Genomic DNA, 57,120 nt, shown 5'->3' with positions numbered 1-57,120 from the left:
GCAACTGACGAAACGGGGGCAGTGCAGCCCGAAGAGAGGGTCGCCCCCATCCCCGACGGAGCGACCGGTTGGCACAACCGGGTGTTCCGGATCGAGTAGGTGTTTTGATGACTATCGCTAGTGTCATGGATGTGACCGACCGAATTCCCGGAGCTCGGGTAGATCTAGCTGATCTGTTGATCAGGACGGCCGGCCATGATCGACAGGCTTTCGCCGAGCTGTACGACGCGACGGGTTCCCGTGTTTTCGGGCTGATCCTTCGAGTTCTGCGCGATCGTGGCTACGCAGAGGAGACAGTGCAGGAGGTGTATCTGCAGGTCTGGCAGAAGGCGGACAGCTTCGATCCCGCATCGGGGTCGGCTCTGAGCTGGCTGCTCACCATCGCCCATCGCCGCGCCGTCGATCGGGTCCGAAGTGAAGAAGCCGCAGGCAAGCGCGGCCACGACTACTCGGTCTCCAATGTGGAGACACCCACCGACACCGTCGCCGACTCGGTCGTGGCGGCCGAAGAACGATCCGACGTGATGGTGTGTCTCGGCAGCCTCACCGCCACCCAGCGGCAGAGCATCGAGCTGTCGTACTACGGCGGTATGACCTACCGGCAGGTCGCCGAGCGGCTAGACGCCGCACTCCCGACCATCAAATCCCGCATCCGAGACGGACTGCGACGCCTCAAGGAATGCTTGGAGGCGACCTCACATGGCTGACCACAGCTGGCTCGACGAGCACGTCGAGCTCTATGCGATCAACGCCCTGGACGACGACGAGGTTGAGCGCCTAGAACGCGAACTCGCCCAGGAGGCCGAACCCGTCCGATCTCGGTATCTGCGGGAAATCGGGCGCACCCGCGAAGCGCTCGTAGAGATGACCGCAGTTGATGCGACCCCCCGCCACCCCAGTTGCGTGAGGCGCTGCTCGCGGCGCTTCCGACCGCGGTGCCCCAGGCCGACGCCGAGTCGGCAAAGGTGATCAGCCTGGCCGAACGTCGTCGACGGTTCAGCATCGCGGTCGGTGCAGTGGCAGCGGCGCTGATCCTCGTAATCGGGGGTGTCATGGTCGGACGCGTCACCGCCCCCGAAGAAAAGGCGCCGGTGAGTGCGCTCGAACAACAGACCATGGCCATTCTCGGATCGGCGGACATGCAGCTGCAGCGGGACTCACTCAGCGATGGCGGAAGTGTCATCGTCGCGACGTCACGAGAGGTCAACCAGGCTGTTGTGATCGCTGAGGGCCTACCGCCGACTCCGCCCGGACAGACGTACCAGATGTGGTTGCTCGGCGAGGGCCACGATCCGACTTCGGTGGGGACGATGGGCGCCGAGCCCGTCCGGCAGGCCGTTCCGATCACGGATCTCACCGGTTCTGACCGGATTGCGGTGACCATCGAACCCGAGGGCGGCTCACCGCAACCGACAGGTGAGGTCGTCACCAACGTGCCGTTCTGACAACGTCCGTTGTTCATTTGCTTGGCTCAAACGCGCTGATCAAAGAGGCATGAGTCGAGATCTGTGTCACTCATCGCAGTGCGCTATGCCACACCGGGCAGGCCATTTGATCATGCTATGTTCCATCAAAGTGATGTGGCGTGCGCGTGTCGTGCGCCACATCAGGCATTGGTGGGCAAAAAATTCTGGGCGGCGGAAACCGGGCCGCACCGTGTGACTTGCCCGCACCCATGACGAGGGAGCGTGTATGAGTGTCGGCGTTGTGCGCGAGACGGCTGCGGGGGAGCGTCGGGTCGCGTTGGTTCCGAAGGTTGCGGCGTCTTTGGTGAACAAGGGTGTGTCGGTGATCGTGGAGTCCGGCGCGGGTTTGGGTGCGCTCATTCCCGATGAGTTGTATGTGGCTGCTGGTGCGTCGATCGGTGATGCGTGGTCGGCGGATGTGGTGGTGAAGGTTGATGCACCCACCGACGAGGAGATCGGCAAGCTGAAGTCGGGGTCGTCGTTGATCGGGTTCCTCGCGCCGCGCAATGCCGAGAATCAGATCGGGGCGTTGAAGTCTGCGGGGGTGCAGGGGTTTGCGGTCGAGGCGATCCCCCGGATTTCGCGTGCGCAGTCGATGGACGCGTTGTCCTCGCAGGGCAACGTGGCCGGCTACAAGGCCGTGATCTTGGCCGCCGAGCGTTCCACTCGCTTTTTTCCGATGTTGACCACGGCCGCGGGCACGGTGAAGCCGGCGACGGTGCTGGTGCTCGGCGTGGGTGTGGCCGGGTTGCAGGCGTTGGCGACGGCCAAGCGTCTGGGTGCACGCACCACGGGGTATGACGTGCGCCCGGAGGTGGCCGAGCAGGTCAAGTCGGTGGGCGGTCAGTGGCTGGACCTGGGTATCGACGCTGCCGGTGAGGGTGGTTATGCCCGCGAACTCACCGACGACGAGCGGGCCAAGCAGCAGCAGGCCCTCGAAGACGCGATCAAGGGATTCGACGTGGTGATCACCACCGCCCTGGTGCCCGGTCGCCCGGCGCCGCGTCTGGTGACCGCCGCTGCGGTGGAAGGCATGAAGCCGGGCTCGGTGGTGGTGGATCTGGCGGGTGAGACCGGCGGCAACTGCGAGCTGACCGAACCGGGCCAAGACGTAATCAAGCACGACGTGATGATCTGCTCGCCGCTGAACTTGCCTGCGGGGATGCCCGAACACGCCTCGGAGCTGTACGCCAAGAACATTCTTGCGCTGCTGGAGTTGATGCTCGACGACGAGGGCAACCTCGCCCCGGACTTCGACGACGAAGTGCTGGCCGCGGCGTGCGTGACACGTGAGGCCGCGACAACGAGTTCGGCTGCAGCCGGAAAGGCAGGTGCCTGAGATGTATACGGGTCTATTGGCGAATATCGCGATTTTGGTGTTGGCGGGTTTTGTGGGTTTCGCCGTCATCTCGAAGGTCCCCAACACTTTGCACACGCCGTTGATGTCGGGTACCAACGCCATTCACGGGATCGTGGTGCTCGGTGCGTTGATCGTGTTGGGCCGCTTGCCTGATGACGCCCCGTGGGGTGTGCGGATCATCGCGTTCGTCGCGTTGATCTTCGGAACCCTCAACGTGGTCGGTGGGTTCTTGGTGACCGACCGGATGCTGGGCATGTTCAAGAGCAAGAAGGCGCCGGTCGCGCCGGCCGAGGGAGCTGACAAATGAACAACCTCGTCCAGATCCTGTACATCGTTGCGTTCTCACTGTTCATCTTCGGTCTGTCCGGGCTGACAGGTCCCAAGACCGCGGTCCGTGGCAACTGGATTGCCGCGGCCGGTATGGGTTTGGCCGTGGTCGCGACGCTCATCGACATCCGTGACACCTATGCCATCAACTGGATCCTGATCGCAGCGGGTCTGTTGATCGGTGTGATCTTGGGTGTGCCGCCGGCCAAACGCACCAAGATGACGGCCATGCCGCAGTTGGTGGCGTTGTTCAACGGTGTCGGTGGTGGCACGGTCGCGTTGATCGCGTGGGCCGAGTTCATCGAGACGGCAGGGTTTTCCGAGTTCAAGCATGGTGAGTCCCCGACTATCCACATCGTGATCGGGTCGCTGTTCGCGGCGATCATCGGTTCGGTGTCGTTCTGGGGCTCGCTGATTGCTTTCCTCAAGCTGCAGGAGTTGATGAACAAGAAGGTCGAGAAGGCATTCGTCAAGAACGCCAAGACCTTCCAGCTCGCCAACATCGCCCTGTTGATCGTCGCGGTGGCGGCGTGTGTGTTCATCGGTGTCAACGCCACCCCGGGTGAGGGCTCGTCGCAATGGTGGATCGTGCTGGTGCTGATCGCCGCCGGCATCATGGGGTTGTTCGTGGTGCTGCCGATCGGCGGTGCCGACATGCCCGTGGTGATCTCACTGCTCAACGCGATGACCGGATTGTCGGCAGCGGCAGCTGGTTTGGCGTTGAACAACACCGCGATGATCGTGGCCGGCATGATCGTCGGCGCGTCGGGTTCGATCTTGACCAACCTGATGGCCACGGCGATGAACCGGTCCATCCCGGCGATCGTGTTCGGGTCCTTCGGTGGGGGCGGTGACGCGGCGGTGGGCGGTCCGGCCGGTGAGCAGGGCACCGTCAAGGCCACCAGCGCTGCTGATGCGGCGATCCAGATGGCCTATGCCTCGCAGGTGATCGTGGTTCCCGGTTACGGGCTCGCGGTGGCCCAGGCACAGCATGCGGTCAAGGACATGGCGAGCATCCTCGAAGACAAGGGTGTGGAGGTCAAGTACGCCATCCACCCGGTCGCCGGACGTATGCCCGGGCACATGAATGTGCTTCTGGCAGAGGCTGATGTCGAGTACGACGCGATGAAGGAAATGGACGACATCAACGGTGAGTTCTCGCGCACCGACGTCACCCTGGTCATCGGCGCCAACGACGTCACCAACCCCGCCGCCCGCAACGACCCGTCGTCCCCGATCCACGGGATGCCGATCCTGAACGTCGACCAGTCCCGCTCGGTCATCGTCCTCAAACGAGGCATGGCATCGGGTTACGCCGGAATCGACAACCCGTTGTTCACCGCCCCGGGCACCTCGATGCTCTTCGGCGACGCCAAGAAGTCCGTCGGCCTGGTCATCGAAGAACTCAAAGCGCTCTAGAGCTGTCACCGAAGCCGGATTGGGGCCAACTCAACCCCTCCGGCTTCGGTGAGCTCCTCCGGTTGCAACCGGAGGTCGTGGCCGGAGCCGGAGGGTGTGTGGGTTCGAGCGCCCTCAGGTCAGAACCAGTTCGGGTCGGCGTCCAGGGTTGTGCGGTCCAGGTCGGCCAGCAGATCGAATTGCGGGCCGGTGCGGGGCAGTTCGTATCGATAGAAGTACTGGGCCGCAGCACGTTTGCCGTCGTAGAAGTCGCCCTGTCCACCGTCGGCCGCGATGAGTTGCTCGAGCCACATCCAGGCGATCACCACGTGTCCGGCGGCCTCGAGGTAGATCGATGAGTTCGCCAGACTGACCGCCGGGTCTCCGGCGGACCACAGCTGCCCGGTGACCTCGACCAGCCGATCGACGGCCGCCCGCAAGGCGTCTGCCTTGTCTGCGTCCACGCTCGCGGCCCGGTCGATGGTGGTGGAGATGGCGTCGACGAGCAGCTGCAACCCTGCGCCGCCTTTCATCACCACCTTGCGGCCGAGTAGATCCAGACCCTGAATGCCGTGCGTGCCTTCGTGAATGGGGTTGAGGCGGTTGTCCCGGTAGAGCTGCTCGACATCGAACTCTTTGGTGTAGCCGTACCCTCCGAGCACCTGGATGGCCAGGCTGTTGGCTTCCAGACACCACTGCGATGGCCAGCTCTTGGCAATCGGGGTGAGGACGTCGAGCAGGAACTCGATCCGGGCGGCTTCTTCCGGCGAGGGGGCAGTCTGCTGTTCGTCGACCAACTTGGAGCAGTAGAGGCCCAGGGCCAGGGCTCCCTCCACGTATGACTTCTGCGCCAACAGCATTCGTTTGACATCGGCGTGCTCGATGATGGGCACCGGCGCGGAGGCCGGGTCCTTGCTGGTGGGCACGCGGCCCTGCGTGCGGGTCTTGGCGTACTCGAGCGACTGCTGGTATCCGGCGTAGCCGAGTGAGGTGGCCAGGAACCCGACACCGATCCGTGCCTCGTTCATCATCCGGAACATGTACGACAGACCGCGATGAACGTCGCCCACGAGATAGCCGACCGCACCGGTTTCCGGCGCCGGCTGATACTTGCCCTCCCCGAAGTTCAGCAGGGTGTTGGTGGTGCCGCGGTTACCCATCTTGTGGTTGAGGCCCACGAGCACAACGTCGTTGCGGGTTCCGTCGGCAAGGAACTTCGGCACCACGAACAGCGAGATGCCTTTGACGCCCGGGCCGCCATCGGGTGCTTTGGCCAGTACGAGATGCACGATATTCTCGGACAATTCGTGATCGCCGCCGGAGATCCACATCTTGGTGCCGGTGATGCGATAGCTGCCGTCGTCGACGGGCACCGCCTTGGTGGTGATGTCGGCCAGCGATGAGCCGGCCTGCGGTTCGGACAGGCACATGGTGCCGAAGAAACGGCCCTCGAGCATCGGCCGCACCCAGGTGTCGATCTGCTCGTCGGTGCCGTACTCCACCAACAGGTTGGCGTTCGCCATCGTCAGGAAGGGGTATGACGACGTGGATGCGTTGGCGGATTGGAACCACGCCATGGCGGCACGGGTCACCACCGTGGGCAGTTGCATGCCCCCGACCTCTTCGTCGAATTGGGCCGCGATGAAACCGGCCTTGCTGAACTCGTCGAGCGCGGCGCCGACCTCGTCGATCATCTCGACCTTGCCGTCGGCACCCATTGTGGGCTCGTTCTGGTCGGCCTTCTTGTTGTGTGGGGCAAACCGCTTGACGGCGATGTCTTCGCTGAGGTCGAGGATGCTGTCGAACGTCTCTCGGGAATGCTCGGAGTAGCGTTCGCGCTCGATCAACGCGGTGGCATCAAGCCATTCGTAGAGCATGAAGTCGAGATCGCGTCGGGAAAGTGGGGCGGCCATGTGGATCTCCTAGCGTCCGAGCACGGTGAGGCTGTTCGACTTCCATACAACCACCGTCCGAGCGTGCGGTGGTCGCATACCTTGCCCCGGCGGGCCCGGCCACGCCGAGCGAAACGCCGTAGGAGCGATCCGGTGTCCGGACGTGCGAATGTGGATTAACTTGTCCGCCTTCGACGGGAGAACTCCATGCCCCGATACCTGACCTACGAGCTCATCGACGACGGCGCCATCGCCCGGATCATGCTGGACCGGCCGAAGACGCGCAACGCTCAGAACCGGGGCCTCCTGGTCGAACTCGACGAGGCATTCAAGGCCGCGGAGGCAGACGACCAGGTGCGGGTGATCATCCTCGGCGGCACCGGACCCATGTTCACCTCCGGCCACGACCTCGGGTCGTCGGACGACCGGGCCGAGCGAGCACCCGGCCCGGACCAGCATCCGACCATGTCCACCTATGGCGGGACCAAAGCGGGCACCGAAGCCCGGATGCTGCAGGAGTGGCATTTCTTCTTCGACAACACGCGGCGGTGGCGCAACCTGCGCAAGATCACCATCGCCCAGACGCATGGCACGGTGTACGCCGCGGGTCTGATGCTGGCGTGGGCCTGCGACCTCATCACCGCGGACACCGACACGATGTTCGCCGACGTGGTCGGGTCGCGCCTGGGCATGTGCGGTGTCGAGTATTTCGGTCATCCGTGGGAGTTCGGGCCGAGACGGGCCAAAGAGCTACTGCTGACCGGGGATTCGATCAGCGCGCAGGAGGCGCATCAGATCGGGATGGTGAGCAAGATCTTCGCCCCCGACGAACTCGCCGACAAGACCCTGGATCTGGCTCGCCGGATCGCTCAGCGTCCGGCGGTTGCCTCCCTGCTGATCAAGGAATCGGTGAACCAGTCCGTCGACAACATGGGCTTCTACAACGCGCTGAACGCCTGCTTCTCGCTACATCAGATCAACCATGCCCACTGGGCCGAGGTGACCGCAGGCGAGACGATCATCGGTACTCCCGACCACGGCGTCGAGAGCTGGAAGACCGCGGCGCCCGTCCACGAACGGCAGGTCGATACGCCCTGGTGAGGGTGCACCGAGAGTGGCGGCTCGGCGCCGGCCGGCGCTCGCGCGCTTGTTACTGACCTGAGACCGCGTGGGTGCGAGGCCGTAGCTCGGGTGCCCTACTGTGGCTGTAGTGACTCATGTTGCGCGTGTGACGCGCATAAACCGGACATTTGTGGTTGCCGCGGCGGCAATCGGCATGTCCACCGGGGCGGTGGCCATGGTTCCGACTGTGATCAGCCCGACCATCACCGTGATGCCGGCGGCGTCAGCAGGCGACGTGACCGGCATGTACAACGCCGCCCAGCTGGGGTTCCGCACCGGCGACATCGGGACCGGTCTGAACGCATTGCGCAGGTTGCTCACGGCGAACCCGCGCGACGCTGATGCACTGGCGCTCCAGGCGCTGTGGTCGGACTACAACGCCGACAGGGCCACCACCGAGGCGGCGGTGAACGCATTGCGGAGTGTCGATCCCGCTCGCGCAGCGGTGATCTCGCGGGCACTGACCGCTGTCGGCACGGGAGTGCTGGTCGGTCCCGATCCGGTACCGCGCCTGCTGTCGCCGTCCACCGGCATCGTTCTCATCGGTGCCGGCCCACCGGCGGCCGGTGGTTTCGATGGCGAGATGACCGCCCGGTTGGTGGCGGCCTGGCTCCAGGCCGTGGCAGCCCCACGGTCGCCCATCATCGTTGTCGGCAACACGCCGGGCATCCGAGAATGGCTGACGGCAAAGGCCATCGCTTCGTCGATGATTCACGTGGAACCACGCGCAACCACCCTGGTGCAGAGCGCACTATTCGGTGCCGAGAAGGTCGCGGAGCTGCGACTTCGCGACGTGGTGTTGGTGACCTCGCCCGACCAGGTGCGCCGCGCGGCCGTCGACTTCCAGGTCGCCGGCGTCAAGGTGGCCCGTGCGACAACAACAGTCACCGATCTGTTTGCTCATGTGGCCGTGCCTGCGAAGGTGGACCAGTGGGACATCTACCTCGACGCCTCTCGCGTGCTCGGCCTTCCCGACACAAGGGGCTGAGAGCCGAGCGCAGACCGACGGCGCGGCTGATCCTTGTCGCGATCGTCGGGGTGCTGGCGACAGCCTGTGCCCCCGGGATGATCTTCGGTCCCGACTTCGTGTTGTTCACCCCGAAGGCCGCCCCGATCGTCGACCGCGCCGACTGTCTGACCCCGGACATCTACACGGGATTGACCGGCCTGGGGCCGTGGCCTTCGGCGGACATCGCGCCGGCCCCTGAGCTCGGTTACCCACCTGACGACTTCGATCCGGTGTCCGTGGTGCGGTGTGAACTCGCGCAGAACCCGGCGGGGAACACAACAGTCGACGCCGTGTCGCTGGCCGGGGATATCGCCGCGGTGGTGGAGGCGTTCTCGATCGAATCGAGGCGCTACCCCGACAACGTATCGATCAGCTGCGCCATCAGTGTGGATCCGGCAGTCGGGCTGTGGCTGGTCGACTCCGGAGGTCGCGCATTCCGGCCGGCCTGGCCGTCGGTCCCGTGCAGTTTTCGGGAGGAGCCCCTTGATGCGCTCAGAGCGCTGCACGAAGTCGGACGGGAGTCGTTCGACACCGGGGTCCCGATCACGTTGCCCCGCAATTGCACCGAGCGATCAAGCGGGGGACTCCACGTCGACGATGCCGCCCTGAAAGCCGTCCGGCGCGAGATGGCGGCGGGCGCCGATCCAGTCCTGTCCGACCTGCCTCTGCCGATCGATGACGTGGGACCGCTGCAGGTGTGTCGTCACGGAGTGGACGAGCCGGTACCCGGCGGGTGGCAGATCTGGCTATCGGCGCACGAAAGTGCGCAGATGATTCGGTCGTACCTCGACGCACCTGTCGCACCTGCATGTGGCGTTGCCGCCACACAGATGGCTTCGGTGGTGTTGCGTCGACCGGATGGCTCGGGTGGATCGAGTGTGTCGGTGGAGCTCGACGGATGCCGGCGCCTCGGGGACGGTGTCGCACCTGCCTCGCTGATCGACCGCCTCAGCCGATAGTGCGGCCCCCGGTGTCAGTCCACCGGCACCGAGCGGAAATGGCTGATCACACGGCCCTCGGCGTACACGTGGAAGGCGAGCCCGGGAGGCTGGCCCTCGTTGATCACCTCGGCGCCTTCGAAGGGCAGATTCAGCGTGGACGCCACCCCCGGCGCGAGGCACAGCGGACGTCCCGCAAAAGCGGTGACCGCACCGGTGTGTGCGTGGCCGCACATGAAGTTGACGATGTTGGGATGTTTGTCGACCAGGGCGATCAGTCGCTCTTCGCCGGTCTGACGAATGGTGTCCATGAACGGCATCTGCAGCATGACCGGCGGGTGGTGGAAGGCGATGAACACCGGGACGTGTGGACCGGCAGAGGAGATCTCGGCATCCATCCACGCGATGGTCGCATCGTCGAGATATCCCTCGTTGCGTCCGGGAATCGAGCTGTCGCACACCAGGAACAGGCCGCCCGCGATGGTCCGGGAGTGATTGAGGGGCCGGTCGGTGATGTGGGTGCCGAGGAGGCCGTGACTGAACTCGCCGCGGTCGTCGTGGTTGCCGGGACAGATGAGGATCGGCAAATCGCTGCGCAAGGTGGCAGCCGCTTCCTCGTACTGCGACTGCTTCCCGGTGTCGGTGATGTCGCCGGTGATCACCAGCGCGTCGATGCCCTCGGCACGTGCGTTGATGTAGTCGAGCACAGCGGTGATGCGCCGGCGGGCACGGAGGGTCCCGTTGAAATGCAGATCACTCATGTGCGCGACGACGAGCACGTGGCCTCCTTCTGTGCGGCTGTGACGACCGATCTGGGGCGACCGATTCGGGCAGCCAATACTCGGGGTACCCAATTCGGGGCGAACGAGCGAGGGGGGTCACGACGAGCGCCAGGCTAGACCGTAACGCGCCGCGAACAACCCGACGCGTTCAGCATCGGCCGATTGTCGGCCGGATGTGCTCGCCGGCCCGCCGTCACAGGTCCCCGGGCAGCTTGTCGCGGCGGATCCCGCGCCAAGACGGGTGACGCAGATGACCGGTGCTCGTCCAGTCCATGAATCTCACATCGGCCACCAGCTTCGGCAACACCCACACGGCGTCGGATTCGACAGGCCGATCGAGGCTGCCGATGAACGGCGATGTCTTGCGGCGCAGGGGCTCGAGCTCCTCCATCAGGGACTCGAGCTGGCTGTCGGTGAAACCGGTGCCGACCCGACCCACATAACGGAGACCGGTTGCCTCCGGTAGCCCCATCAACAGTGACCCGATGCGTTGACTGCGGCCTCCTTTGCCGGGACGCCAGCCGCCGATCACCACCTCGATGTCGGTCCAGTTCTTCTGTTTCCGCCACGTCTTCGTGCGCCGGCCCTGCTGATAGATGGAATCGCGGCGCTTGGCCACCACCCCTTCCCAGCCCCGTTCACGGCTGAAGGCAACGGCATTGGAGCCGGGCCCCTCGAGGAGCGGCGGCAGCTGCACCCGCGAATCCGACGAAAACGCCTGCGCGACTTCCTCGAGCAGCTTTCGCCGGTCCTCCCACTTGAGCTTGAGCAGTGACGAACCATTGAGGTAGAGGATGTCGAAGAGCAAGAACTTGATGTCGAGGTCCTCGGTGGCAGTGCTGCGTCCGGCGAGTCGGGTGAAGTTGGTCCGGCCCTTCTCGTCGAACGCCACCACTTCGCCGTCGAGCACCACGTCGAGCAGTCCGAGGTCGTCGGCGATGGGGTGGAGCTGGGGGAAGTCCTTGGTCATGTCGATGCCCGAACGCGACGTGAGCTGGAGCTTTCCCTCGATGTAGCGCAACAGGATCCGGTAACCGTCCCACTTGCCCTCGAATGCCCACTTGTCGTCGGTCAGTTCTTCGATGAGCTCGTCGGTGGCGAGCATCGGTCGTGGGTCGGCGAGGCTGTCGGGCACGATCGGCCGGGGCTCGTCGGACATCAGGTGCGCCAACCAGTTCTTGTCGCCGGTCTTGATCAGCGCATACCGGCCTTGAATCCGTTCGCCGTGTAATCGGACGATGATCTCTTTGTCGCGCCACTTCTCGGTCTCGTACGTGCCGCGGTCCCAGATCTCGACATGCCCGCCGCCGTATTCTCCGGCGGGGATGTCGCCTGCGAAGTCGGCGTAGTCGATCGGGTGGTCCTCGGTCTGCACGGCGAGCCGATTCTGATCACCGTCGAGAGGCAAGTTCTTGGGCACCGCCCACGACACGAGCACACCGCCCCGTTCGAGCCGGAAGTCGTAGTGCAGGCGGCGGGCGTGGTGCTCCTGGATCACGAAGATGGGCCCGGCGGCTTGCTCATCTTCGGATCGGCTGTCGCCGAACGGCTCCGGCGTCTTTCGCTCGTCGCGCTTGCGCCGGTACTCGCCGAGGTCGACCACCGGCGGAGATGCCGCGGCACGGCCGGGCGCGGGCTTCGGGGACTTGTCTGGGTCTGCTGTGGCCTCGCCGTCGCCGGATTCCGCCTCGAGTCCGATCAGCAGGTCGCCGAACTGTTCGAGCCTGTCCGGCATCTCGTCGAACGGAATGTGCCGGATGTCCTTGTCGGCCAGCTCATCCCAGTGCCGGGGGCGGCGACCCAGGGTTCCTCGCGGCCACGCATCGAGTAGGGCGCCAGCGTGGTCTTGGACGCGCTGTTCTGGCTCCAGTCCACGAACACCTTGCCGCCGCGCACCGATTTAGTCATCTGGGCAGTCACCAGATCGGGGGTCTCGTTCTGCAACTGGGTGCCGATCTGCCTGGCGACCTTGCGTGCGGAATCCGATGAGATGGCCTTGTCGAGCCGGAAATAGATGTGGATTCCCTTGGAGCCGCTGGTCACCGGGAAGCACGGCAGCCCGATGCCGTCGAGCATCTCTTTGATGCGCAGCGCCACCTTCGCGCACTGGAACAACGTGACGTCCGGCCCGGGGTCGAGATCGAGGACCACTCGATCGGTCATGCGATCGACTTTGTACGGGACGTCGGCCTGGCCCGGCGGCAACGTCCACTGCGGCACGTGCAGCTCCAACGCGGCTTGCTGTGCGAGCCAGACCAACTCGGCGCGCGAGGTCAGCACCGGGTAGACCACCTTGCGGTCGCTGTGGTCCAGACGAACCCGGCCGAGCCATTCCGGAGCGTGGTCGGGCAGGTTCTTCTCGAAGAACGGGGTCGAGTTCACACCGTCAGGCCACCTCTTGCGGGTCACCGGCCGGTCACGGATGTGCGGCAACATCATCGAGCTGATGTCGCTGTAGTACTCGATGACCTGCGCCTTGACGGTCCCGGTTGCCGGGTAGATCACCTTGTCGAGGTGGGTCACGGCGATCTTGTGACCGTCGACCTCGAGTGTGTTGCGGCTGGCCATGGTTCGGACTTTCCTGGTGGAGGGGGCTGCGTCTTGTGCGAGATACCTGCACAATGACGATATGCGCTCGATCTGGAAAGGCGATCTCAGCTTTGGCTTGGTCAACGTACCGGTCAAGGTCTATTCAGCGACCGAGAGTCACGATCGCAAATCCCACCAGGTCGACTCGAACGACGGCACCCGCATCCGCTATCGAAAGGTCCGGGAGGGCACCGACGAAGAAGTCGAGTTCTCGCAGATCGCGAACGCGTACGAGAGCGACACCGGTCAGACCGTGGTGCTGACCAAAGACGATCTGGCCGAGCTGCCCGTCCAGCGCAGTCCGGAGATCTCGATCACCGACTTCGTCCCCGTTGATCAGGTCGACCCGATCTACTTCGACAAGCCGTATTACCTGGAGCCGGCCAGCAAGTCGCCGAAAGCGTACGCGCTGATGCGCGAGGCTCTCAAAGACACGGACCGGCTGGCCATCGCCACCTTCACCCTCCGTAACCGCACCCGGTTGGCAGCACTACGAGTGGTCGGAAATGTGCTGACCCTCCAGACGTTGCTCTGGCCGGACGAAGTCCGTGAGGCGGCATTCCCGTCACTCGACGAGTCGCCCGACCTCAAGCCGCAGGAACTCAAGATGGCGGCCTCGCTCATCGAGTCGATGTCGGCGGATTTCGACCCGAGCCAGTACGAGGACACCTATCAGAACGAGTTGAGCAAGCTGATCGAGGCCAAGGCGGAGGGCACCGAAGCCTTCACCGCACCCGAGAAGGCGGACGACGAAGACGACGACTCCGAGGTGGCCGACCTGCTCGCTGCGCTGCGCGCATCGGTGAAGAACCGCACCGGCTCGGCCGACGGCTCCGACGACAGCGAGGACTCCGATTCGGGCAAGACGCCCGCGAAGAAGACGGCCGCGAAGAAGGCACCTGCCAAGAAGGCTCCGGCCAAGAAAGCTGCGGCAAAATCAACCGCTGCCAAGAAGGCCCCGGCAAAACGTAAGGCCGGCTGACCCGAAGCTGCGGTTGACCTGCGGGCATACCGAATATCATCCGTGAGGCCGATGGCCGTCGCTCGGTCCTCTGGCAATCTGGACAGATCGAACAGCAACAGAAACAAGAAGCCGGTGGCGCAGTGAGCGAACCGATGAGCGCCAGAGCCCGCCGGCGCGTCACCGCCATCGAGATCGCCGAGGCAGCGGCCCTCGCAGACGTCGCGGCCGCGATCTGTGTCTTGAGCCGGTTCCTGCCCATCGGGGGCGCGGCCTCATTGGTCGCATCCGTCCCGTTCGCGATCCTTGCCGGGCGTCGGCGGCTGCGGGTGAGCCTGCTCGGCGCGCTCACCGGGTACATCGTGGCGTTCTTGTTCGGCGGGTTCTCCGCCGCGAATCTGGTCGGAAGCGCGGCGATCTTCGGCACGCTCTCGGGGATCGCGTTGCGTCGTGGCTGGAACGCTCCGCGGGTCGCCCTCACCGCACTGTTCGCGATCGCGGTGCCGTCGGCGGCTGTCGCGACCGGTCTCCTGGCTCTGTTCACCGATTACCGCGAGTTCATGATCAAACAGATCGACAACGGGTGGCGGGGCACCAAGCGATTGATGGACAACGCGGGCTTCGATCAGTTCACGTCCGTGATCGACCCGGCGGTCAACTGGTGTCTCGACTACTGGTGGATCGCGATACCCGCGTCCGGAATTGCGGGGGTCACGTTCTCCGCACTGACCGTGTTCCTCCTTCATCGCCGGCCGGTCCCGCCGATGATCGCCCGACTGGGCACACCGCACACCGATGAACGACGTCCCGACGCCGGCCCCGTCGGCCCCTTGCCCGTGCGTCTGGACAACGTCGCCGTCACCTACCCGGGTGCAACAGAGCCGGTCATCGCCGATGTGTCGATGACCCTCGCGGCCGGGGAACTGGTGGCAGTGACGGGGCCCAACGGAGTCGGCAAGTCGACTCTCGCGAAAGTGGTCGCCGGACGTGATCCCACCGCAGGCACCGTCAGCCGGCCGGGGGCGGTCGGACTGGGTCGTCCGGGTGGCACCGCGGTGATCAGTCAGCGGCCCGAGACCCAGGTGTTGGGCATGGTGGTGGCCGATGACCTGGCGTGGGGCAATCCCGGACTCACCGAAACCCAGATGGAGGCACTGCTCGATCAGGTCGGACTGGGCGGCATGCTGTACCGCGAGACCGGGACGCTGTCGGGTGGTCAGCTGCAACGTCTTGCGATAGCGGCGGCGCTGTCCCGACATCCTGCCGTGCTCATCAGTGACGAATCCACGGCGATGATCGACCAGGAGGGTCGCGCGGCGGTCAACGGGATCTTCCGGTCGCTCGCCGACCGCGGTGAGACCGCCGTCCTCCAGATCACCCACGACACCGACGAATCGGCCGTCGCCGACCGTGAGATCGCACTGGACTCCCGGTATTCGTCGGTGTCCACCAAGCTGCGGACCACCACTGGCGCCGGCCGCGCCATCCGCGGCGCCCAGGTCAGCCTGATCGACGTCGGGTACGCCCACGACGCCGGGACGCCCTGGCACAACCAGATCTTCAGCGGGTTGAACCTGCACTTCGAGCCGGGCTCGGCCGTGCTGCTCACCGGCCCCAACGGAGCCGGCAAATCCACCCTCGCGAGGGTGATGACCGGGCTGCAGCAGCCCACCTCGGGCCGGGTGCTGGTCGACGGGATGCCGGTGCAGAACGGTCGGCAACACGCGTTGCTCGGGTTCCAGTATTCGCGTCTGCAGATCGTTCGGTCCCGGGCCCGCGCAGACGTCAAAGATGCCGCGGGTGTCGACGACACCGCGGCCAACGCGGCGCTGCTCGAGCTCGGCCTCAACTCCGCGGTCATCGGTGACGCGTTGGTGGACGAGCTGTCGGTGGGTCAGCAACGCCGGGTTGCCCTGGCCGGGCTACTCGCCTGCAAACCGCGACTACTGGTTCTCGACGAGCCGCTCGCCGGTCTGGACGCCCCGTCCCGCGCCGCGATGGTCGCCGCGCTGCAGCGGGTGAAGGCGTCGGGCACCACACTCGTGGTGATCTCGCATGATGTCGGTGAGCTCGACGAACTGGTCGACAGGACGATTGTTGTCGACGAGGGCACCGTCGACGGGCAGCCGGTCACGCCGGCCCCACCGCCGTCGAGTCTGAAATCCACCGCGAACCTGGCCAGCGTGGTGCGCACGCTGCCCCACGCATCACCCGCGCGCAGATGGTGGGTGGGGACAAAACTCGTGGTGTTGGCAGCGATCGCGCTGATGTTCGCGCTCGAGCCCACCTGGCTCAGTGTTGCCGTCGGCGCCACGATCGCCGCAGGTTGGACCGTGCTGGGCAGGGTGCCGCGCGCTGCCGTTCCCCGACTGCCACTCTGGCTCGTCGGGATCACACTCTTCGGCGGGTTCATCACCGCCCTCGGCGGCGACGAGCCCTACGTCACCGTCGGCGGGGTGGAGTTCGGGCTGGGCGGTGCCGCGTACTGGGGAATCCTCATCTGCATGACGGTCATCTCGCTGTACAGCGCGTTGCTGTTCTGCTGGACCACCCCGATGGTCGAGATACCCGCGTTTGCTCAGCGGCTGGTCGGGTGGGCAGCGCGGCTGGGTATCCCCGCGCAGTCGGCCGCGGTGTCGGTGGCCCTTGCGCTGCGGTTGTGTCCGTTCTTGATCAGTGACTTCCGCACCCTGCTGCAGACCATCGCCCAGCGCAGATCCGACAAAGAGCAGACGGCGCGGGAGAGGATCAACGGGTGGGCGGCCTGTCTGCCGATCGTCTGTTCACTTGCCTGCCAGAACGGACGCGAGCTCGCGGCAGCGATTGAAGCCCGAGGTGGCGTGGGATCGGTGTCCCGATCTGACCGGAGTCCGAGATTTATGGACCTCCTCGTGCTTATCGTGGTCCTCGGGTCGGTAGGCGCGGTCGTCGCGCTGGGATGAGCCCCCGCGGCCACGGCCGCGCGCGGGCAGACGGCCGGTGCCGCGACAAGTGGAGGTCTGCGCAGTGATCGACGATCAACGGCAAGAGCACATCGGCGGGCAAGAGCGCCCGGAAGTGCCCGACGTCTCTGACACCAACATTCCCTTCACCGACGTCGTCATCATCGGTGCGGGGCTGTCCGGGATCGGCGCGGCATACCGGATCGCCGAGAAGAACCCATCTCTCACCTACATGCTGCTCGAGCGCCGTTCCAGGATCGGCGGCACCTGGGACCTGTTCCGGTACCCCGGAATCCGCTCGGACAGCGACATCTTCACCCTCAGCTTTCCGTACGAGCCCTGGACGCGTGAGGAGTCGGTGGCCGACGGCGACCACATCCGCGACTACATCACCGCCACCGCACACAAGTACGGCATCGACCGGCACATCCGATTCGACACCAGAGTCCGGTCGGCCGATTGGGATTCGTCCACCGACACCTGGACCGTGCATGCCGAGCAGGGCGGCACCGAGACCACGTTCCGGTGCCGGTTCCTGTTCTTCGGCACCGGCTACTACAACTACGACGAGGGCTACACACCGGAGTTCGAGGGCCTGGAGAACTTCGCCGGCCAGGTGATCCATCCTCAGTTCTGGCCCGGGGATCTCGACGTCACCGGCAAGAAGGTGGTGGTGATCGGCAGCGGGGCGACGGCGATCACGCTGATCCCGGCCCTTGCCGAGGCAGCGGACTCGGTGACGATGCTCCAGCGGACCCCCACGTACATCATCTCGATGCCGAAGGTGGAGCCGCTGGCCAATGCGATCCGAAAGGTGCTGCCACGCAAGATCGCCCACAACGTGGTGCGGTGGCGCAACGTTCTCCTGAATTCCTTCATCTATCTCGTTGCACGCAAGTCGCCCGGCGTCGCGAAGCGGTTCCTGCGCAACATCGCCGTCCGTAACCTCCCCGAGGGTTACGACGTCGACACCCATTTCAAACCCTCCTATCAGCCGTGGGATCAGCGGATGTGTCTGGCGCCCGGTGCTGATCTGTACAAGGCCATCGCGGAGGGCAAAGCCTCCGTGGTCACCGACCACATCGAGACGTTCGACTCCGATGGGATCCGGCTCCGGTCAGGGGAGCACCTCGACGCCGACATCATCGTCACGGCCACCGGACTGCAACTGCAAGCGCTGGGCGGGATCGCCGTCAGCGTCGATGGTGAGGACGTCAAACCGAGCGATCGATTCGTCTACAAGGGCCACATGCTCGAAGACGTGCCGAACATGTCCTGGTGTGTGGGCTATACCAACGCATCATGGACGCTGCGCGCCGACATGACAGCGCAATCGGTGGCAAAGTTGCTGTTGCACATGACCTCTCACGGCTACACCCACGCTTACCCGCATCTCGGCGACGAGGTGCTCACCGAGAAGTTCGCGTGGGACATCAAGGCGGGTTACGTCCTGCGGTCGCCGCATGCGCTGCCGAAGTCGGGCACCAAACGTCCGTGGAACGTGCGACAGAACTTCCTCCTCGATTCCCTCGACCACCGGTTCGATCGCATCGGCGAATCGATGATCTTCGGCCGGGCCACCACTCCCGCCACCGCACCGACCGTCCCCGAGTCGTCCGTGCGGTGATTGAATCGGTGCGGTGAGCACATCGGACACAGAAGCGACAGCTGACGAGCCGAGGCCTCCGGGCCGGCCTCGCGACGGTTCGATCGACGACCGGATAGTCGCGGTGACCCGTGAAATGCTCCTCGATGTCGGGTGGGAGGGGCTGAGCCTGCGTGCTGTCGCGGCAAAAGCCGGCGTCGGGCGGGCGAGTCTGCGTCGCCGGTGGCGTACCAAGGCCGAACTGGTGTTGCATGCGATCCTCGGGCCCGAGCCCGACATGTCGCGGTTCGACGGATCCGACCGGGTGCAGTGGATCACCGAGACGGTCAACGGAAGTCACGAATTGTTCGCCACCCCGGAGGTACGGGCCGCGGTCCCCGGATTGCTTCAGGCGCTGCGGGAGAACGATGACCTACGCCGGCGGCTGTGGTCGGATTTCAGTGGGCCGCCCGCATCGCTGTTCGCCGCTGACCCGGAGTCGACCAAGTCTGCCGATCCGGATATAGATGCCCGCGCCATCTTGGCCCTTGCCGCGGGGTCGGCGCTGTTCCTCAGCGCGGTGGCCACCGATGACGACTCCGATGTCCTGCGGCGCAGGATCGTCGAAATCCTCACGGCCGCATTGTGATGCATGCTCCTTCGCCCGGTCAGATCACTTCGATGAAGCGGTGGTGAAGGTTTCGAGGATCGCGGTCTCCGCCGAGCGCCAGGTCAGGGCGAGTTCGGTGCGGGTCAGCGAGTCATCCGTCGGGGTGGCTGCTGTCAGCAACTGTGCCGCCTCGTAACTCAGTCCGCCGATCGGAACGACCCCGGCCACGGTGTCGGCGATCCGGCCCAGCGTACGGAAGACACTGCCCGGCAACGGTATTCGAACGAACCGCCGCCCGGTTCCGTGTTCGAGCAGATCGATCATGCGCTCGAACGTCAGCATCTGACCGCCCAGGATGTACCGACGCGGACCGCGTCCAGACGTCATCATCGCCACGTGTGCGTCGGCCACATCGCGAACGTCGATCATCTGCATACCCCCGTCGACCACCGGCGCGATCCTCGAACGGACGATGGGCGCCCAACCGCGCTCGGTCACACCCGCGGCCGTCTGCAGTGCCGGCCCGACGACGCTCGCTGGGTACGTGACCACCACAGGCGCGCCCGATTGCTGAAGCTCCCGAGCCACCCGATCGGCATATGCCTTGGTCTGCCCGTAGGCGCTGCGGGCGGTGGCGGTGGGACTGTCCGGTCCGATCACTGGGTCAGGGGAGGGAAACAGTGCGGCATAACTGCTCACCAGGACCACCGGATCGAGGCCGGTGTCTACCGCCGTCCGCAAGATCGCCTCGGTTGCGTGAGCGTTGATCTGCCACATCAGGTCGGCCTGCCGGTCGTCGGTGCCGACGACGCCGGCTGCATGGATCAAGGCGTCGCAGCCGTCGAGCAGGCTTTTGACAACCGATGCATCCCGCACGTCACCCGTCAGAACGCGGGCACGTCCCGACGGTGCCAACCGGGCGACGAGGGACGGATCCTCGTGCGGTGCCACCAGTACCCGGAGGTCGAAACCCGCCAGGTCGAGACCGTGGAGGATGTGTGCACCGACGTACCCGGTGCCGCCGGTGATCGCTACCCGCATGCCGACCCGGGTCAAAAGGTCTTGTGGGGGACGCCGGCGAGCAGTCCGCCTTCGACGACGAACTCGCCACCGGTGGTGTACGACGATTCGTCACTGGCGAGGAACAGCACCATTGCCGAGACCTCTTCGGGGTCGCCGCCACGTCCGAGCGGGATGGTGAGGAAGTCCTCGGGGATCGCCTCGGTCATCGGCGTCCGGATGAATCCGGGATGGATCGAGTTGACGCGCACGTTCTTGGGCGCGAGCTCCAGCGCCACGGACTTGGTCAGACCGCGGACCGCGAACTTGGTCGCGGTGTAGCCGTGCAGCCCTGGACTACCGCGGAAACCCTCCACCGACGACACGTTGATGATCGATGCGGGTGCCGAGTCGGCCAAGGCGTTCGCTGCCGCCTTGATACCGAGGAAGGTGCCGGTCAGGTTGACGTCGAGGATGGCCTGCCAGTCGGCCAGCGAGAAGTCGGCGATCAGGTTGCCGTTCACCATCCCGGCGTTGTTGATGAGCACGGACAAGCTGCCGAAGGTGTCGAGGGTGGTCGCCACGGCCTCGTGCCAGCTGTCTTCCTGGGTGACGTCGAGGTGAACGTACACAGCGTGGTCGCCGAGTTCGTCGGCGAGTTGCCGGCCGGGCTCGTCGAGGATGTCGCCGATCACCACGCGGGCGCCCTCGGCCACCAACGCTTTGGCGTGGGATGCGCCCATGCCGCGGGCGCCGCCGCTGATCAGAGCCACCTTGCCTGCTATTCGGTCCATGATTTCCCTCCCCATCGGATCAATTCGGTACCATTGGTACCATAATTATCGATCAGGCGGGTCCCGAATGCGAGCAGGTCAAAACGGTAGTTAGGCGCCGTAAGGTTATCGAATTGTGATCTGAATCTCTGCATCGTTTACCTGCAACCCTCACGGGTACGCCTTTCCTCGACAGCTCTATCGACCAGAGAGTCCAACCGAAGGAGAGATATGAGCACCACATCGACAACACTGCGCCAGCAGTTGCGCACGCTCTTGATCCTGACCAACACCGAGATCCAGATCGCCGAGACGCGTACCGCGCAGGCGCGGACCGAGGCAGTTCGTCGCGAACTCACCGAAAACGCCGAGAACGGCCGACTCCGGGCACAGGCCATCGAAGAAGCGATCCGCGACCTGGGTGGTCTGCCCGACGTCATTCGGCCCATCGCCGGCCGTCTGGCCGCGTCCGTGAAGGCCCTGGCCGAGCAGGCGCAGCCGCTCGACGAGGCGCTGCTGGGCGACCTTGCGCTCGAGCACCAGTTGCTCGACCGGTCACGCTACGTGAAGGCACTCGCCACAGCGGAGAACGAGACCACCGTGGTCACCCTGTCCGAGCAGCTGATCAACGCGCACGAGTCGACAGTCGTCTGGCTCACCACCCTGCTCGCCGAGGAAGCCATCGGCGGACCCGTTGCACTGCGTCGCGGACCGTTGCAGGCCGCCAGCGGAGCTGCACTCCGCGCCGCCAGCATCCCGGCGACGCTCACCGCACGCGGCGTCGACCGCGCGGTTGACGCGATCCGTAACGCTCCGGGTCAGGTCAGCGCGTTGTTCGACCGAACCGAAGAGGCCGGCGAAGCCGCGCTGGGCCGGGCCGCCAAGGCCGGGCAGGACGCACTCGCCCGCACCTCGCGCGCCGGAGACACGGCACGCAAGACCGCCAGCGCGAGCCGGGACGCGGCTCTGGAAGCCGCAGAGCAGACTGCTCGGGCCAACGGCGCGAACGACGCCGCGGACCGGCTGCACGCGGCCCGCGAAGGCACCGGCACCATCGACCCCGCCGATCTCCCGATCGATGACTACGAGTCGCTCAACGTGAGCTCGGTTGTCGCGGCGATCAAGGAGCTCGAGAAGCCGTCGGACGTCCGTCTGGTGGTCGCGTACGAGGAAGCGCACAAGAACCGCCACGGAGTGGTCTCGGCAGGACAGACCCGTATCGCGGCCATCGCGCAAGAAGTCGTCGGCGTGAAGTGACCTGACCTCACGTTCTCGCCGAGAACAAGCCCGCCACCACCGTGACCCGGTGGTGGCGGGTTCTTTTGTGCCCATGGCCCCCGCAGCCTGCCGGCGGGAAATCGGCTGGCATGTGCGCCGCCGGATCGGGCACAGTTGACCGGTGTCCACACCGACGTCGCTGCCCCGTGCGCTGAAGCCGTTTCGGCATCAGCAGTACCGGTTGCTGTGTATGGGCCTGGTGCTGGCGATGTTCGCCGACGGCATCTGGACTGTCGGAGTGGTGTGGCAGGTCATCGACCTCGGCGGCGGCCCAGGGCAGCTGTCGTTGGTCACCGCCGTCGCTGCGGTCGGCATGGTGGCCTCGACGTTGCTCGGGGAGTGCTGGCCGACCGGATGTCGCAGCGCACCATCCTGATCGCCCTCGAGTTCGCGAAACTGATCGTGATCGGCCTCGTGGGCGTGCTCGGCTTCACCGGCACGCTGCAGATGTGGCAGTTGCCGCTGGTCTCGCTCATCGGCGGGATCACGACGGGCATCTACTACCCGACCTATTCGGCACTGCTGCCGTCTCTGGTGCCGCGCGAGGAGCTCATGGCGGCCAACGGCATCGAGGGTACGTTGCGTCCCACGATCTTTCAGGCAGCAGGCCCGGCAGTTGCCGGAGGGCTGATCGCGTTGTCGTCGCCGGCCCTCGCGATCACCGCGTCGGCGGTCGCCTCGGCATTGTCGGCGGTGTTCTACCTCCTGATGCGGCCGACGCCGGCCAGGCAAGAGCCCAGGCCGCGAGCAGAACTGGTCCGCGGAACGGTCACCGACATCGCCGAGGGATTTGTGTACATGTGGCGTACCCCTTGGCTTTTGGCGACGCTGCTGTTCGCCTTGCTGATGGTGTTGATGGTGATGGGGCCGTTGGAGGTGCTGGTGCCGTTCGCGGTCAAGGAACGCGCCGGCGGCGATGCGGGCTCACACGCGATGGTGTTGGCGGCCTTCGGAATCGGGGGAGCGATCGGCTCCCTGGTGATGGCGTCCATGCCGATGCCGCGCCGGTATCTGACGGTGATGTTCGTGGTCTGGGGTCTGTCGTCGTTGCCGTTGGTCGTGATGGGCATGGCCACCGAGGTGTGGGTGTTCGTTCTTGCGGGCCTGGTGCTCGGTCTCGCGTTCGACGGACCCATGGTCATCTGGGGCACACTGCTACAGCGCCGGGTCCCGCCGCACATGCTGGGACGGGTGTCGAGTCTCGACTTCTTCGTGTCCATCGCGCTGATGCCCGTGTCGATGGCGATCGCGGCACCGGTGAGTGAATGGATCGGTCTGACAACCACTTTTGTCATCGCGGGCATTGCTCCCGTTCCCGTGGCCGCCGTCGCGTTCTTCGTCGCCCGCCTGCAACACGACGAGATCGCGCATCCCCTGCGCGACGGGCCGGTCACTGTCGAGGTGGTCACCACGGCCGAAGCGCTCCCCGCCGTGGAGGTGAAGGCAGGCGTGTCAGATCAGGAACTGCTTCGCGCCGGCCACGACGAGTTCGGTGAGGTCGTTGACGATCGGTGACTCCAGTTTCCAGTACTGCCAGTACAACTGGATGTCGACGTGGTGATTGCCCAGTGTGCGAACCGTTCCCGCCGTCAGCGCCGGGGTGATCTGCGCCGCGGGGACCGCTCCCCATCCGGCCCCGAGTTCGACGGCTCGGTGGTATTCCACCGATGCGGGGACATAGGTGACCGGGGGATCGACGTGACGTCGGGTCAATCGGTTGAGCAGGTCCGTCTGAATGGTGTCCTTGCGGTCGAACGCCACCATCGGCGCACGCGCCAGGTCTGCCGCGCGCAGCCCGTCTGGAAGCCATGTGTCGATGAAGTCGGTGCTCGCCACCGGGAGATAACGCATGGCGCCGAGAGCAATCGCGGCGCAACCGCGCACTGGGACGGGGTCGGAGGTCACCGCCCCCACCGCTTGTCCCGACCGCAGGAATCCGGTGGAGTGACTCTCGTCGTCCCTGAGCACCTCCACCGCAACGGGGTGGCGCCGCTGTATCTCGGCAACCACCGGCAGCAGCCAGATCGAGATCGAGTCCGCGTTCGCGGCAACCGGCAGATGCATGCGTGGGACATCCCGCGGATCGGCCGCGAGTGCTTCGGGATGGCCGAGCAGCGCGGATTCGGCTTCGCGCCGGAGAAGGTCCCATTGCGCCGCGAGTCGAAGCAGAACCTCACCGTCCGGGGTGGCGCGTGCCGGTTTGGTGCGTTGCACCAGGACCCGCCCGACCGACGCCTCCAGGGCTTTCATCCGCTGGCTCACCGCGGACGGTGTGACGTGTAGAGCGTCGGCCGCAGCGTCGAACGTGCCCCCTCGGACCACAGCTGTGAGCGTGCGCAGCCCTTCGCTGGTGATGTCCACTTAAGTCAGTCTAATGCTCCATGAAAATCATTCGCTGGATTGAACGGACGGACCGACTTAGCGTGGCCTGGTGTCCTACTTCTTCCCGGCGGTTGCCGGCCTCCTGACCGGGGCGGGTCTGATCATCGCCATCGGTGCACAGAACGTGTTCGTCCTGCGGCAAGGTATTCGTCGCGAGCACGTCCTGCCGGTCGTCGCCGTGTGCACCGCGTCCGACATCGTCCTCATCCTCGCCGGCGTCATCGGTCTGGGCGCAGTGGTCACCGCGCACCCGGAGGTGGTCGACCTGGCCACCTTCGCCGGTGCCGGCTACCTCCTGGTGCTGGCGGCACTGGCCGCCCGCCGGGCGATGCGGCCGGCGGCGATCGACGCAGGCAACGCGGTTGCCGTGACGAGCCGATGGGCGGCCGTCGGCACAGCGGTCGCGCTGACCTGGCTCAATCCCCATGTCTACCTCGATACGGTGATCACCCTCGGCGCAATCGCCAACACGCATGGCCCGCAATCGAAATGGGTGTTCGCCGCCGGTGCCTGCGCGGCGTCTCTCCTGTGGTTCACCGCGCTGGGGTTCGGCTCGGGAAAGCTGGCGCCACTGTTCGCCAAACCCCGGGCGTGGCGACTGCTCGACGTGCTGGTGGCCGTCGTCATGGGGTCACTCGCGGTGGGTCTCATCGTGAGCGCTCTGTGAAGCAGATCCACCGAGCGGGTTGGTCGGCCGACCCTTTCTGACTACTCTTGTGTGCAGAATCCCCCGAGCAGTGAGGTCTGGATGGACAACGACAAGGCTGTGGCCACGTTCTTCGAGCTCAAGGAAAGCCAGGCGGTGAGCGAACCCGCCCATCTGGACGAACTGTGGGCCGCGTTGGAACCGATCGGGCGCGACTTCATGATCGGTGCCTGGTCCGGGGGCGAGCTTCCCAGCGGACACAAGATGGACGGTCAGCTCGAGCTCGCGCGATGGCACGGCAAGACATTCAACTCGATCTACGACGTCAAACCGCTGGTGTGCCGCGACGACGACGGCAACCTGTACTCGAATCAGGAACTCGGCAAGGGTGAGGCCAGCCTGTGGGATGTGCAGTTCCGCGGTGAGACCACCGCGTCGATGGTCTACGACGGCCAGCCCGTCATCGACCACTTCAAGAAGGTCGACGAGACCCACGTCATGGGCATCATGAACGGCAAGACGTCACTGGTCCGTGACCGCCACTTCTACTTCTACCTCGAGCGCGAATGACGGCTGGGTAATCAACCGGAAGAGCTGAGCCGGCCCGAAGGATCCGACACGTGGGCTGTGGCCTTGTGGGACCTCGCGCCGACAGCGACAATTCCGATATGCCCCGCACCGTGCCAGTTTGCGTCAACGCACGTGACGGCCACGCGCGGGCGCCTGGCGTACGGGCGGCGCGCTGGTGAGTAGCCTGGTGGCGACCTCTGCTGATCTCGGTGCCGACAGCGGCCTCGAGCCCTTCTCGATGATCGCGCTGGTGTTGCTCATGGCCGCGATCGTGGGGCTTGTCGCCACCCGCTTGCGCCAGCCGATGATCGTGGCCTTCATCGGCGTCGGCGTGCTCGTCGGCCCGGTCGGCACGGGATGGGTTGTCGCCGATGGAACCATCGAGCTGCTGGCTCGGCTGGGCATCGCGGTCCTGCTGTTCCTGGTCGGCTTGCGGCTCGACCTGCACCTGATCCGCAACACCGGGCCGATTGCGCTGATCACCGGGTTGGGCCAGGTGACCTTGACCGCGCTCATCGGATACGGCGGTGCTGTCGCGTTCGGGATGGACGCCACCGCCGCGCTGTATGTGGCTGTGGCGCTGACGTTCTCGTCCACGATCATCGTGGTGAAGCTGCTCTCGGACAAACACGAGATCGAGCAGCTCCACGGCCGGATCGCTCTCGGTGTTCTGATCGTGCAGGACATCGTCGTGGTGTTGGTGATGATCGTGCTCACCGCCGTCGGTCACGGGAGCGGCGACACCAACATCGCGCTGAGCGTGGTGCTGGTCGTGGCGAAGGGGATTGCCCTGCTGGTGGGCGTCGGCCTGATGATGCGGTACGTGTTGCCGTGGTTACTCGGTCACATCGCGCGATCCCAAGAACTGCTGGTGCTGTTCGGAGTTGCCTACGCCGTGGGTGTCGCAGCGCTGACCGAGTGGCTCGGTTTCAGTTCCGAGGTCGGTGCCTTCATCGCCGGCATCTCGCTGGCGGCAACGCCGTATCGCGATGCGATGGGTGCACGGCTGGTGAGCCTGCGGGACTTCCTGCTGCTGTTCTTCTTTCTCGATCTCGGAGCACGACTCGAGTTCGGCGATGCCGGTGGGCAAGTGGTCGAAGCGCTGGTGTTCTCGGCATTCGTCCTGATCGGCAAGCCGATCATCGTCATGTTGATCATGGCGGTGATGCGTTACCCGGTGCGCGTGGGATTCGCCACCGGTGCCACCCTCGCGCAGATCTCCGAGTTCTCGCTGATACTCGCTGCTCTGGGGTTCGGTCTCGGCCACATCGATGGCGCCACAGTCAGTCTCATTACGGTCGTCGGACTCATCACCATCGGCTGTTCCACTTACCTGATCCTGTACTGGAGTGCGATCTTCGACCGTCTGGAGCGCTGGGTTGCTGTGTTCGAACGGACCGAGAAGCTGCGTCCCGAGGCGGCCGACATCACGCCCGAAATCGACACGATCGTCTACGGACTGGGCCGGTTCGGTACCCACGTCGCCGAGCACCTGAGCGAGTCGGGACACAAGGTGCTGGTGGTCGACTTCGATCCCCAGCGCGTCGCGCACCACAACAACCGCGGACAGCCGGCAGTCTTCGGCAGTGCCGAGGACGTCCACTTCCTCGAGTCATTGCCGCTCGCGCAGACGCGGTACGTCATCAGCACCATCCCGGTGATCGACACGAGTAGGACTCTGCTGCACAACCTTCGGCAGGCGAAATACGCCGGCCGTACGGTGGTCACCGCGCACACCCGCCACGACGCCGAACAATTGCGGTCGGCCGGTGCCGATGTAGTTCTCGAACCCTTTGCATTGGCGGCGGGTGCCACAAGCGATGCGCTGCGGGCCGCGCTTGACGCGCTCGATCAGGACGAGTCCGACAACGCACGCGTGGCCGAGTCCGGTTCCGCCGAATCGGGCATCGACGATCCCGCCGCATCGAGGGGTGGCGTGCCAGAGGAGTTCGGCCACCACGACACCCGCGAATGATCGGGTGGTCGCAGATGGAAGTGACTACAGTCAGTGTCAGATGGCGGTTCCGGTGGGGTGTTGTGCCATCAGGTTTCATCGGTTGAGTGGAGGGCGGACATGGTCGCGAGTCGAGCTGCGGTACTCACTGAGGCAGGCGGTGCCCCGGTGCTCGCCGACATCGAGGTCCGTGAGCCGGTTGGCGACGAGGTGCTGATCAAGATCGGTGCTGTCGGCATCTGCCATACCGACATATCCCTGGCTGCCCGATGGCCGGCGAAGCGGATGCCGATCGTGTTCGGGCACGAAGGTTGCGGCGTGGTCGAAGCGGTGGGGCCGGGTGCCGCAGTCCCAGTCGGGCAGCGGGTTGTGTTGACGTTCAACAGTTGTGGAGTCTGTCCACAATGTGCGGCCGGTCGTCCTGCTTACTGCGACCGATCGACCACCTTGAACATGCGTGGTGACCGTGCGGACGGGTCCGGCGCCTTGAGCTGGTCGGGGGCCTCGGGTGGATCCAATGGCCCAGTTGTCGGTGGCTTCTTCGGCCAATCGAGCTTCTCGACGTATGCGATCGCGACACAACGGAACACGGTCCCGATCGGCGAGCAGATCGATGCCGCCACAGCAGCTCCGCTGGGATGCAGTGTGCAAACCGGAGTCGGTGCGGTGCTCAATGCCCTGCGACCGGGCATCGGCGACTCGATCGCGGTGTTCGGGGCAGGTGCCGTCGGTCTGTCTGCGGTGATGGGGGCAAGGATTGCCGGTTGCCGCACGATCATCGCAGTGGATCCGATTGCCGAGAGACGTTCACTGGCAATGGATCTAGGTGCCACACATGTCATCGACCCCACCGAATCCGCCGTGGTGGAGGCGCTGGTGGAACACTCCGCCGGCGGCGTCGGCCACGCCCTCGACACCACCGCCATCCCCGCCGTCCTCGCCGACGCCGTGGCGGCGCTGCGTACGCGAGGCCAGTTGGGCATCGTCGGCCTGGGTGCTCCGACGGCTGAGCTCCCCGTCGGACTCGTGATGGGAAGAGGGCTGTCGATCCGGGGCATCGTCGAGGGCGACAGCGTGCCGCAGACCTTCATCCCCGAACTGGTCGATCTGTACTCACGCGGAGACCTACCGCTCGAAAAGCTGATCACGCCTTACGCTTTCAGTGACTTTGACAGCGCGTGGCAGGCAGCGAGGTCGGGTTCCGTTGTGAAGCCGGTCCTGACGGTGTGATCCAGGCGCCGGTCAGCCCGCCGTGTCATCGCGGCCGATACCGACGGGCATCGGCAGTATCTCGACGCGCGCAAGACCTGAGGTGATCGCGGGATCGGCGGCGCTGATCGCCCGCACCTCGGCCTCGGAGTCGGCGCGCACCACCCCCAGACCCCAGTTGCCTGCCGGGTCGACGACGGGCCCGAAGATGACCGCGGTGCCGTCGGACATCAGCTCCGACCAGTAGGCGCCGTGCCGGCTCATGATGGCGACCTCGTCGTCGGACATGTCGCCGGGGCCGAAACCAGGTCGAGGTGGAATGAGTTTGTACACGAAGTGGGTCATGAGGATGCCCCTCCCGGTTTCAGGTGAGTGATGATTCGATGACGGCGACCGAGGCCGCAAGGGCGGTGGCCCAGCCACCGGAGTATGCGCCCGAGCTGTAACCGCCTGGCGCAGCGCAGTCTTCGCGGAGTTGCTCCTCGCTGAGCCGTTCCCAGCCGCGGTGTTCCACTGAGACCCTGATGAGTGCAGGGCCGAGGGCACTGAACGCCAGCTCGACTTCGGTGGGCTCGGGGGTGTTGAGCCACGTCATGACAAACCGGCTCGGCGGTTCCCACACTTCGAGCTGACCCCAGTCGGCGGTGGTGCCGTCGTCCCAAGTCTCGTAGACGCGACCGCCGGTGTGCTCCTCGATGGTGACGCTGCGGGCGCGGTCGCCGCCGATCGACATGGGCTGCAGGGGCCACCACACCCCGATGGTTCGGACGAAAGTGGTGAAGACGTGGTCGAGATCGCTGCGCACGGTGGTCGATTGGCGGATCGGGGGACGCCGCAGGGGGAGCGCCGAATCGCTGCCCGGCCGGGTGGACTGGTTGGTCTCGCGTTCAGCCGGCACGGTTCACCTCGTCGCCATCGGTCAGTCCGCGCTCGGCCTCCACCAGTTGCCGCGCGACGTCGAGAGATGACGCCCACATGCCGTCGAGCATGTCTCGGAGTTGGTCGATGCCTTCGGGACGGGTGCGGTACATGCGCCGGGTTCCTTCACGCCGCTCGGTGAGCAGTCCCGCGTCCTTCAGCACCGTGAGGTGCTGAGAGATCGCGGTACGGCTGACCTCGAAGCGCGCCGCGATCTCGCCGGCCGCGAGCTCTTCACCGGAAACGAGTTCCAGGATGGCGCGCCGGCGGGGCTCGGCCATCGCACGAAGGGCTTCGTCGACGCCGGGCTGTTCTGCGGTCATGTCCAGAGCCCGATGGTGTTGCCGTCGGGGTCGGCGAACATCGCGAAGCGGCCGTACCCGTCCGGTAGGTCGGTGGGAGGTACGAGGGCTTTGCCGCCGAGGGCTTCGGCCCGGTCGAGCGATGCCTGCAGGTCGTCGACCCGCATGTACACGCTCACGCCGCCTGGCTCGGCCTGGTCGGTGACGGCGCCAATGCCGCCGCCGACCGCCTCTTCGCCTGCGCCGGTGTCGACCAGTGAGTATCCGGGACCCTGGCTCTCGTCGATGGTCCAGTCGAACAGTTCGCGGTAGAACGCGGCGAGGCGGGTGGGGTCGTGCGATGTGATCTCGAAGAACGCGACCGGTGCTCCCATGGTGACTCCTTGTATGTCCGTTTGTCGTCTTTGGCTAACGTTAGCAACTGCTGACGCATCAGACAAGGCCTAGTTCATGGTTTCGAAGCGTCTGTGGCCGACCGGCCACCGCGCCGCCGTGTGCAAAAGAGCGCCGTCAGTGAGTTGGCATCGCCCATACTGGCCGTGGTCCCACGCACGTGGGCTGTGCGCATGAGGGAGGCGAAGGCTGATGGCTGATGATGACCACTCCGGGATTCGGCCGGCCGCGTGGCGTGAAGGCCTTGCAGAGGGCGCGGATTCCCTGTTCGCCGGACGGGAACGGGCCGAACCGGACGCCGAGTATCGAACCCTCACCTACGAGGTCACCGACCGGATCGCGCGGATCACCTTCAACCGGCCCGAGCGGGGTAACGCCATCACGGCCGACACTCCGGTGGAATTGGCGGCTGCCGTCGAGCGCGCGGATCTCGACCCACGAGTGCACGTGATGGTGGTGTCCGGACGTGGCAAGGGTTTCTGTGGTGGTTACGACCTGTCGATCTTCGCGGAGAACGGCGGGAATCCGTCAGACGGTCCGGACGCGGCTGCAGGTACCGTACTTGACCCGATTGTGCAGGCGCGCAACCACAATCCTCATGGCACATGGGACCCGATGGTCGACTACGCAATGATGAGTCGATTCAACCGGGGTTTCGCCAGTCTCCTGCACGCCAACAAACCGACGGTGGCAAAACTCCATGGATTTGCGGTTGCCGGCGGAACCGACATAGCGCTGTACGCCGACCAGATCATCTGCGCCGACGACACCAAGATCGGCTACCCGCCGACCCGAGTCTGGGGAATTCCCGCGGCGGGCATGTGGGCGCACCGCCTCGGAGACCAACGGGCCAAACGGCTTTTGTTCACCGGTGACTGCCTCAGCGGAAAACAGGCCGCGGAGTGGGGACTGGCCATCGAGGCGCCGGAGGCGGACCGCCTTGACGAGCGCACGGAGGACCTGCTGGAACGGATCTCGCGGATGCCGATCAACCAGCTCATCATGGCCAAGTTGGCGATGAACAGTTCGCTGCTCTCGCAGGGTGTTGCCAATTCGACGATGGTCAGCACTGTCTTCGACGGCATCTCGCGACACACTCGCGAGGGCTACGCATTCCAGATGCGTTCGGCAACAGTCGGATTCCGCGAGGCGGTACGCGAGCGCGACGAACCGTTCGGCGACTACAAGCGCGCCCAGTTCGACAAGCCCGGAGATTCCTGATTTGTCCGCGCGCACCACATCCGGAGACCCCTGGTTCTGTGTCAACTGCGCCAACGAGTATGCGCCCGCTGACGATCCGCCTGCGGAGTGCCTGATCTGTACTGATGAACGTGAGTTTGTCCCGCCGGGCGGTCAGCAGTGGGCTCGGCCGGCCGAACTCGACGAGCGAACCATCGACTGCAGCGAGGTGGAGCCCGATCTGCTTGCCATCACTCTGGATCCGCAAGTGGGTATCGGGCAACGAACCTTCCTGATCCGAACACCGGCTGGAAACCTGCTGTGGGAACCGCCTGGGTACATCGATGAGTCGTTGGTCCGGCTCATCAGGTCCCACGGAGGCATTTCGGCGATCGCGTCCAGTCACCCTCACCTCGTGGGAGCCAGTGTCTCACTGAGCCACGAGTTCGATTCGGTGCCTGTCTATTTCAACCAGGCCGACGCGACCTCATTGACCCGCTCCGACGACGTCATACGGTTCTGGACCCAACGTCAACCCGTGTTCGGCGGCATCGAACTGGTGCAATGCGGCGGTCACTTCCCTGGCAGCTCTGTGCTGCTGTGGCCGGATGGCGGCAACGGCAGTGGAGCGATCTTCGTCGGTGACACCCTCATGGTCGGCGCGGACAGACGCAGCGTCTCGTTCATGCGCAGCTACCCAAATCTGATCCCGCTGCCCCCGCGCCTGGTCCGGAAAATCGAGGCGACGGTTATGGCGTTGCCGTTCGACCGGATCTACGGAGGATTCGACGGACAGGTGATCGAGTCGAACGGTCCTGCGATTGTTCAATTTTCGGCCGACCGCTACGTCGGCTGGGTCACCGACGAACTGCGCGACAGAAGCGAGTGACACCGCGAGCTCCCTACGTTCCTGAGGGCGTAGCCCCTCACACTATGGAGTTGTCAATGTGCCTGCGCGTTCTCGGCTGTGCCGAGTGAGGCCAGGTGGAGCGGTCTGTAAGTCGTCATTCGTGTTGCAGGTGAACGAAGGTGCACGCTGCAGTGGACCGTGAGTCAGGCTGCGAGGGTGAGGGTTCGGCGGTTGTAGGCCGGTCGTGGTTGTCGGGTGGGGTCGATGTCGGCGGGTGGGATCAGCCAAGGGTGCCCGTCGGTGCCCATGGTGATGTCCCAGTCGGTGTGGTGCACGGCCCGGTGGCAGGTGCGGCACAGTAGGCATCCGTTGCTCAGGGTGGTGGGGCCGCCGTCAGCCCAGTGCACGATGTGATGACAGTCCGACCAGGTGGCCGGCGCCCCGCATTTGATGCAGCAGGTATCGCGAAGCAATATCGCTTTCCGCACAAGTCCGGTGAACAAACGCTTGGGTGGACTCAAATCGATCGGCACCTGCTGCCCGTCCAGGGTGATCGAGGTGATCGCCGCATCACACGCGGCTGCTGCTGCGGTCGCTTCGGTGACCGGGCCCATCCACCGCAACACCGCTCGGTCGGGATGATCAGCGGGAACAGTCACCATCACTTCGGTTCTCGGTGTCGACACGAAACCCTGCCCACCGCCGCCACAATCAAGCAGTTGGTGCAGGGCATCAGCGCGTCGTTGCGTCGGTGTGCGGGTATCTGCGCTCCCGTCGGGTTCGGGTCGGGGCCTGGACCACACGTCGAGCGCGGACATCATCTTTTCCCCGGTCACCGCATCAACATCAAACCTGCCCGACAATCGGCCATCGTCAGTGATCACGTAGTCCACAGTGTTCAACGAGGCGTCTTCGGCGGCCGGCACCCCACCCTGTTCTCCGGCGACCTCATTACCCACCGTCCGGGCGATCCGGCCGATCTCCGCGGGCGGTGCACCAGAGAACGCATGAGCCAAAAGTTTTCCCTCGACCTCACACCGGAAGTCGTCACTCATCACACCCACCACGCGGCCACGAACGTGGCCGACACCCCGGACTATTGCGTCGACGTGCTCGGCGGACAGGAATCCGTCCCGAAAGTATCCGACTGTACGGTCCAACCCCTCCAGGCCGGTGCCGATGCGTAGCCACCGTGCCGCCGCGCCCGGTGCGGCACCGTTGGCCTGCAACACCTTCAACGTGGTCGACCCCAGACGTTTGGCCACACCCAGGCGGTCGATGATCACCGCACCGGCCGCCAACCGCGCCTCCACAGCATTACGCACAGTGATCAGATCTTTCACCACCGCCACCACCCCGGCCGGATCATCCGGAAACTCCACCCCGACGACCTCATCAACCAGATCAACAACAGCCATCACCACACCCCCTCCAAGACAACAACACTGAGACAACATTGGGACAGCCGATCACAATGGTGGCGTAGTCACACGTATCTCAGAATCAGGTCTTGCGGACGATCAGCTGCCACCAACCTACCAAATCGAACACATATTCGATAGTCATCTGTTTGGATGACCTGCAGGCTCGGCATTCGGGTAAGCCAAACCTATTCGCGCCCAAGCACCTTCGCGATCAACGGCAGAAGTTCGGTTCGCATCTTCTGTTTCATGTCGTCGACAAAAGCCGGGTCAGCAGTAGTCGGCGACCCCGCGTCGAAAGGCGGTGCCGGGTCGTACTCGATCATCAGCTGGATGCGGCGTGCCACATCCTCGCCGAAGATGGTTGCGGCGACCGTCAAGGCGAAGTCCATTCCGGAGGTCACGCCGGCTCCGGTGATCACGTTGCCGTCTTGGACAACTCGCTCACCGACGGGTTCGCATCCGAACTCGCTGAGCATCGACATCGACGCCCAATGGCTTGTCGCCCTCTTTCCCGCGAGTAGACCGGCTGCCGCAAGGGTGAACGAGCCGGTGCACACCGAGGTCACCCATCGAGCGCCGGCCGCCTGTGTGCGTAGGAAGTCAAGCGCAACAGCATCTTCGAACAACTCGAACGCTCCTCGCCCACCGGGGACGAACAGCAGGTCGGCCTGTGGCGCCTGGTCAAGGGTGACGGTCGGAACGATGCTCCAACCACAATCGGTGGTCACCGGTTCGAGGTTGTGCCACGCCAAGTGGACGTCTGTGTCGGGGAAGTGTGAGAAGACCTGGGCGGGGCCGGTCATGTCCAGCTGCGTGACGTTCGGGAAGAGCAGCACGACGATCTGCAGTCTGGTCATGACCGACCCTAAACCAGGGTCACCGCCGATAGGGCTGTTCGGGTCCGACTCTCACTCGGCTACTCGCACCAGCGCCTTGCCGAAGTTGCGGCCACTGAGCAGGCCGCGGAATGCCTCGGGCACGTTGTCCAAGCCGTCGGTGATGTCTTCGCGGTACTTCAGCGACCCATCGGCCACCCACTGTGTGGCCTCCTCGAGGAAGCGAGGCATCTGCTCGGCTGCGAACTCGGTCTGGATGAACCCGCGGATGGTCAGGCTCTGGGTGAGCACTGCGCCCATCAACGCACCGGACCGGTCCGGGCCTTCCGGGGCCGACGTCAGGTTGTAGTTGGCAACCAGGCCACACACGGGAATGCGTCCGTACAGGTTCATCCGGGGCAGCACCGCGTTGAAGACCGCGCCGCCCACGTTCTCGAAGTACACGTCGATGCCATCGGGGTCGCGGCCGCGAGCTGTTCTTTGAAGTCGTCGGCACGGTGGTCGATGGCCGCGTCGAAGCCGAGCTCGTCCTTGAGGTAAGCCACCTTGTCTGGTCCGCCGGCGATCCCGACCGCACGGGCGCCCTTGAGCTTGGCGATCTGCCCGACCGCTGACCCGACCGGGCCGGCAGCTGCGGCCACCACCACTGTCTCGCCCGGCTGCGGCTTTCCGATGGTCAGCAGCCCCGCGTATGCAGTGAAGCCGGGCATGCCGAGAACGCCGAGTGCGGTGGACGGCGAGATGGCCTCCGGATCGAGCTTGCGGAGGTATTTCGCCTGCTCAATTGAGTGGGTGCGCCAGCCGGCGTACCCGAGCACCACGTCGCCCGGCGCGAAGTCGTCGACGGTCGAGGTGAGGACGCGTGAGACCGTGGCGCCCACCATGGTGTCGCCGATCTCGACCGGTGCGGCGTACGACTTGGCCGCACTCATCCGGCCACGCATGTAGGGGTCCAGCGACAGATACAGGGTTTCCAGCGCCACCTCGCCCGGCCCCGGTTCGGCGAGATCGAAGTCTTCGAATCGGAAATCGGAATCCTTGGGTTCGCCGTGTGGGCGTGCTGCCAGGACGATGCGGGTGCCGTTGGTCATGTATCTCCTCGTCGAGAATCGTTGCGGTCTCCCTCGTCAACAGCCGAGGGCGACCGTGCTGTTCCGTCTGCTGCCGGATGTGAGGCAACTCAAGTCACCATCGTCGCTCATCTGGCCCGCTACGGTGGGCCGATGAGCAGCAACAGGCGACCGGCGTCCGATCTTTCCGGCCGGGCTCGACAGAACCAGATCTACACCGACGGCGTCTTTGGGCGAAAGCCCAAGGTACCCACCAATTTCGACGATCTGGAGCGCGCTGCCAAGCGCAAGATGTCCGCCAAGGCGTGGGCTTATGTCGCCGGTGGAGCGGGTGAAGGCAGCACCATGCGGGCCAACCGCCGCGCCCTCGACAGCTGGGCGATCGTTCCCAGGATGCTGCGCGACGTCTCGGTACGGAGTCTGTCCACCGAGCTGTTCGGACAGCAGTTGCCGGCACCGATCCTGTTCTCCCCGGTGGGTGCGGGCGGCCTGGTCTTTCCGCAGGCCGACGTCCACATCGGCCGGGCCGCCGCCGAACTCGGCGTCCCGTACATCTTCTCCAGCCAGGCCAGCGCACCGATGGAGAGCACTGCCGCGGCGATGGACGAGGTGTCGCCCGGGGCGCCCCGCTGGTACCAGCTCTACTGGTCAAGTGACGAGCAACTGGTGGACAGCTTCCTGCAGCGCGCCGAGAAGTGCGGTGCGGCGGCCATCGTGGTCACGCTCGACACCACCATGCTGGGCTGGCGGCCGCAGGACCTGAACCTGGGCTCGCTGCCGTTCGCGCAAGGGATGGGCATCGACCAGTACACCTCTGATCCCCGCTTCATCGACATGGTGCGAGCTCGTATCGCTGCGGCCGTACCCGGCCCCAAGCCCCAGGTGACGGTCGGCGCGATCAAGTCCCTGGTGTCGATGGCGAAGAACACCCCCGGCAGCGTGCTGGCCAACCTTCGCTCACCTGTGCCCAGGGAGTCTGTGCAGACCTTCCTGGAGACCTACTCGCGTCCCTCGCTCAACTGGACGGACATTGCCGGGCTGCGCGAGCGGACGTCGCTGCCGATCGTCTTGAAAGGGATCCTGCACCCCGACGACGCACGGCAGGCCGTCGACGCCGGGGTGGACGGCATCCTGGTCTCCAACCATGGCGGCCGGCAGATCGACGGATCCATCGGCTCGGTCGAATCGCTCACCGACGTGGTGGCCGCAGTTGACGGCAAGGCGAAGGTGCTGCTGGATTCGGGCATCCGCGGCGGCGCCGACGTCTTCAAAGCGCTGGCTCTGGGTGCGGACGCGGTGTGTATCGGACGTCCGCACATGTACGGACTCGCGCTGGCCGGATCGGCAGGTGCGCGAGACGTGGTCGCCAACATCATCGCCGAGCTCGACCTGACGCTGGGACTGTCCGGGAACACCAACACCGCCGACTTGTCGCCGGCGGTGTTGAAGAAGGTGCGACTCGACTAGATGAGTTTTCGGCCGGTCCGGATCCGACGGCGGACGTCCCACAGGTAGGCGTTGAACGGGAATGCGCGCATCGGTTCGGGCAGTCGCGTCACAACAAACCGGACGATGCGATTGTGCAGGTCGAAGAGTTGTTGTTGCCGCGGTGTCCACTCGAGGCCCATCTTCTCGCGGAACTCGGGTGGCAGGAACCCGGTGGTGAGGAACAGGCCGAAGTCGCCGATCAGCATGGACACCGGCTTGGGCAAGAACTCGAACTTGGCGATGCTGATCAGCAGTTCCCGGATGGTGTCGTCGATCTCGAGCTGCGCGACCGTCCCATCCCAGTACTCCTGGAAGTCGGCGCGTGTGGCCGGCCACATCTCGCGCGGCATCTGCAGAGTGGTGCCCATGAGAGCGCCCTGCTGGTATGCCTCTTCGGTGATCGCCGAGGGGTCGCCGTAGAGAATCTGCATGTCTTCCCAGCCCTTGTACAGGCAGGCGGCAACCCACAACTGCAGGCGGGGATCAAAAGCGTTGTATTCGACCGGGCTCGACTCGGTGGAACGCACCTGCGCGTGTGAATGGCCGACGGCTTTGCGGTACGCTTTGCGGTCTTCCGGGGTGCCGTTCACCGCGACCGCGAGGTACGACAGCGTGGTGCGGCCCCGCTTGATGGGGTGCTTGAACAGGTTGCCGCTGTCGACCTTGCTCTCCGCGACGCCGTATCCGACCGCAGGGAGTCCAAGTTGCATGATCACGTTGGCGGCCCCGGCGAGAGCCGAGATGCCCGGCATGTCCAGCAGGTCGCCCGGTGCGCTGTCGGTCTCTGCGCGATTTCGGGTGCGGATGGGCTGCGGCATGTCGATGGACAGGGCAGCCGTTCCGTCAACGGTTCCAGACGTCATTGTCGGCCTCCAAGGTTGCTTCTGATAACAACCGTTATCTCTTTCGTATTGAAGCTGCGATCGGACCGAAAGTCAATCGTCGTTAACCGAAGGTGGAAAGATGAGGCCCATGGCAGATCCTTTGCGCCCATATGGCGGCGAGAATGGAGCTGACCGGGTCAAACGTCGCCGGGCAGCGCTGATCGAAGCTGCGCTCGAGATCCTCGGCTCGGCCGACGGGGTGGCGATCAGTGTGCGCGGGGTGTGCCGGCAGGCCGGACTGACCGCGAGATACTTCTACGAGAGCTTCGAAGACGTGGACCAGTTGGTGGGCACCACGTACGACGCCGTCGTCTTCGACATAGCCGAGGCCGCCCAGACCGCGGTGACATCCGGCGGTCAGTCTCCGCGCGAGCAGATCCGTTCCGCGGTGGGCGCCATCGTTCGGCTCATCGACACCGATCGGCGCAAGGGCCGGGTGCTGTTCTCGCAGACACTGCTCAGCGGAACCCTGGCCACCAAACGGATGGACGCCGCCATGATGTTCGCGGCGCTGACCATCCAGACCTCGGGATCCCAATTCGACGACGCGACCACCCAAGGAGCAGCCCACTTCTACGTCGGCGGGCTCGGGCAGGTGCTCAACGCGTGGATCGACGGCCGAATCGATTGCCCTACCGACGAATTGATCGAACTGTGCGTGACGATGATGTTCGGTGCGATCTACGAACTGTTGCCCGAGAACGCTCAGCGCACCGATTGACCGGCGCGGCGTTGGTTCCAGCGGTCGAAGACCAGCCACGCGAGCAGACCGGCCACAGCTACACCGATACCGCTCAGGCACACGGCAATCCAGCCACCGGCGCCGTATGCGTAGCCCGATGAGACCGAACCCGCCACCGCGCCTGCGAAGTACGTGACCATGTACGCCGTGGTCACGCGGCTGCGCTCCTCCGACGCCAGCGAATAGATCGCGGACTGATTCGCCAACTGCGAAGCCTGAACCCCGAAGTCGAACACCACGAGGCCGATCACCATTGCTGCCAACGGTGTTCCGGGCCACGCGAGCGACAACCATCCGATGATGGTGACAACCCACGCGGCCGTGGTCGCCATCCGCAGATGCCCACGGTCGGCGAGCTTTCCGAACAACGGTGCCGCCGCGGCGCCGGCGACCCCGGCAAGACCGAACAGCCCGATGGCAGCCTCCGAGTAGGAGAAGTGCTCGCCCCGACTGCCCGAGAGCAGGAATGCGATCGAGGTCCACATGGCACTGAACCCGAACATGGTCAAAAATCCGAGCAGCATCCGTTGCCGGAGCATGGTCTCGGCACGGACGATCCGGGCCACCGAGATCAGCAGTTGGCCATAGGGTTGCCGGGGACGGGGCGCGTCGGGTGGCACCGAGACGTAGACCACCACGGCCAGCACGATCATCAGGGCCGACCCCGTGAACAACACCGAGCGCCAGCCCCCGAACTCGGCGATGAGCCCGCTGACGACACGGGCCAGCAGGATGCCCAGCAGCAGCCCGCTCATCACCATGCCGACCACGCGCCCGCGATCTGACGGCACCGCAAGGGACGAGGACCACGGCAACACGATCTGGGCGGTGGCCGCACACACGCCGGCCAGGATCGATGCGACGAAGAGGGTCCCGAAACCGGGAGCCAGTCCCGAGAGCAACAGGGCGACGGCTGATGCGACCATCATGCTGGGCGCCAACAACTTCCGGTTCAGCAGATCGCCCAGCGGGACCAAGAACAGCAGCCCGGCCGCATACCCGAGTTGGGCGGCGGTCACCACCAGTGCAGCAGTCGACGTGGAGACATCGAAGTCCTGGCGGATCTCCTCGAGTACCGGTTGCAGGACGTAGAGCGACGACACCGAGACGCCGCACGTGACGGCGAACAACACCACAAGGGACCTGCTGATCCCCTGCCGGTCACCGGGTGAGGCGGACATCGCCGACGACGGATCGGTGGGTGGGTTCGGCGTCGCCTGCATGGTCTTCAGCTTGCCGGATACGTCGTGGTGAAGCGCAATCAGAGCCCGGCGGTGACCTCGGTCAGGCGTCGGCGCGGCGGCATCGGGAGGCTTTCCGGGACGAAACGCCCATCGACCGACCCGTATTCGCGTGAGCGTGATGGAGCGGCACAGTAGGTTGATGACATGAACTCCGTGCCCGAGCCGACGCCGCGAGACCACGGCGGCGACGGTTGGCGCGAATACGGCCAGGAAGATCTGCCTGCGCCGCTCGCGGCAGCGCTCTCGGCCTTTGCCGAACACGGCTATCACGGCACCTCGGTACGCGACATCGCCGCACGCGCAGGCCTGAGTGTGCCGGGGCTCTATCACCACTATCCGTCGAAGCAGTCCCTCCTCAAGGGTTTGCTCGAGCTCACGATGAGTGATCTGCTCGGCCGTTCTGAGGCGGCGCTTGCTGAAGCCGGTCCGACGCCGCTCGAACGCTACGACGCCGTGGTGGAGTCTTTGCTGCGGTTCCACATGTATCGGCGGGCCCAGGCGTTTGTGGGCTCCACCGAGATCCGCAGCCTGGATCCGTCGTTCCGCACCGATTACATCCAACTGCGCGACAGGCAGCAGCGGATGGTCGACAGGCTGGTGATGGACGGCGTCGAGTCGGGTGACTTCCGCTGCCCCAATCCAGAGGACGCCGGCCGGGCGGTCACCACCATGTGTGTGGGGGTGTCCACCTGGTACCGGCCGCAGGGGCGTCTCGGTCCCGACGAACTCGTTGCCCGTTATCTGCTGATCGCCAGACGGATGGTGGGGTACTTTCCGGATCAGTCTTGAGGGTGACGTCGACCGGCTTGACCGTCGAGTCCGGGCGTGACATTCTGGGCCCAATACCGAACGAGCGCTCGGTCGGGATCGCAAGCACGGGTTCGCCGGCGCAGCACAAGGAGGTGCACATGGCGATCAGCCTTTCCTACGATCCAGCCGTCGAGGACGTGGTCACGAAAGTCCGTGATTTCGTCCGCGACCACGTGATGCCGATCGAGGACGAGTTCGCCGGTGACATCACCGCCGCCGGCGGCGACACGCGTCGACTAGAACTGCGTGACCAGGCGCGCGACGCCGGTGTGCTCGCGCCGCACGCGCCGGTCGAATACGGCGGCCTCGGCCTCAACATGTCCGATCGCGCCCCGGTCTTCGAGGCTGCCGGTTACTCGGTGTTCGGTCCGATCGCGCTGCACATCGGAGCACCCGACGAGGGCAACGTGCACATGCTCGCGCACATCGCCGGCGCGGACCAGAAAGAGAAGTACCTGGCTCCACTGGCCCGCGGTGACGTGCGGTCGGCCTTCGCGATGACCGAGCCCGCACCGGGAGCCGGTGCCGACCCGGCAGCACTGCGCACTGCGGCCACCAAGGTCGACGGTGGCTGGAAGATCAACGGCGACAAATGGTTCATCACTGGCGCCGACGGTGCCGGCTTCTTCATCATCATGGCGCGGACTGCGGGTTCCCCCGGTGACCGCGGCGGCGCGACGATGTTCCTCGCGCCGGCCGACACTCCCGGCATCACGGTGGGACGCCACATCAACACCATCGACCGCGCGATGATCGGCGGCCACTGCGAGGTGGCATTCCGCGACGTGTTCGTTCCGGACGAAGACGTGCTCGGAGAGGTCGACGAGGGTTACCGCTACGCACAGGTGCGGCTGGGCCCAGCACGTATGACCCACGTCATGCGGTGGATGGGCAGCGCCAACCGCGCCCAAGACGTCGCGCTCGACTACGTTGCCCGCCGGGAAGCCTTCGGCGGCAAGCTCGGCGATCTGGGCATGATCCAGCAGATGGTGGCCGACAACGAGATCGATCTGGCTGCTGCGCGGGCGTTGCTGGTCAAGGCCTGCTACGCGCTCGACCAGGGTCAGCATGCGGGCGACGAGACGTCGATCGCGAAAACATTTGCAGCCGAGGCATTTTCGAGGGTCGTCGACCGCGCGATCCAGATGTGCGGTGGCCAAGGAGTGTCCGACGAGCTGCCATTGGCCCGTCTGCAGCGTGAGCTGCGGCCGTTCCAGATCTACGACGGCCCGTCCGAGGTCCATCGCTGGGCGCTGGCCAAACGGGCCGTGGGCAAGGCGAAGAAGGCGGCAGCCGCTGCCGCCGCGAACGGAACGCCGTCGTGACCGAACTTCCGGGCATGGACGTCCCAGCCCTACGCGCCTTCCTGGTCGACAGCGGTGTGCCGGTATCCGGCGAGCTGGTGGTCGAGCTCATCAGCGGTGGCCGCTCGAACCTCACATTCACTGCGCGCGATGACAATTCGCATTGGGTGGTGCGCCGTCCCCCGACGGGCGGACTGACACCTTCTGCGCACGACATGAACCGCGAGTGGACCGTCACCCGCGCACTGCAGGACACGCCGGTGCCGGTGGCGCGCACCGTCGCTTTCGACAAAGAGGGGACTGCCCTCGGTGCGCCGCTCACCGTGGTCGAGTTCGTTGACGGTCTCGTGGTGCGCAGCGCCGATGAACTCGACGCACTCGACGACGATGCCGTTGAACGCAACGTCACCGGACTGGTCAAGGCGCTCGCAGACCTGCACGCCGTGGACTATCGGTCGGTCGGGCTGGGCGATTGGCCGTCCCGACGGTTTCGTCGAGCGACAGGTGAAGCTGTGGGCCCGGCAGTGGGAACACGTGAAGACCCGCGAACTCGACGATGTCGCGACATTGCATGCAGCACTCACGGAGTCGATCCCTGCGCAGACCAGCAACTCAATCGTGCACGGCGACTTCCGCGTCGACAACACCATTCTCGACGCTGCTGATCCGGGTACCGTCAAAGCCGTTGTCGACTGGGAGATGTCGACCCTGGGTGACCCGCTGACCGATGTCGCACTGATGTGCACATACCGGGAGCCGATATTCGACGCCGTCCTGGGGATGAAGGCGGCATGGACAAGTGATCGGTATCCGTCACCGGACGACATCGCCCAGCGGTACGCGGTGGCATCCGGTCGTGAATTGTCCGACTGGAACTTCTATCTCGCGCTCGCCAACTTCAAACTCGGAGTGATCGGCGAGGGCATCACACACCGCGCGCTCAGTGGATCGTCGTCGGGACGGGGAGCCGAGAACGCAGCGGCTGCGACCGGCGAGTTCATGGCGGCGGGACTGCGCGCCATCAAGGGAAAGAACTAGAGGGGCACACACGTGACACATGGCGCAGAACGCAAGGTGGCATTGGTGACCGGTGCCTCGCGCGGTATCGGCGCGGCGATCGCGACCCGATTCGCCGCGGCAGGCTGGGATCTGACGATCAGTGCCCGCAGCCTGGAACCGTTGCAGGACTTGGCCGGCCGCCTTTCCGGCGAACACGGGGTGCGTGTGGAGGTGGTCACCGCCGACATGTCCGACGAGGAGCAGTTGCAGACACTGGCCACGGGCCATCTCGACCAATTCGACAGGGTCGACGCGTTGGTCCTCAACGCGGGGATGGGGCAGAAGGGGCCGATCGGTGAACTGCCGGTTCGCCGATTCGACAAGCTGTACCAGGTCAACGTCCGCTCGGCGTACGTGTTGCTCCAGTCGTTGTTGCCGACTCTGCGCAGTACCGCCGAGACTGCTGGGGCCGCGAAAGTGGTTGCCATTGCATCGATCACAGGCGTACACCCTGAGCCTGAGCTGTCCGCATACGGTGCCACGAAGGCGGCGCTGATCTCTCTATGCGAAACGTTCAACCTCGAGGAATCCGAGAAGGGCGTCTCGGCGACCACCATCTCGCCCGGCTACGTCAACACCGACATGTCCTCGTGGACCGCGATCCCGGCTGCGGAGATGATCACCGCCGACGACGTGGCCACCATGGCGTTCGCGGTCACCGAGTTGTCGCGGTACGCGGTGCTTCCCGGCATCGTCCTCACCCGGCCCGGCACCAACTTGGGTCGTGCCTGACACCACCCGCCGAACGACGGGCTGAGTTTGGCGCCGTTGGGATCTTGCAGCATCCAGTCGGACACGTTGACGGTCCTGCGCATGCTGCCGTCGTTACGGATCGTCACCGTGGTGCACAGGTAGGCAGCCCCGTAATCACCGGTGCCGAACAGAGAGCTAGTGGTAATGGCTATCGAACGTGAAGCGGCCGGATGTGGCGGGCAATGTCGTTGTGCGGGGAGCGAAATCGTCGTGTGCAGGCCCCACCGTCGGCGTCGACGACTTTCACCTGAAGCGAGCAGACATTGAGGTCGGCGAAGGGGGAGACGGCGTCGCGACCAGGGTGACGTGGAATTTGTCGAGTCCGATCCCACCGTTTGGTGGCACGATGTTTGTGTTCACGGGCTTAAGCGCTGACGAGACGGAGGCGATCCAGCTCCGTTACTTGGTGGCAAACGGTCAACGGATCGAGCTGTATGTGCTCAACAGCGAAGACCGGAGAATAGACCTGACTGGCGAGCCACTCCGTACCGACACTGGAGTTGTCAGTGCGGTCGTTCCATCCGCGGACATCATGATGCTGGGCGCGGGATTTCATTGGTCAGCGGAGATGTCACACAATTCCGGTGCCGTGCAACATTGCCCAGCTTGAATGAGGGTCGCGGGTGTCGGACGAAGGCCCGACGCTTGATCGATGGGCTTGGTGGGGCACTCGCACCTTGTGCGAGTGTGTAGGAGTTCTTTGTGCCGGCCGTTACGCTAGCCGGGATGTATATCGGGGAGGTTGAAGGGAAGGTTCTCGAATGGTTCCGGCGGTCTGGCGGTCTCGCCGACGTCGGAACACTGCGTAGGTGCGTGCCGAAACGCAGGGACCAGTTCGACAATTTTGTTTTTGAAGCCACCCTTTGGGCGATGGACGAAGGCGCTGCGAACTCGTTCTCGTATGCCTGCAGCCGATTCAAGGCGGCGTACCGGTCAGATGAGACCGCCCTCGGCAGCCCGGTGCCTCTTGTTCCGCCGGCGGTCACCGAACACGTCGGCCGCATCGTTTCTCGATGGCAGCTTGGTCGGCAGGTCGCCGGGGCTATAGATCTACCCGACGAAGAGGCTCGGCTTCGCGCGGAGCTGTATCTGAACCTTGGCGGCGACCTTGGGGATGGGCTGGCGGCCGCGGGGCGCCGTCTCTGTAGCCGCATGTGGTCGGCACGTATCGGAGACGGCTTTGTCCACCCCGTGGTTGGCGGACATATCTGGAACAGCAACGCAGGGAGTTACGGCGGCGATGACGTTGGTGGCGGAGGACCGCTCATCGACGCGATCTACGCTGTCGGTGATATGACAGGACGGTGGCAGTCCGAACCGGATGACCGTCCCGTCATCGACCGCGAGATTATCGACCTGGCACACACTTTGGGCTGGAAGCTGTAGGAGAAAGCCCGTATCAAGACGCCCCGGGCCCGTGCTGCTGCCGTCACTGCAGCCATGGGCCGTCGCTTCACCTGAACCTGAATCTGAGTTCAAATCGTTGCATGCGACTATTCGATGGCGTAGCCGAGCGCCCATCCGTGATCGGCAAGTGACTTGAGCAAACTACGGTCGCCGTGCTCGCAAGCTATCGCGGCGTAGGTGTCGTTGGGTAGGTGGGCCGTCGCGAACACGCCTGGGCGACTTCCCACGGAGTCTCGCAGCGTTGAGGGCGCCAGATACTCGCCGTAATACAACGGAACCCCTGGATCGACTTTGCTCCTACAGTTGCCGCCCGCCACGGTGCCAGTCAACGGACCAGTGTCCGCGCTGCGCGTTCCGGGCGACCAAACAATTTCGAGAGCAGCGGCAAGCGATGGGCCCGCAGGGTCCGACGTCTCGTTGCCGATGACGATGATGCCGGCAGAAACCAGCGCCACCAGAATCGCCCCAGGAATGATAAAGCGCCAGCGGCGTGCCCCGACTCGCTGGCGCAGTGTCGTCATCACTAAACCTTGCCACATGGGTGACGCAGATCCGCTGCAGTGAGGTTCTGTTCCGTCAGTGGTGACGAAACCTACGGCAGCGAAGCCTATTACGTCGACAGATCGGTTACCTCGGGTTGAATCCGGGCAGAGGGAGGCCTCGCGGGTGGCTACTGCGGGGCGGCGAGTATCTGTTCGACGAGGATGTCGGCGTGGCCCGCGTGCCGTGCCAGCTCTTCGATCATGTGAAGCCCTATCCAGTGGAAGGTCACCTCGCCGCGGCGGTAGTGAACGAATCGGTCGGCCGGCTCAGGTCCTTGCGCGATGCGTCGGGAAAGGTCAGCAGCAGCTTCGTATTCTGCGATCACCTCTGCGAGCGTTTGCTCGGGATCCACCAGCCATCCGCGGTCGTCGCCCGCCGCGTAGCCGTCGCACTCGGCCTCCGCAAGACCCGCGACGGTGCGTTGAAACCAGACCCTTTCCGCCGCGGCGCAATGTTTGACAAGTGAAATCGGAGTGGTCAGTGAAGGCACCAAGCGAGAACGGCTTTGAGCGTCCGTCAAGCGGGCCACCGAGCCGATCAGGGCCGTACGGTTCGCGTCGAGGACAGTGGCAAGCTCTTTGTCGATCATCGCCAGATCCTACGGCGAGGGGGCGGCAGCAAGGAATATTGGAATACACCGTCGGGACGATCTCTGTAGACGTACGACACCACCGAGACTAGGGTTGCGTTCCGTCTTTGGTGACGGAATACGTTTTGCCGCAGTAGATAATAGATCTACGTGGCAGGAGATTGGCTATTTCGGACTGCGCCGGTGGCTGCCTACCAGAGATCCGTGGGGCGCCAGTCGCAGACGAGGGAGCTCGCCGGGCTCCGCGATCAGTACATCAACCATTCCTGTGCATGCTGCCATACGAGCGCCGCGAAACGGACTACATTTCGTCACCGGTGACTAATTACGTTGCCGCCCAATTGATGCTGGCAGGAGCGGGTGTTCGTAAGTCGGGAGTAGGCGATCTGATCGCGGTGTCTCGAGCGGCGAATTACTCTGTGGCCCTCTCCACGCCGGTAACAGTACTTGTTCCCTGTTACCTATTTCCCCTGTTACCGATGGCTCGGTAATTCGCCGCAGAATCACCTCTGGCCGTACTCGCGTACGGCGGCGATGTATTCGGCGTACGTACCTGCCGCGTCAACAGCGTGGCGCTCAATGGTCGATGGGTGATAGCCCAGGACATCGGCGATGATGGCGGCCGGGGCGGTCTTGCTGAGTTCATGCAGTGTGCCGAGTCGGGCGGCGCGGGCGCTGACGAGGTGGTCTCGTAGCCGGAGGCGTAGGTGCATCGGATCGATGTGCATGCCGGGGGAATGCCCTCTGAAGACCCAGTTGCTTCTCGGGTGAGCGGCGGTCTGATCGTGGCCAGGGTTAGCCAGGAGTTCACGCCACGGCCCGTCGAGCGGGGCGGGCAACACGATCGGGCCGCTGCCGAGCGTAATGGTCGCCAGGTCCTCGGTCACGGTGATGTCGTCCCAGTTCAGCGCGGCAATATCTTGGATCTGTTGGCCGAAGACAAGGACTAGAATCGCCGCGGCCTTGTCTCGTGCGGTCAGGGTGTCGCCGTCCACTATTCGGTCCAGGGCGGCGGCCTGGTCGGTGGCGCTGAGTGTGGTGCTGTTACCGCGGCGATGGCGGGGCACGGTGAGCCCTTGTGGGGCGTTCTTGGTGTCCATGGCCCAGCCGAGGAACCGATCGACGAGCAGTCGCGTGGTCGGCCCGCCGGCGATCCAGGCGTCAACCTCGCCCTGGCCGACGTCGGCGAGCGCGATGTCGCGCTCGCCGAGCCAGTTGAGGAAGTTGATCGCGACGGTGACGGTCTGCTTGCTGCGCAGGAAGGTGCCGTGGGGGACGGGGTCCATCTTGTTCATGCGCCGTAGATGGTGCCAGCGGATATAGCGGTCAATGACGGCCCGGTTGGTGTCCTCGGTCAGCCTCTCCAGTGCTGTGTCCGCCCAGGCTTGGTAGCGGACAAGCAGCTCATCACGTCGGGGCAGGCCACCGTGCTCGACTAGGAGCCCGCGCACGTAGTCGCGGGTGCGCGAGCGTGGAAGTGCATCGATCGCCTCGTGCGTGAGCTCCGGGAGGGTGGCCAACTGTTTCAGGAAGTCGGTCACGTGCCGCTGGCGGATCCAGGTCAGTCCACTGTTGGCGCGTTTCATCGATTTCAACGCCTCAGCCAGGGGGATAAGCCTCTCGGCGATGGTGCCGGTGTCCGGGTTGGTCAGCAGTCCGTCGACGGTCTCGCTCAGTGCGCATGGCCAGCACAGGCCGGCGCGGTAGATCTCGTCCTCGGCGCCGCAGCGCACGCAATCGATGTTGAGGGTGATCTGGGCGCACGCCCGGCAGGCCGGGCGCCCATCTACTCGGCCCGGTAAGACGCCGATGTGGCCGCAGTCGCAGGTGCCGCGGGTGCGTTTGGCCTGCTGGTAGCAGTAGCCGCAGATCTGATCCTCCGGGCCCCAGGTGACCACCAGCGGGTAGCCCAAGCCGCAGCGATCACACGGACACACGCGACGTAGGTCCGGGTCGTCGGGTTTGCGGGGCCTGGCCATCGGTATCGGTCAGTCCTCGTTGTCGTCCCGGACGAGTCTCACCCGGGGGCGATCGGCTGGCCGGGTGCCACCCCCAGGTCTTCCGGCCGCTTCGGCGCCTGGGCGGTGGCCGCTGCCCGCATCTCCACGAACGGCTCGAACAACTCGCCGGGTTCGCAGTCGAGGATGTCGCAGAGCGCGGCGAACGTGCGTGCCGGGATCCGCTCTGGTGTGCCGGTCACCAGCCGGTAGACTTGACTCTCGGACAGGTTGATGCCCCGAGCCCTCAACAACGGCACCAGTTCGGTGCTCTTCCACAGGTTGCGCTGCGCCATCTGCGTCCGCAGATTCCAGCGATACCCGATGCGTCGTTGCTCAGCCATCAGCGTCTCCGTCCTGCTTCCTGCCGTGGCCGTCCAGCCGCGAAGCGATCATGTGCTGGATGGTTTTCTGTTTGAAATCGTTGCCGACCGAGGTGTACAGCCCGGTGACCGACGCATAGGCATGACCGACTTGAGTCTGCACGAACGCCGGGTCGTAGCCGGCCTCGATCAAGTGCGTGACGTAGGAGTGTCGCAGGCAGTGCAGTCCGAGCTCTTTCGGCAAGTCGGCGCCCTCGCGGGCGGCAGCGAAGGCATCACTCAAGCTACCCACTCTTATCCGCTCGGCGCGCTCGCTCGGCCATAGCGCCGCCGATCGGTCAGCGGTGGCGAAGTGCCGCCGGCCACGCTCGGTGATCCAGAATCGGAGCAGGTCAACCACCCAGTCGAACTCCGGGACCGTCAACACGGTGCGTCGTCGCGGCCCCGACCCGGTGGTGCCTTTGGCCCATCGGACGGTCACCGCGCCGAAGTCGCCGTACGCAGGCACATGCGGGTTGGGGCCGAAATCCTGCACGTCCAGCATCGCCACCTCGCGACGCCGAAGCCCAAAGGCGTAGCAGACCTTGAACGCGATCGAGTCCCGCAACAGGGGAAGCCAGCGCTTACTCCCAGCAGCGAACTCACGATCGACCCGGTCGTCCACGTCATCAAAGAGTCTCTGCAGCTCCGTGGCCGTGAAGGCCCGGCGGCCAGCCGGAACAGCATCCTCGCAGGTGTGCCGCGGGGTGTTCCACTCGAACGCGATCTGCGCCGGAACATCGTCGAAGACCCGTTGGCACAGCGCACCCCACCCGTAACTCGAGCTCGAGACGTAGGCACAGAACATCGCGATGGCATTGCTGTCCGAACGCAGCGTCGTCCAGCTCACCGGCTTCTCACCCGAGCGCCGCCCAGCCATGTAGTCATCCAGATCGACCGGCCTCCACGACCACGGGAACGTCCCGGCGAACTCCTGGAACCGGCGCAGCACCCCGCAGCGCCCGTCGATCGTTGCTCTCGTCAGCCCACGCGCCAGCATCTGCGCCCGCCAACCCTCGACCATTGCTTCAAACACGCGGTCCTCGGCACGGAACAGGCCGACCTCACCGTCGCGCAACAACCGCGGAACGAATCCCGGGACACCGTCCACGCCGACCTCCGACCCGTGGAAACCTGCATCTAATGCAAGAAACCTACAGGGCGCTGGACCGACGCACAAGCATCACATCCGCGGCGCCGACACCACGCCAGCCAACCCCGCCGCCCACCAGCGCAAACCCCATCATCCCAGGTAGACGGCAGTAACCGCACCTACCACTACTCCCGAGAGTTTTACGCCGGTAACTTATGTTACGTCATGTAAACATGACAACCCGCTGGTAGGAGCAAACATTGCTCGACACCGCGCTGTCCCGCTCGATACGATCCAAACAATTCGGATGCTGGGAGTTTGCTAGTCCTGTGGCTGTTGTGATCGTAGTTCCGATGGGAAAGTAGGTGGCGCCTGATGGCCTGTCGGATCAGCGAGCTGGTGCTCGAGTGTCACGACCCTGAGGTGCTGGCTCGGTTTTGGTGCGAAGTCTTGGAATTTGTTGTGCTGGGCTACGAAGCTGATGGCTCAGTCGAGATCGGTCCGCGGGCCGGGTTCGGCGGTGTGCAGCCGACGATGATCCTGTCCCGCACCGATGAGCCCAGGAAGTCAGAATCCCGTCTGCACATCGATGTCAACGCGACCGATCGCGATCATGATGCTGAACTCGAGCGGCTGTTACACGTCGGTGCTCGCCCGGTCGACGTTGGTCAGACCGGGCAAGAATCATGGCGTGTGCTCGCCGACCCTGAGGGCAACGAGTTCTGCCTACTGCGAGCTCGACTCCAACAACTGTGAAACGCGCACTCAGCCTCAGACCCAAATCTTTAAGCGACCAACAGATTCGTGATACGTCAGACCCTCGCGACCGACGGCTGGGCGGAGCTATGCGTCCAGCACCGTGAACTCGCGAACGTCGGCGTCGATGATCGCGGTGGCCTGCTCGGAGTCCGGGCCGGATCCACGAAAATCATGCAACTGTTGCTCGGTCGCCCAGCGTTCGTACACGTTGATTCGAGCTGGTTCGACGAGGTCCGCCCCGAGTGCGAAGTCGATGCACCCGGGGGCGGCGCGAGCCGACCGGACCACCTCGGCGCAGCCGTCGAGATAGTGCGGTCGGTCGGTCGGGTCCACGGTGAGGTATCCGGAAACGATGATCATGTGGATACAGACATTGTCCGCACGCGTAAGTCACCGCCAGATCGCGGCCTGCTCCGGATCGGTACGTCAGGTTGCGGAGACCGAAGACGCCTCCGTGCTGGTACCGCTCTCCATGCCCACCCGCCCGGTGGATGCTCAGAACGGTGCGTCAGCGGCGAACGCTTTGCCTATCGGGGTAAGTAGTTCGGCCAGTCGTCGGGTACCGGTACTTCCGATCGGTGCCCACAGGGCCGCGGAATGCTGGTCGGTTTCGATCTCGATTTGTTCGCGGGCCGCGGTGCCCGTCTCGGTGACTGTGCCGTCGATGTTGAGCCACCCTCTTGCGGTGAGAGACGCTGCCGCGGCTGCCCATTCGTGGTCGTTCCACAGTCGGGTTGCTCGCAAGAGCGCGGTTGGGACGCGGCCGGTCGCGCCCTGCATCACGGTGCATTCGCAGGGTCCGAGGTTGTTATCGGCGAGCACTACGAGGTGCGCATCCCCGCGCCATTCGCGGACTACGGTGATTTGCTGCCACAACGCGAGCAGCGGATCGGACGGCAACGGAACCGCCGCGTTCGCGGCCGCCAGAGGTTTGCCGGCGTAGTCGGCGGCTTCGATGACAAGGTCAAGCAGGGATCGGGCCTCGGCGATGTGGCGGGCAGACAGGGTCACACCGGCCCGCCGCATGGCTCGGTCGACCGCTCGAAAGCGGGCGGCCTGCCATTGCTGGGGCGACGCATAATCCCAGACACCCGTCATGGCCTGGACCGCTCGCGGACTGAAGTTATAAAACGCTGCCGCGGTGACCTGCCATGGAACCGCACCGAGAGCGGCAGATCGAAATGCGAAATAGCGGGGCCCTCTTTCGGTTACACCCAGCTTGGCCGCCTCGTCGGCGGACTCGGGGGCGAGGTATACGAACAGGTGGGCCGCAGTGACAGCTGCAGCCGCATCGCGGACAGCGCCGAGGTCCAGCTGCGATGTGGGTTCAAACGTCTCGGTGGCATGCATCATGTTGTGCTCCTTGGGTTATCGAGGCCATTGGTGGTTCCGATGATGTGGGCTGCTAGGGCAGCGGCGGCCGCTTCGCCGGCCCTGTTCATAGCGAGTTCTTTGAGTTGTCGATGTTCGGTGAGCGCGTCGCGATCACGGTTGCTGGACGCTGACCAGCGGCGAGAGAGTTCACTCGCAGTCCACAGCCGATCGAAAGTGTCCAGCAGGACGTCGTTGCCGCACGCATCGAGCAGCGTCCGATGGAAGCGGTAGTGGGCACTCGCCCATGCGTCCGAGTAGTGGACGTCGTCCTCATGTTCGTATCCGGGTGTATTTGCCAGGCGGTGGTGTGCAGCGCTCACCCGTGCTTCCCATTCAAGATCACCACGCTCTATTGACATTCGCAGCATGGTCGGCTCAACGACCGACCGCGCCTCCGCGACAACCTGCCACCGGTCATCACCTGCCTGGGGAACCACAAATCCGCGGTTCGGCAGTCGCTCCGCCAGGCCTTCCCCCACCAGGCGCAACAGGCACTCTCGGATCACCGACAGGCTCACGCCCCTCGCTGCGGCGAGCTCCTGCGGTTTCAGTGCGCCGCCAGGAGGCACATCGCCGTGCAAAACGGCCGCACGCAACCACTCGTACGTTTTCGACGAAGGTGGTCCCGGCGTTTCGGTTGGCTCCATATAATCGACTGTACAGTAATAATCGATTATTCGAGCCAGGCGACCGCAGTTTGCAGCTTGACATCACCTTTGTGAGTAGACGCGAGTTGGAGCGCCAGCGTTGCTTGGCCGGAACCAACCAGACGGCACATCAAGCCGCGTGTCGATGCTGCCGTCTTTCGGTGGCCCTAACGGTGAACCTCTCGGCTGTTGCGTTTCATCACTGATGACGAAAAATATTGCGCCGCAACTGTATGAGGCGTCAACCATGGTTGTGTCATGTCAGCTTGTCAACCCGTTGGTAGGGGTCGATTTAACCACCGTATGCGTTGTGCGCGGCTGCTGTCAGGGTGGCGAGCGATTCGACGATTCGGTCGCGGTCAAGTCCGAGGTTTGACAGAAGTTCGCCGTGGGCGTGGCGCTCGCGAGGGAACAGTTCGTCGACGAGCTTTGAGCCGAGCCGACCCGGTGCTGGCGAGAATCCGACATCACCGTCGATAGATCGGCGGCAGGTCTACAGGTGGATCTCTGACCGCGACCACGAGGTTTTCGACCGGATCACCACCGGCGTCACCCCGTCGCCGTCGACGGGAGGTCGAGTGGAAGAGAGCACTCGTTCAAACGGTCAAAGCCAGATCAGACTGATCTCTCTGCCTCGCGCAGGATGTTCCGTGTCATCGTGCGGTACACCGCGCGATGAGCCGGCAAATGGGCATACCAGTAGACACGTCCCACAATGCCGCGCGGATAGAACACCGTGCGCAGTTCGAGCTCGCTACCGGATTCTGTTGCCGTGATGCGGAATTCGAGCCACGACGTGCCCGGCGACCGCATCTGTGACCGTAACCGCAACGTGTGTTCGGGCTCCACTGTCTCCACGCGCCACCATTCGAGGTCGTCGCCGGGAGTCGGCGTGCCTTGCTTGCTCGGGCCCCCGAACGATCCGGGCCCGCCGACCGCGCGGTCGATTCGTGCGCGCAACTTCCAGGCCGGGGCCGTTCCGTACCAGCCCTTTTCGGCGCCGAGTCCTTCGATCGCCTTCCACACAGCCGCCGCGGTCGCGACGGTGTGGCTGGTGTGGGCATCAACGTACGCCTCTTCACCGGCCCATTCCGGGTCGGAGGGAATCGGCTCGGAGGGGGCCGCGGTGGGCGATGCATTCGACCAGGAGATCTCGACCTCACCGCGTCCCACCCGGGCGAGCGCCAACTCGACGGACGTGCGATAGGTGGTCAATCCCTCTTCCGGCGGCGGGATCACGTCGTCGATGTCGTGCTCCGAGGCGATGGCGTCGTGCTCGAGTGACTCGACCAGGGGACGGGCAAGTCCACCAGGAATTGGGGTGACGGTACCGACCCAGTTGCTCGCCAGCGACGGTGTCAAGAACGGGATCACGATCATCTTGCGCTTGCGCAGCCCGGCAACCTCGGCGTAGATCTGCATCATGTCGCCGTACTCGAGGACGTCGGGGCCGCCGATGTCCCACGTGCGGGACTCGGGAACCTTCGCGGTCGCGGCTTCCATCAGGTAGTGCATGACGTCCTGAACGGCGATCGGTTGAATCTTGTTGTGCACCCACTTCGGGGTGGTCATCACCGGTAGACGCTCGGTGAGGTGCCGGATCATCTCGAAGGACGCCGAGCCGGAACCGATCACGACACCGGCCTGCAACACGATGGTCTCGATGCCCGAATCCATCAGGACTTCGCCGACCTCGGTGCGTGAACTCAGGTGCTCGGACAGTTGCACGCCAGAGGGATGCAGTCCGGAAAGGTAGACGATCCGGGACACACCCGCCTTACGCGCGGCCTCCACCACGTTCTCTGCCGATCGGCGTTCTTCGGCGACGAAGTCTTTGGCGCCACCCATCGAATGAACGAGGTGGTAGACCACGTCGACGTCGGTGAACGCATTCTCCAGCGACGCCTTGTCGCTGAGGTCGCCCTTGATCACCTTCGCGCTGCCGACCCAGGGCGCGCCCTTCAGCTTGTCCGGAGTCCGTGCCAGTACCCGCACATCGTGGCCACGTTCGATCAGGCGTGGTGCAAGGCGGCCGCCGATGTAACCGGTGGCGCCGGTGACCAGAGCGCTGGGTGTCGAACTGGTGGCGGGCTGCATGAGCGCTCCGATGGTTGGGATTCGGTTCGTCCCGAGACCACGATCGTCTCGGTTCAAGAGTTACTGACGACGGAATGCCCAGGTCGAGACATCTCAAACGCGGAGATGGTCTACCGCATGGTGAGGAGCGGCCGTTTTCCCTGATCATCAGTGATATCGGCGTGCGCGTGATCATTCACCGACATCACGTTGATGCCGGTGCTGCCCACGATGAGCTTGGTGATCGATGCGTTGACCATGGTGCGGGCGATGACGGGCCAGGTCTGCGAGTCCACACCCCACAACTCCGCGACGACGGCCGCGATGGTGCCTGCCGAGGACGCCGCGAGCGCGACCTGGCCGGGGCCCGCGAACGTCGCGATCTCCTTGAGTGCCTCGCGGATCGACTCGCGGTATTCGGCATAGGAACCGGCCCCCGTGCTGTGGCCGTCGGCAGCCCAGGCCAGCAGTGCCTTGTCGAGATCGCGCTGGAAGTCGCGCTGAGCGTCGGCGGCCTCGGCCGATGTGCCCACCGGTGGCATGTCCCGGCTGGTCAGGTGTGTCAGGTCGTACTCGTTCCAGCCCGCGTTCACGACGGGCTCGGGAGCAGTCCCCTCCTTGAACTGCGCGACGATCTCCTGCACGGTCTCCAACTGCCGCGCCAGATTTCCCGACGCCGCGAAATCGAGCCGGCCCACGCGCCGCGCAAGATGCTTGCCGACGTTCCGTGCCTGCTCGCGCCCGAGATCGGTCAGACTGCCGTAACCGTTCTCGTCATGACCGGCCTGACCGTGACGCACCAAGTAGATGACACCCATGGGCATCATCTTGCCGTGCGGTGGCCTGTCGCCCGGCATCGGTCGCGCCGAGGTGCGGTGATCGTCTCTAATGGTGAGTCATGAGCGGTTCTCGAGACTTCCGGTTCGGGGTGAACTTCCTGGCCCGAGGGACGGCCGATGAGTTCCTGGCCCAGGTGCGGCACGCCGAACAGTGCGGTGTGGACGTGGTGCTGCTGCCTGACCATCTCGAACTGGGTGCGCCGTTCCCCATGTTGGTCGCGGCCGCAGCTGCCGCACCGACGGTGCGGGTCGGCAACATCGTCCTCAACGCAGGCTTCTACCGGCCGGCTCTGCTCGCCCGCGACATCGCCGGGGTCGACCAGTTGACGGGTGGACGCGTGGAGATCGGACTCGGCGCGGGGTATGTCGAGGCGGAGTTCGAAGCAGCGGGAATCCCGTTCGGGTCGCCCGGACAACGTGTAGACCACATGCGCGACATGGTGATCGAGCTGAGACGACTCCTCGGTGACCCGGCTTGCACGCCACCCTCGGTGCAGACACCACCCCCGATCATGGTCGCCGGCACGGGAAATCGGGTGCTGACGATCGCGGCCCGCCATGCGGACATCGTTGCCCTGGCGGGTCTCGCCGACGACGAGGCTCTCGCCGAGCGCGTGGAATACATTCGGCGGCAAGCAGGGTCGAGGTTCGACGACCTCGAACTGAATCTGATCATCTTCGACCTCGCCATCGACCGAGAGCCAGACCTCGACACGTTGCGTCATCACAACCGCGATGCCACAGATGACGAACTGTTACGCCAACCCAATGCGCTCCACGGATCTCACGACGAGGTGGTCGCCCGCATCCGGCAACTGCGAGAGCAGTTCGGGATCACCTACCTGACGCCGATCGAGCCGGCGGCGGCAGATCTGGACGCGTTCGGCAGGGTGATCTCAGAACTGCGCCAAGGTCCGGCGGAAGCGAACCTCTAGCGTTCGAGCCAATGGGTGGCGGTCAGTGGCACGGCATCGCCCACCGACTGGTGGTCGCAACCGAAGCCCACGGTCCAGCGACCGTCGGAGAGCTGGACCGGCCCCAGCATCATCGGTGACGGGAGTTCGCCGAGGAACTCTCCGAGTGCCGCCGGCGAGAGAGCCCACAGCTCGCCGCGAATGGATGTGCCCGACAGCTCATCGCGGACGAGCCCCGGCTTCGCTGGCTGGGTGTCGAGGGCGACGAGCCGGTACGCCTCCGCTGTCGCTGCGTCTCCGGCCCATCGCGCACCTTTGTCGGTGAGCTGACCCATCAGTGGTTGGCCGCGCAGATGCGCACCCACCACGAACACCTCGGTGGCCTTGGCGCCCGCCCGTTCGGGCCAGGACCGGCCGGATGCAGGCGATCCGGTACCGATCCGGCAGGCGATGTCGAGCACCACTGCGTCGT

Annotated in this window: 53 protein-coding genes and 5 pseudogenes (2 of these 58 cut by a window edge); 32 read left to right on the top strand and 26 right to left on the bottom strand. The window is 64.9% G+C overall.

Translation table 11 applies throughout. The features are described from left to right. The 7 genes from MVA47_RS26400 to MVA47_RS26375 all read left to right on the top strand — a co-directional run. Nucleotides 1-99, top strand: partial view of a molybdopterin-dependent oxidoreductase gene (locus tag MVA47_RS26400; RefSeq protein ID WP_247210509.1) — the final stretch only. It extends 1,488 nt beyond the left edge of the window; 99 of the gene's 1,587 nt are visible here — the last part of the coding sequence; its start codon lies off the left edge, out of view; it ends in the stop codon at nt 97-99. Between the two features lie 8 nt (nt 100-107). Continuing rightward, entirely contained in the window at nt 108-707 is a 600-nt protein-coding gene (sigK, locus tag MVA47_RS26395) for an ECF RNA polymerase sigma factor SigK (protein WP_247210508.1), read from the top strand. Then, on the top strand, nt 700-969 hold the full coding sequence (locus MVA47_RS27360) for a hypothetical protein (protein WP_374474336.1): 270 nt from the start codon (nt 700-702) through the stop codon (nt 967-969). The genes sigK and MVA47_RS27360 overlap by 8 nt, the downstream gene beginning before the upstream one ends. Beyond that, nucleotides 900-1,445 (top strand): anti-sigma factor, encoded by a 546-nt coding sequence (locus MVA47_RS26390; RefSeq protein WP_247210507.1) that lies wholly within the window; start codon nt 900-902, stop codon nt 1,443-1,445. Before MVA47_RS27360 ends, MVA47_RS26390 begins: the two co-directional genes overlap by 70 nt. Nucleotides 1,446-1,692: 247 nt before the next feature. Continuing rightward, the gene (locus MVA47_RS26385) at nt 1,693-2,805 is read left to right on the top strand and encodes a Re/Si-specific NAD(P)(+) transhydrogenase subunit alpha (protein ID WP_247210506.1); all 1,113 of its coding nucleotides are present in this window, start codon (nt 1,693-1,695) and stop codon (nt 2,803-2,805) included. 1 nt (nt 2,806) lies between these two features. Next, nucleotides 2,807-3,133: an NAD(P) transhydrogenase subunit alpha gene (locus MVA47_RS26380; RefSeq protein WP_062796646.1), complete on the top strand. Its 327-nt coding sequence runs from the start codon at nt 2,807-2,809 to the stop codon at nt 3,131-3,133. Continuing rightward, nucleotides 3,130-4,572, top strand: coding sequence for an NAD(P)(+) transhydrogenase (Re/Si-specific) subunit beta (locus MVA47_RS26375; RefSeq protein WP_062796648.1), 1,443 nt, complete (start codon nt 3,130-3,132; stop codon nt 4,570-4,572). The genes MVA47_RS26380 and MVA47_RS26375 overlap by 4 nt, the downstream gene beginning before the upstream one ends. A 119-nt stretch (nt 4,573-4,691) precedes the next feature. Here the strand turns inward: MVA47_RS26375 and MVA47_RS26370 are convergent, their stop codons facing one another. Next, nucleotides 4,692-6,464 (bottom strand): acyl-CoA dehydrogenase, encoded by a 1,773-nt coding sequence (locus tag MVA47_RS26370; RefSeq protein WP_247210505.1) that lies wholly within the window; start codon nt 6,462-6,464, stop codon nt 4,692-4,694. 186 nt (nt 6,465-6,650) lie between these two features. Between MVA47_RS26370 and MVA47_RS26365 the strand changes: the two genes are divergently transcribed. From MVA47_RS26365 to MVA47_RS26355, 3 genes are all read left to right on the top strand, one after another. Then, nucleotides 6,651-7,544, top strand: a complete 894-nt coding sequence (locus tag MVA47_RS26365) for an enoyl-CoA hydratase (protein WP_247210504.1) — start codon at nt 6,651-6,653, stop codon at nt 7,542-7,544. A gap of 127 nt (nt 7,545-7,671) precedes the next feature. Then, nucleotides 7,672-8,553: an ElyC/SanA/YdcF family protein gene (locus MVA47_RS26360; protein WP_247210503.1), complete on the top strand. Its 882-nt coding sequence runs from the start codon at nt 7,672-7,674 to the stop codon at nt 8,551-8,553. Then, nucleotides 8,496-9,533, top strand: coding sequence for a hypothetical protein (locus MVA47_RS26355; protein WP_247210502.1), 1,038 nt, complete (start codon nt 8,496-8,498; stop codon nt 9,531-9,533). Before MVA47_RS26360 ends, MVA47_RS26355 begins: the two co-directional genes overlap by 58 nt. Before the next feature lie 14 nt (nt 9,534-9,547). Here the strand turns inward: MVA47_RS26355 and MVA47_RS26350 are convergent, their stop codons facing one another. Next, entirely contained in the window at nt 9,548-10,291 is a 744-nt protein-coding gene (locus MVA47_RS26350) for a metallophosphoesterase (RefSeq protein WP_247210501.1), read from the bottom strand. 196 nt (nt 10,292-10,487) lie between these two features. Next, a pseudogene (locus MVA47_RS26345) lies at nt 10,488-12,862 on the bottom strand (ATP-dependent DNA ligase). Between the two features lie 61 nt (nt 12,863-12,923). Between MVA47_RS26345 and MVA47_RS26340 the strand changes: the two are divergent. The 4 genes from MVA47_RS26340 (at nt 12,924) to MVA47_RS26325 (ending at nt 19,020) form a co-directional block, all read left to right on the top strand. Further along, the gene (locus MVA47_RS26340) at nt 12,924-13,865 is read left to right on the top strand and encodes a Ku protein (protein ID WP_247210500.1); all 942 of its coding nucleotides are present in this window, start codon (nt 12,924-12,926) and stop codon (nt 13,863-13,865) included. A 134-nt stretch (nt 13,866-13,999) separates the two neighbouring features. After that, the gene (locus MVA47_RS26335) at nt 14,000-16,786 is read left to right on the top strand and encodes a DUF2232 domain-containing protein (protein ID WP_247210499.1); all 2,787 of its coding nucleotides are present in this window, start codon (nt 14,000-14,002) and stop codon (nt 16,784-16,786) included. Nucleotides 16,787-16,877: 91 nt separating this feature from the next. Next, nucleotides 16,878-18,413, top strand: coding sequence for a flavin-containing monooxygenase (locus tag MVA47_RS26330; RefSeq protein ID WP_374474467.1), 1,536 nt, complete (start codon nt 16,878-16,880; stop codon nt 18,411-18,413). A 13-nt stretch (nt 18,414-18,426) separates the two neighbouring features. After that, nucleotides 18,427-19,020 (top strand): TetR family transcriptional regulator, encoded by a 594-nt coding sequence (locus tag MVA47_RS26325; RefSeq protein ID WP_308280614.1) that lies wholly within the window; start codon nt 18,427-18,429, stop codon nt 19,018-19,020. A gap of 24 nt (nt 19,021-19,044) precedes the next feature. On the opposite strand, the gene MVA47_RS26320 is transcribed toward MVA47_RS26325, so the two are convergent. Together MVA47_RS26320 and MVA47_RS26315 are read right to left on the bottom strand one after the other, a co-directional pair. After that, entirely contained in the window at nt 19,045-20,022 is a 978-nt protein-coding gene (locus tag MVA47_RS26320) for an NAD-dependent epimerase/dehydratase family protein (RefSeq protein WP_247210498.1), read from the bottom strand. An 11-nt stretch (nt 20,023-20,033) separates the two neighbouring features. After that, nucleotides 20,034-20,774: a glucose 1-dehydrogenase gene (locus tag MVA47_RS26315; protein ID WP_247210497.1), complete on the bottom strand. Its 741-nt coding sequence runs from the start codon at nt 20,772-20,774 to the stop codon at nt 20,034-20,036. Nucleotides 20,775-20,984: 210 nt separating this feature from the next. Here MVA47_RS26315 and MVA47_RS26310 point away from each other — a divergent pair, with 210 nt between their 5' ends. Next, nucleotides 20,985-22,010 carry a ferritin-like domain-containing protein gene (locus MVA47_RS26310; protein WP_247210496.1) on the top strand — a complete coding sequence of 342 codons (1,026 nt, stop codon included), beginning with the start codon at nt 20,985-20,987 and terminating at the stop codon, nt 22,008-22,010. Between the two features lie 211 nt (nt 22,011-22,221). Continuing rightward, nucleotides 22,222-23,546 (top strand): annotated as a pseudogene (locus MVA47_RS26305) (MFS transporter). Here the strand turns inward: MVA47_RS26305 and MVA47_RS26300 are convergent. Then, on the bottom strand, nt 23,484-24,392 hold the full coding sequence (locus MVA47_RS26300; protein ID WP_247210495.1) for a LysR family transcriptional regulator ArgP: 909 nt from the start codon (nt 24,390-24,392) through the stop codon (nt 23,484-23,486). The pseudogene MVA47_RS26305 and the gene MVA47_RS26300 overlap by 63 nt on opposite strands. A 67-nt stretch (nt 24,393-24,459) precedes the next feature. Here MVA47_RS26300 and MVA47_RS26295 point away from each other — a divergent pair, with 67 nt between their 5' ends. The 4 genes from MVA47_RS26295 (at nt 24,460) to MVA47_RS26280 (ending at nt 28,813) form a co-directional block, all read left to right on the top strand. Next, nucleotides 24,460-25,080: a LysE/ArgO family amino acid transporter gene (locus MVA47_RS26295; protein WP_247211080.1), complete on the top strand. Its 621-nt coding sequence runs from the start codon at nt 24,460-24,462 to the stop codon at nt 25,078-25,080. Nucleotides 25,081-25,161: 81 nt separating this feature from the next. Further along, complete coding sequence (locus MVA47_RS26290) at nt 25,162-25,629, top strand: DUF4334 domain-containing protein (RefSeq protein ID WP_247210494.1); 468 nt, start codon at nt 25,162-25,164, stop codon at nt 25,627-25,629. Nucleotides 25,630-25,804: 175 nt separating this feature from the next. Beyond that, nucleotides 25,805-27,604 carry a cation:proton antiporter gene (locus MVA47_RS26285; protein WP_308280613.1) on the top strand — a complete coding sequence of 600 codons (1,800 nt, stop codon included), beginning with the start codon at nt 25,805-25,807 and terminating at the stop codon, nt 27,602-27,604. A 99-nt stretch (nt 27,605-27,703) separates the two neighbouring features. Further along, nucleotides 27,704-28,813 carry an NAD(P)-dependent alcohol dehydrogenase gene (locus tag MVA47_RS26280; protein WP_247210493.1) on the top strand — a complete coding sequence of 370 codons (1,110 nt, stop codon included), beginning with the start codon at nt 27,704-27,706 and terminating at the stop codon, nt 28,811-28,813. 12 nt (nt 28,814-28,825) lie between these two features. On the opposite strand, the gene MVA47_RS26275 is transcribed toward MVA47_RS26280, so the two are convergent. The 4 genes from MVA47_RS26275 to MVA47_RS26260 are packed head-to-tail and all read right to left on the bottom strand — an operon-like array spanning nt 28,826 to nt 30,386. Next, on the bottom strand, nt 28,826-29,137 hold the full coding sequence (locus MVA47_RS26275; RefSeq protein WP_247210492.1) for a YciI family protein: 312 nt from the start codon (nt 29,135-29,137) through the stop codon (nt 28,826-28,828). A gap of 19 nt (nt 29,138-29,156) precedes the next feature. Then, nucleotides 29,157-29,690 carry an SRPBCC domain-containing protein gene (locus MVA47_RS26270; protein ID WP_247210491.1) on the bottom strand — a complete coding sequence of 178 codons (534 nt, stop codon included), beginning with the start codon at nt 29,688-29,690 and terminating at the stop codon, nt 29,157-29,159. Further along, nucleotides 29,680-30,033, bottom strand: a complete 354-nt coding sequence (locus MVA47_RS26265) for a metalloregulator ArsR/SmtB family transcription factor (RefSeq protein ID WP_023954301.1) — start codon at nt 30,031-30,033, stop codon at nt 29,680-29,682. The genes MVA47_RS26270 and MVA47_RS26265 overlap by 11 nt, the downstream gene beginning before the upstream one ends. Beyond that, the gene (locus MVA47_RS26260; RefSeq protein ID WP_247210490.1) at nt 30,030-30,386 is read right to left on the bottom strand and encodes a VOC family protein; all 357 of its coding nucleotides are present in this window, start codon (nt 30,384-30,386) and stop codon (nt 30,030-30,032) included. The genes MVA47_RS26265 and MVA47_RS26260 overlap by 4 nt, the downstream gene beginning before the upstream one ends. 208 nt (nt 30,387-30,594) lie before the next feature. Between MVA47_RS26260 and MVA47_RS26255 the strand changes: the two genes are divergently transcribed. Next, nucleotides 30,595-31,626 carry a crotonase/enoyl-CoA hydratase family protein gene (locus MVA47_RS26255; protein WP_374474465.1) on the top strand — a complete coding sequence of 344 codons (1,032 nt, stop codon included), beginning with the start codon at nt 30,595-30,597 and terminating at the stop codon, nt 31,624-31,626. Between the two features lies 1 nt (nt 31,627). Beyond that, on the top strand, nt 31,628-32,473 hold the full coding sequence (locus MVA47_RS26250; protein WP_247210488.1) for a hydrolase: 846 nt from the start codon (nt 31,628-31,630) through the stop codon (nt 32,471-32,473). Nucleotides 32,474-32,637: 164 nt separating this feature from the next. Here the strand turns inward: MVA47_RS26250 and MVA47_RS26245 are convergent, their stop codons facing one another. The 3 genes and pseudogenes from MVA47_RS26245 to MVA47_RS26235 all read right to left on the bottom strand — a co-directional run bounded on the left by MVA47_RS26245 (nt 32,638) and on the right by MVA47_RS26235 (nt 35,785). Then, nucleotides 32,638-33,852 carry an HNH endonuclease signature motif containing protein gene (locus tag MVA47_RS26245; protein ID WP_247210487.1) on the bottom strand — a complete coding sequence of 405 codons (1,215 nt, stop codon included), beginning with the start codon at nt 33,850-33,852 and terminating at the stop codon, nt 32,638-32,640. A gap of 191 nt (nt 33,853-34,043) precedes the next feature. Continuing rightward, nucleotides 34,044-34,715 carry a DJ-1/PfpI family protein gene (locus MVA47_RS26240; RefSeq protein WP_247210486.1) on the bottom strand — a complete coding sequence of 224 codons (672 nt, stop codon included), beginning with the start codon at nt 34,713-34,715 and terminating at the stop codon, nt 34,044-34,046. Nucleotides 34,716-34,766: 51 nt separating this feature from the next. Then, a pseudogene (locus tag MVA47_RS26235) lies at nt 34,767-35,785 on the bottom strand (NADP-dependent oxidoreductase). 132 nt (nt 35,786-35,917) lie between these two features. Here MVA47_RS26235 and MVA47_RS26230 point away from each other — a divergent pair. Then, a complete protein-coding gene (locus MVA47_RS26230; protein WP_247210485.1) occupies nt 35,918-37,231 on the top strand; it encodes an alpha-hydroxy-acid oxidizing protein in 1,314 nt (437 codons plus the stop codon). Here MVA47_RS26230 and MVA47_RS26225 read toward each other — a convergent pair. After that, nucleotides 37,228-38,115, bottom strand: coding sequence for an oxygenase MpaB family protein (locus MVA47_RS26225; protein ID WP_247210484.1), 888 nt, complete (start codon nt 38,113-38,115; stop codon nt 37,228-37,230). The genes MVA47_RS26230 and MVA47_RS26225 overlap by 4 nt on opposite strands. Nucleotides 38,116-38,224: 109 nt before the next feature. On the opposite strand from MVA47_RS26225, the gene MVA47_RS26220 reads away from it, so the two are divergent. After that, a complete protein-coding gene (locus tag MVA47_RS26220) occupies nt 38,225-38,857 on the top strand; it encodes a TetR/AcrR family transcriptional regulator (protein WP_062796687.1) in 633 nt (210 codons plus the stop codon). Here MVA47_RS26220 and MVA47_RS26215 read toward each other — a convergent pair. Then, entirely contained in the window at nt 38,842-40,101 is a 1,260-nt protein-coding gene (locus tag MVA47_RS26215) for an MFS transporter (RefSeq protein WP_247210483.1), read from the bottom strand. The genes MVA47_RS26220 and MVA47_RS26215 overlap by 16 nt on opposite strands. Before the next feature lie 165 nt (nt 40,102-40,266). Here MVA47_RS26215 and MVA47_RS26210 point away from each other — a divergent pair, with 165 nt between their 5' ends. The 6 genes and pseudogenes from MVA47_RS26210 (at nt 40,267) to MVA47_RS26185 (ending at nt 45,434) form a co-directional block, all read left to right on the top strand. Continuing rightward, nucleotides 40,267-40,911: a TetR/AcrR family transcriptional regulator gene (locus MVA47_RS26210; RefSeq protein ID WP_247210482.1), complete on the top strand. Its 645-nt coding sequence runs from the start codon at nt 40,267-40,269 to the stop codon at nt 40,909-40,911. A gap of 119 nt (nt 40,912-41,030) precedes the next feature. Further along, nucleotides 41,031-42,257, top strand: a complete 1,227-nt coding sequence (locus tag MVA47_RS26205; RefSeq protein WP_247210481.1) for an acyl-CoA dehydrogenase family protein — start codon at nt 41,031-41,033, stop codon at nt 42,255-42,257. Nucleotides 42,258-42,271: 14 nt separating this feature from the next. Further along, a pseudogene (locus MVA47_RS26200) lies at nt 42,272-43,274 on the top strand (phosphotransferase family protein). 12 nt (nt 43,275-43,286) lie between these two features. Continuing rightward, the gene (locus tag MVA47_RS26195; RefSeq protein ID WP_247210480.1) at nt 43,287-44,027 is read left to right on the top strand and encodes an SDR family oxidoreductase; all 741 of its coding nucleotides are present in this window, start codon (nt 43,287-43,289) and stop codon (nt 44,025-44,027) included. Nucleotides 44,028-44,205: 178 nt separating this feature from the next. Then, nucleotides 44,206-44,658: a hypothetical protein gene (locus MVA47_RS26190; RefSeq protein WP_247210479.1), complete on the top strand. Its 453-nt coding sequence runs from the start codon at nt 44,206-44,208 to the stop codon at nt 44,656-44,658. A gap of 260 nt (nt 44,659-44,918) precedes the next feature. Then, nucleotides 44,919-45,434 carry a hypothetical protein gene (locus MVA47_RS26185; RefSeq protein WP_247210478.1) on the top strand — a complete coding sequence of 172 codons (516 nt, stop codon included), beginning with the start codon at nt 44,919-44,921 and terminating at the stop codon, nt 45,432-45,434. 107 nt (nt 45,435-45,541) lie between these two features. On the opposite strand, the gene MVA47_RS26180 is transcribed toward MVA47_RS26185, so the two are convergent. The 5 genes and pseudogenes from MVA47_RS26180 to MVA47_RS26160 all read right to left on the bottom strand — a co-directional run bounded on the left by MVA47_RS26180 (nt 45,542) and on the right by MVA47_RS26160 (nt 50,057). Further along, nucleotides 45,542-45,976, bottom strand: coding sequence for a hypothetical protein (locus MVA47_RS26180; protein WP_247210477.1), 435 nt, complete (start codon nt 45,974-45,976; stop codon nt 45,542-45,544). Between the two features lie 149 nt (nt 45,977-46,125). Continuing rightward, the gene (locus MVA47_RS26175; protein WP_247210476.1) at nt 46,126-46,587 is read right to left on the bottom strand and encodes a DinB family protein; all 462 of its coding nucleotides are present in this window, start codon (nt 46,585-46,587) and stop codon (nt 46,126-46,128) included. Between the two features lie 503 nt (nt 46,588-47,090). Next, complete coding sequence (locus tag MVA47_RS26170; RefSeq protein WP_247206922.1) at nt 47,091-48,566, bottom strand: Fis family transcriptional regulator; 1,476 nt, start codon at nt 48,564-48,566, stop codon at nt 47,091-47,093. A gap of 9 nt (nt 48,567-48,575) precedes the next feature. Then, nucleotides 48,576-48,928 (bottom strand): annotated as a pseudogene (locus MVA47_RS26165) (helix-turn-helix domain-containing protein). Then, the gene (locus tag MVA47_RS26160) at nt 48,921-50,057 is read right to left on the bottom strand and encodes a site-specific integrase (protein WP_247206920.1); all 1,137 of its coding nucleotides are present in this window, start codon (nt 50,055-50,057) and stop codon (nt 48,921-48,923) included. Before MVA47_RS26160 ends, MVA47_RS26165 begins: the two are co-directional and overlap by 8 nt. Before the next feature lie 357 nt (nt 50,058-50,414). On the opposite strand from MVA47_RS26160, the gene MVA47_RS26155 reads away from it, so the two are divergent. Continuing rightward, nucleotides 50,415-50,795, top strand: coding sequence for a VOC family protein (locus tag MVA47_RS26155; protein ID WP_247210475.1), 381 nt, complete (start codon nt 50,415-50,417; stop codon nt 50,793-50,795). Nucleotides 50,796-50,882: 87 nt separating this feature from the next. Here the strand turns inward: MVA47_RS26155 and MVA47_RS26150 are convergent, their stop codons facing one another. The 5 genes from MVA47_RS26150 to MVA47_RS26130 form a co-directional block, all read right to left on the bottom strand. After that, complete coding sequence (locus tag MVA47_RS26150; protein WP_247210474.1) at nt 50,883-51,158, bottom strand: putative quinol monooxygenase; 276 nt, start codon at nt 51,156-51,158, stop codon at nt 50,883-50,885. Nucleotides 51,159-51,293: 135 nt separating this feature from the next. Then, nucleotides 51,294-52,151, bottom strand: coding sequence for a hypothetical protein (locus MVA47_RS26145; protein WP_247210473.1), 858 nt, complete (start codon nt 52,149-52,151; stop codon nt 51,294-51,296). Then, on the bottom strand, nt 52,148-52,819 hold the full coding sequence (locus tag MVA47_RS26140; RefSeq protein ID WP_247210472.1) for a GntR family transcriptional regulator: 672 nt from the start codon (nt 52,817-52,819) through the stop codon (nt 52,148-52,150). The genes MVA47_RS26145 and MVA47_RS26140 overlap by 4 nt, the downstream gene beginning before the upstream one ends. Nucleotides 52,820-53,434: 615 nt before the next feature. After that, on the bottom strand, nt 53,435-54,916 hold the full coding sequence (locus tag MVA47_RS26135; protein ID WP_247210471.1) for an SDR family oxidoreductase: 1,482 nt from the start codon (nt 54,914-54,916) through the stop codon (nt 53,435-53,437). A 110-nt stretch (nt 54,917-55,026) separates the two neighbouring features. After that, on the bottom strand, nt 55,027-55,713 hold the full coding sequence (locus MVA47_RS26130) for a histidine phosphatase family protein (protein WP_247210470.1): 687 nt from the start codon (nt 55,711-55,713) through the stop codon (nt 55,027-55,029). Between the two features lie 80 nt (nt 55,714-55,793). Between MVA47_RS26130 and MVA47_RS26125 the strand changes: the two genes are divergently transcribed. Next, nucleotides 55,794-56,669 (top strand): TIGR03621 family F420-dependent LLM class oxidoreductase, encoded by an 876-nt coding sequence (locus MVA47_RS26125; RefSeq protein WP_247210469.1) that lies wholly within the window; start codon nt 55,794-55,796, stop codon nt 56,667-56,669. Here the strand turns inward: MVA47_RS26125 and atzF are convergent. Beyond that, on the bottom strand, nt 56,666-57,120 hold the 3' end of the coding sequence (gene atzF, locus MVA47_RS26120) for an allophanate hydrolase (RefSeq protein WP_247210468.1). 1,207 nt of this gene lie beyond the right edge of the window; the window shows 455 of its 1,662 coding nt (coding positions 1,208-1,662); its start codon lies off the right edge, out of view — the gene reads right to left on this strand; it ends in the stop codon at nt 56,666-56,668. The genes MVA47_RS26125 and atzF overlap by 4 nt on opposite strands.

It is taken from the genome of Williamsia sp. DF01-3, assembly GCF_023051145.1.
Classification (GTDB): domain Bacteria; phylum Actinomycetota; class Actinomycetes; order Mycobacteriales; family Mycobacteriaceae; genus Williamsia.
The sequence above is the reverse complement of the archived record's forward strand: the minus strand, read 5'-3'. Positions and strand labels throughout refer to the sequence as shown.

Bases quoted from the DNA above. Each gene is read 5' to 3' on its own strand.
- MVA47_RS26230 (WP_247210485.1), top strand. From the start codon at position 35,918: ATGAGCAGCAACAGGCGACCGGCGTCCGATCTTTCCGGCCGGGCTCGA.
- MVA47_RS26135 (WP_247210471.1), bottom strand. From the start codon at position 54,916: ATGCAGCCCGCCACCAGTTCGACACCCAGCGCTCTGGTCACCGGCGCC.
- MVA47_RS26290 (WP_247210494.1), top strand. From the start codon at position 25,162: ATGGACAACGACAAGGCTGTGGCCACGTTCTTCGAGCTCAAGGAAAGC.
- MVA47_RS26265 (WP_023954301.1), bottom strand. From the start codon at position 30,033: ATGACCGCAGAACAGCCCGGCGTCGACGAAGCCCTTCGTGCGATGGCC.
- MVA47_RS26245 (WP_247210487.1), bottom strand. From the start codon at position 33,852: ATGGCTGTTGTTGATCTGGTTGATGAGGTCGTCGGGGTGGAGTTTCCG.
- MVA47_RS26145 (WP_247210473.1), bottom strand. From the start codon at position 52,151: ATGATGCATGCCACCGAGACGTTTGAACCCACATCGCAGCTGGACCTC.
- MVA47_RS26210 (WP_247210482.1), top strand. From the start codon at position 40,267: ATGAACTCCGTGCCCGAGCCGACGCCGCGAGACCACGGCGGCGACGGT.
- MVA47_RS26220 (WP_062796687.1), top strand. From the start codon at position 38,225: ATGGCAGATCCTTTGCGCCCATATGGCGGCGAGAATGGAGCTGACCGG.
- MVA47_RS26150 (WP_247210474.1), bottom strand. From the start codon at position 51,158: ATGATCATCGTTTCCGGATACCTCACCGTGGACCCGACCGACCGACCG.
- MVA47_RS26215 (WP_247210483.1), bottom strand. From the start codon at position 40,101: ATGCAGGCGACGCCGAACCCACCCACCGATCCGTCGTCGGCGATGTCC.
- MVA47_RS26180 (WP_247210477.1), bottom strand. From the start codon at position 45,976: ATGACGACACTGCGCCAGCGAGTCGGGGCACGCCGCTGGCGCTTTATC.
- MVA47_RS26175 (WP_247210476.1), bottom strand. From the start codon at position 46,587: ATGATCGACAAAGAGCTTGCCACTGTCCTCGACGCGAACCGTACGGCC.
- MVA47_RS26185 (WP_247210478.1), top strand. From the start codon at position 44,919: ATGGACGAAGGCGCTGCGAACTCGTTCTCGTATGCCTGCAGCCGATTC.
- MVA47_RS26365 (WP_247210504.1), top strand. From the start codon at position 6,651: ATGCCCCGATACCTGACCTACGAGCTCATCGACGACGGCGCCATCGCC.
- MVA47_RS26240 (WP_247210486.1), bottom strand. From the start codon at position 34,715: ATGACCAGACTGCAGATCGTCGTGCTGCTCTTCCCGAACGTCACGCAG.
- MVA47_RS26260 (WP_247210490.1), bottom strand. From the start codon at position 30,386: ATGGGAGCACCGGTCGCGTTCTTCGAGATCACATCGCACGACCCCACC.
- MVA47_RS26170 (WP_247206922.1), bottom strand. From the start codon at position 48,566: ATGGCCAGGCCCCGCAAACCCGACGACCCGGACCTACGTCGCGTGTGT.
- MVA47_RS26275 (WP_247210492.1), bottom strand. From the start codon at position 29,137: ATGACCCACTTCGTGTACAAACTCATTCCACCTCGACCTGGTTTCGGC.
- MVA47_RS26380 (WP_062796646.1), top strand. From the start codon at position 2,807: ATGTATACGGGTCTATTGGCGAATATCGCGATTTTGGTGTTGGCGGGT.
- MVA47_RS26125 (WP_247210469.1), top strand. From the start codon at position 55,794: ATGAGCGGTTCTCGAGACTTCCGGTTCGGGGTGAACTTCCTGGCCCGA.
- MVA47_RS26375 (WP_062796648.1), top strand. From the start codon at position 3,130: ATGAACAACCTCGTCCAGATCCTGTACATCGTTGCGTTCTCACTGTTC.
- MVA47_RS26155 (WP_247210475.1), top strand. From the start codon at position 50,415: ATGGCCTGTCGGATCAGCGAGCTGGTGCTCGAGTGTCACGACCCTGAG.
- sigK (WP_247210508.1), top strand. From the start codon at position 108: ATGACTATCGCTAGTGTCATGGATGTGACCGACCGAATTCCCGGAGCT.
- MVA47_RS26280 (WP_247210493.1), top strand. From the start codon at position 27,704: ATGGTCGCGAGTCGAGCTGCGGTACTCACTGAGGCAGGCGGTGCCCCG.
- MVA47_RS26315 (WP_247210497.1), bottom strand. From the start codon at position 20,774: ATGGACCGAATAGCAGGCAAGGTGGCTCTGATCAGCGGCGGCGCCCGC.
- MVA47_RS26385 (WP_247210506.1), top strand. From the start codon at position 1,693: ATGAGTGTCGGCGTTGTGCGCGAGACGGCTGCGGGGGAGCGTCGGGTC.
- MVA47_RS26225 (WP_247210484.1), bottom strand. From the start codon at position 38,115: ATGACGTCTGGAACCGTTGACGGAACGGCTGCCCTGTCCATCGACATG.
- MVA47_RS26130 (WP_247210470.1), bottom strand. From the start codon at position 55,713: ATGGGTGTCATCTACTTGGTGCGTCACGGTCAGGCCGGTCATGACGAG.
- MVA47_RS27360 (WP_374474336.1), top strand. From the start codon at position 700: ATGGCTGACCACAGCTGGCTCGACGAGCACGTCGAGCTCTATGCGATC.
- MVA47_RS26310 (WP_247210496.1), top strand. From the start codon at position 20,985: ATGAGCACCACATCGACAACACTGCGCCAGCAGTTGCGCACGCTCTTG.
- MVA47_RS26205 (WP_247210481.1), top strand. From the start codon at position 41,031: ATGGCGATCAGCCTTTCCTACGATCCAGCCGTCGAGGACGTGGTCACG.
- MVA47_RS26335 (WP_247210499.1), top strand. From the start codon at position 14,000: ATGAGCGCCAGAGCCCGCCGGCGCGTCACCGCCATCGAGATCGCCGAG.
- MVA47_RS26140 (WP_247210472.1), bottom strand. From the start codon at position 52,819: ATGGAGCCAACCGAAACGCCGGGACCACCTTCGTCGAAAACGTACGAG.
- MVA47_RS26370 (WP_247210505.1), bottom strand. From the start codon at position 6,464: ATGGCCGCCCCACTTTCCCGACGCGATCTCGACTTCATGCTCTACGAA.
- MVA47_RS26320 (WP_247210498.1), bottom strand. From the start codon at position 20,022: ATGCGGGTAGCGATCACCGGCGGCACCGGGTACGTCGGTGCACACATC.
- MVA47_RS26340 (WP_247210500.1), top strand. From the start codon at position 12,924: ATGCGCTCGATCTGGAAAGGCGATCTCAGCTTTGGCTTGGTCAACGTA.